This is a genomic window from Roseovarius gahaiensis (assembly GCF_011601345.1).
Lineage (GTDB): Bacteria > Pseudomonadota > Alphaproteobacteria > Rhodobacterales > Rhodobacteraceae > Roseovarius > Roseovarius gahaiensis.
Window position 1 is genome coordinate 1 of sequence record NZ_JAAORB010000022.1, and the last position, 46,284, is coordinate 46,284.

The following is a 46,284-nucleotide window of genomic DNA, read 5'->3' on the forward strand; positions in this document are numbered from 1 at the left end:
CTGACGACGTCATCCGGCAGTACCTGGAATTACATTCCTCCAAGTGATGCCTCCGGCGTCAGCCGGTGGTCCTTCACGTAACCGCTTTTGTGATTGGTCAGCAGAACGAAATCTTCGGGATCACCCAAAGAGGTGGTCGTTCGATAGCGTGTATAGCCGTACATGATCCGATCGAACCCGAAATCGGCCATGTAGCGCGTGTGAAGGTTCCACAGTTCCTCAACGCTTGAGGCATTCACCAGATGATTGATCAGATGCGTCGGGATCATCCTGAAGCTTGTAGTTTTTGCGCCATGGCCCGCAGCGCCAAATCGTAGCCCTGTGCGCCAAACCCGCAAATCACTCCGATTGCGACTTTGGCGATATAGGACGTGTGGCGAAACTCTTCCCGGGCATGGATATTGGACAGGTGCAGTTCAACGGCCGGCAGCTCGACCGACGATAGCGCATCCATCAATGCAATCGAAGTGTGCGTGTAAGCACCGGCGTTGAGGATAATACCATCATGCTGTCCACGCGCTGCGTGGATCAAGTCAATCATCGCACCTTCAGAATTGCTTTGTTCAAAGGTGAGGGACAGGCCAAGCGCTCGCGCGGTGTTGCGACACAGGTTTTCAATATCAGCCAGCGACGTGCTGCCATAAACCTCGGGCTGGCGTTGTCCCAGAAGGTTTAGGTTTGGACCGTTCAAAACAAGTATCGACGACATGGCTCAGTATCCTTGGGATTGAAAAAACGATAGCCCGAGGGGCTGTTGTCTGTCGAGGGGCGGTATTCGCTTTGGTATGGGGTGCGATCCGAACGCAACAAGCTGTCTTCGGATGAAGGCCGGTGCATTAAACCCTGATACCATTACAGAATAGTGCTAATATCCTCCGGGCAAACGCTGCGATCACGGACGAGCGGGAGGGAGAGTGGCTCAACCATCTCAATGCCTACCTTGCGCATTTCAACTTGGCGCCGCTGGTGATGGAAGGACAAGGCGCGCTGATTAACCGTTTTTCTACGGTGCCGCTGCCCGCTGTGACCGGGGGACCACTCATTTCCGTCATTATGCCTGTCTTTAATTCTGAAGCGACCGTCATTGCTGCCGCGTGTTCTATCCTGAACCAGACTTGGCGTAACCTGGAGCTGCTGATCGTCGACGATGCAAGTAATGACGGAACCTGGAGCAAGATACAGGAGATCGTGGCCCGGGACGATCGCGTGAAAATCCGGCGCAATAAGGTTAACGTGGGCCCATATGTTTCCAAGAATATCGCGTTGTTAGAAGCAAAAGGTGATTGGATTACCGGTCAGGATGCCGATGACTGGTCGCATCCGCAGAGGCTGGAACACCACCTTGGCGCGATAATGAAAAATGGTAATATCATCCGCGCAAGCAGAACCTATCTGATACGCATGGAACCAGACGGGAGATTTGATAGCATTGATCAACTGAGTGCCGACAGGTTGGACGGCGTCGCACTTTTGTCCCCAGTCTCGGCACTTTTTAAGAGAGATTTTCTGGTAGATGAGCTGGGTTCATGGGATTGTGCTCGGTTTGGCGCTGATAATGAGTTGATTTCAAGAGCCGCTTTTCGTCAAGGGAAGGAAATTCATATTCAAGAGATCGTTTCGATGATTTGCTTGGACCTTGATGGCAGTCTGACAAACAATCCCCATTTTGGCATTGGCAAGAAATACGGTTTGGGCCACGCGCGCAGAGCGTATCATAGAGCATGGAAATCCTGGCATGCGGAATCGATGACAGTTGACAATCTTAAATATGAATTTCCTCCGCTGAAAAGGAATTTCACTTTGCCAGAATTGGCATATGTTTCACAGGAAGCCATAAAAGCAAACATGACCAAGTAAATCAGATTCTTGGGTGATGCGGGGTTGCCTTTCGCTCAGCTGGCGGTCTGCACGGCGTCAACGACACTGGACAGTACATCGTCCAGAAGCACGGGTTCGACGGCCCAGGCCATGACACGGATCAGGGGCTCGGTGCCCGACTAGCGGATTAGCAGCCGCCCGTCGGCTCCCAGACGTTCCTCGCCCTTGGCGATGGCCTCCTGCACGGCGTCGGCGTTTAGGGGTGTCTTGCCCGGTTCATAGCGCAAGTTAACCAACTGACCTTCCCCCCGAAACTTCCCTCGTTTTGATGTAGAGTTTGCTCAACCTTTCGAAGGAGCAAACGAATGCGAAAGAGCCGTTTCACCGAGGCGCAGATCATTGGGATGATCAAGGAACAGGAAGCCGGTATGCCGACGGCGGAGGTGTGCCGCAAGCATGGCCTCAGCCAGGGCACGTTCTACAAGTTCAAATCCAAATATGGCGGCATGGAGGTGTCTGATACCGCCAAGCTGAGAACGCTTGAGGACGAGAATGCCAAGCTCAAGCGCCTGCTGGCAGACACGATGCTGGATAATGTCGTGCTGAAGGATCTGCTGGGAAAGAGCTGACGACGCCGAATGAGCGGCGAGAGGCAGCGCTCAGGGCGATGCGTGTCAACGCCGAGTTAAAATTCCCCAGAAGTGCCGAAGTAAAATTCCCCACTTTTACGGGTCCGGTGATCAGCCGGTTTCAGTGATCATCTGCTCCGTTTTTTGTTTTGGGCGGCCGGCCTCGCCGTTTTGGCGGCGGTGGCGGTGTGATGGGGGCGTTTGCGCGGACATGCTCGGGGATGAGGTCAGCATGGCTACGCAGCCGGTAACTGGCACCCTCAATCTGGATGACCACGGCGTGATGTAGGAGCCGGTCGAGCAGCGCGGTTTCCAAAGGGTTCCTCGACGACGACGTGGTAATTGGCCGGGCGACCCATCCAATCCGTCAACTTGTCGTAATCGACGGGGTCGTGAACGTGGCCGGCCGTCTGTTCTTCGCCGCCTGGCCAGTTGTATGGCACGGAAACGATCACCAGTTCGCCCAGTTCCAGCAGACGGCGGGCGAAACGGTCCGCTTCCGGTACGTGCTCGAGCACCTGCAGACAGGTGCAGATGTCGAAGGCCCGGTCAAACGTCATTTCGAAGATGTCCCCCTTCACACCCTTCACATGCTCGGACTGGTAGGGAATGCGAATATCTACCGAGACTCTTTCGGGGATCCAGTCGAACCATTCCATATAGGGGCAGTTCCCGGTCCCCACGTCGATCATGCTTTGCGCCGACACACTGACGCACCGCATGATGTAGTCGATGTAGCGATAATACAGCATGTCGCTGCGTTCCCGCCAGTAGCTGCCCGATTGGTAGTTGCTTTCTGCAGATTTGTTCATGGTTTTGATCCCAAGTATTCCGGTTTTTGGATGTTGCGTCGTCATGCGAACGGACATTGAGTCGAAAAGGCGATATCGAGCCGCAACCCGGAGGCGATCGTCGTCATCGGTCGCATGAATTCATCATCTGCAATCTGCCAAGTGTGCGCGCTGGTGTCTTGATAGCGCATGTGAACGAAGTCGTATGGATCAGCTGAATAGATTTTCAGCCCCTTGTCCAGCAGCGCGCCGGTAAAGCGAGAATCGGTGCCTTGCCGCACCCGTTCGAATTTCTGGTACCCGGTTCTCTCCCGGCTCCAGAACAGCGTCCCGCCGTGGACTCGTTTAAAGGTACTGTTTGACCCATTGCGGGAAAACCGTAGCCCGAAAGCGTCGCGGCTCTGCACGTAGCAGTAGGTGCGGGCCTTCCCCGAAAGGGGGATGTTATCATGGTCACAGTCGCGGAAACTGCGCAGCGCGTTTGCGACATAGGCGGGGCCGTAGTGGTCGTCGTCGTCGATCTTGCAGACCAGGTCCGTCTCACAGGCCTCCAGCGCGAGATTTAGACCGTCGGCGAGGAAAGTGTCAGGTTTGTTGAGGATGAGAAGCTTGAAATTACCAATCCCGGCAAAGGCCGCCCGGATCGCGTCGCTATCGTGATCTGGGCCATGGGCAACATAGATGACGTGCAGGTCGGTATGCGTCTGTGCACCGAGCATCCGCGCCACGTGTCCGAGGAATTCCGGGCGCCGGGAAACGCAGATTGCCGTGACCGGTTCGTGCGTTGTAGTGGTGGGCCGCAGCGCGGCGGTGTTTAGGGCGATATGACGGCGGTTGACCCGCATCTCTTCTGGTGCGACAAAAGGTCGCGCGCCGGAGGGGGGGAAATCGAGCCGCAGTTCGTTCGGGGCGGCAGCGCGCTGCCAATCCGTCCAACTGTTTTTATACTGTATACGAGTCTCGGACGGTCCGGTCGTGCGGCTGACACCGTAGACCTCGTGATTGGTCAGGCTTTCCGCGAACTCCATACAGATCATACCGATCTGGGGAAGTTCCCGGTAACTTTCGCCAAAGACCCGCTGGACCCGGGCGATCATCTCGCTATCGGCGCCGAAGCGGACACAATCCCACGCCCCGAGTTCCCGTCGCAACCGATCGGTTTCGAGCAGCAGCGAGATGGACGATTTGCGTGTCACGCCGTCAAAGGCAAACGGGGTGATCCTAGTTATTCGCCCGAACCTGCCGTCCGGCTCGACCCGGATCATGTAGGTCAGGCTGGCGCGGATCGCACCGTTGCTGCCAAGCACCTCGCCCAGATGCTGCTCAAGGCGTTGCGGATGCGCCCAGTCATCGGCGTCGTGCCCGGTGATCCAGTCGCCCTTCGCCTCTGTCAGCGCGAGGTTTTTCGACACATAGGGGCCGACGTTGGCCCTGTTGCGGCGGATCTTCACCCGGTCATCGCCTGCGGCGATTTCCTGCATCACCGCCCAGGTGCCGTCCTCGCTGGCGTCGTCAACGATCAGCAACTCGAGGTTCCGCCAGGTCTGACCGAGGATAGACCGGGCGGCGGCGCGGATTGTGCCTTCGGCGTTGAACGCCGGCATGATCACCGACACCAACGGCCCCCCCGTCACCGGCGGCAGCGGTGCGGTGGAGAAGCGATCAAGCAAGGAACCTTCGCCCTTCAGAACGAGCGGTGCCACATCGAACCGCCCAAGATAGGCATTGAGGTGTGCTAGCCAGTCGTCTTCCCGTCCTTTGGCCAGCGCGGCGTTGGCGCGCAGGATATGGGCGCTATAGGCGAGATCCTCGGGCAGGTAGCGCTCCGCCAGCGCAATAGCGCGGGCGTGCTGGCCGCGTTCGGCCAGGTTCGCGGCTGCCCAGAGAACCGAGTGGTGTTTCGGCGCCATCTCGCCGCCGCCCTTGCCTTGGAAGCGCACCAGTGGGTTGGTGGTCTTTTGCCATCCGCCCGGATGGCTGTCGAGGTAGAAGCCGGTGCAGAACTCCGGCCCCGGATCGCGCCGCATCAGTGCCCCGAACCGCAGGTAATGCTCCGCCGGGTCCATGCCGAGCCTATCCACATCCGGATAGGTCGCCCGGTACCAGTCCGCGTCGAAATAGCCTGATTTCCGGATGGTCTCGGCGTCTTTTTTCAGCTGTGCCGGGTCGTACATCGCTCCGCCCCCTTCAAAGCCTCAGGTCGCTGTCATCCCGCGCGAACGCGGCTTTCATGTCGAACAGCACGCCGCCCTCGACCATCAGGCGCCGCAGGTCGGCGGCGCCGCGCTCGACGAAATAGCCATGCGGAACGGCAAGGATGACCGCCGCGTAGGTTCCTGCCGGTGCGGGCATCTCCGACATCATGTCACGCCCGAATTCCTCGTGCACCTCATCCGCATCGGCCCAGGTGTCGCAGATATCCACCGTGATCCCGAAGGTTTCGATGTTCTCGACAAGGTCGATGACCTTGGTGTTGCGGATGTCGGGGCAGTTTTCCTTGAAGGTGAAGCCCAGAACGAGCACCCGCGCGTCGCAGGGCGAAAGCCTCTTGCGGATCATCGTCTTGATCAGCCGGTTGGTGGCATGGCGCGCCATGCCGTCGTTGATCTCGCGGCTCTGGCGGATGATGTCGGGGATATGGCCGGCTGCCATGGACTTGTGCACCAGGTAATAGGGATCGACCCCGATGCAATGCCCCCCCACCAGCCCGGGGCTGAGACGGGTAAAGTTCCATTTCGTCGCCGCCGCGTCCAGCACATCGGACGTGTCGATATCCAGATGCGAAAAGACGATCGAAAGCTCGTTGATCAGGGCGATGTTCACGTCGCGCTGCGTATTCTCGATGACCTTGGAGGCCTCGGCCACCTTCATGCTGGTGGCCTTGAACGTGCCTGCCTCGATGATCGAGCCGTACAGCGCGTCGATCAGGTCGGCGGCCTCAGGGGTCGAGCCGGATGTCACCTTGACGATCTTGTGCAGCGGACGTGTCTTGTCGCCCGGATTGATCCGCTCCGGGCTGTAGCCCGCGTAGAAATCGCGGTTGAGGGTCAGCCCGGATTCCGCCTCGACAACCGGCAGGCAATCCTCCTCGGTCGCGCCCGGATAGACGGTGGATTCGTAGATCACGATGTCGCCCGGCTTGATGACCTTGCCAACCGTCCGCGAGGCCCGGATCAGAGGTTCGAGATTGGGTTGACGATGCGCGTCGATCGGCGTGGGCACTGCGATGATGAAGACATTGCAATTGGCGATGTCGGAAACATCGTTGGTGAAGGAAAGAAAACGTGCCTCGGCCAAAGATGACGTATCAACTTCCTCCGTTGCATCAAAACCGGCCGCGATGTCGGAAACACGTCTTTCGTTGATATCAAACCCGACCGTCGGGCGCTGTTTGCCAAACGCAACGGCTAGTGGCAAACCAACATAACCCATGCCGATTACAGCGGGATACAGGTTATTCAGGGAAGCAAGGGGAGCTCGCATTAGAAACATCTCTAATCATTAATTACGTTATCTTTTAGAATGCTCTTAGTTGTTTCCGAGTGATTATGCAAATATTTGATCGTGATGACGCAGTTCTGGCCCGCAGTTCCTGTGGGTGGGCTTGCGTCATCTAAAGAGAATATCGAAGCAGAATTAAAGAAGGTCATAGCAGCGAACGAGATACTGATGCAAGGATCCTGATCGATTCAAGATATTTTAACATAATATTGATTATGCGCCTTATCTTGTAAAGATCAAACGCGGCGTGTTCAGCCCCCTCGTGCGGAAAATCTATGGACCAAACGTGCCCCCGTTTCAAAGGCCGCGGTTTTGAGACGTGTAAAGCGTTCCGTGTGCCGTTCAATTGGCACAAGTGGCAACATGCTGTCATCATCCGACAACAGCGCGCGCGCGGCGCAGCGGCCCATCAACGTTCCCGGCGCAATTCCGCGGCCGGAATAGCCAAAGATCGACAGGCCAAGTGTGCCAAGGCGTAGAACCTTTGGCAGATGGTCGGATGTCATCGAGATTTTGCCGGCCCACGCATGGGTGATCGCCACATCGCGCAAGCGTGGAAACAATTGTGTCAGCTTGCGCCGCGCCCAGTTGGATTGCAGCGCCACATCATCACCCATCCCGCCTAGAATGATCCGGCCGTCGGCATCACGGCGCAGTGACGACATGATCAGCGCGCTGTCCCAACAGCCTTCGCCGTTTGCCAATATGTCGCCGGCCAAGTTGTGACCAAGCGGCTCGGTTGCCAGTTGAAAATAATTGACCGTGGCAGGCTGCGGAACAATCAGTTGTTCGACCGCTTGGTGATAGGCATTTGTCGCCACCAGCAAGGCCTTGGCGCGCACCTTGCCGCCGGGGCTGCAGACCACCCAATGCCCCGCATGGCGCATGACCGAAAGCGCCGGTGAGGCCTCAAATATGCGCGCGCCCTGTGTTTCGGCGGCGCGGGCCAGCCCGCGGGCGTAGGCCAAGGGATGGATCGTTCCGGCCCGTGCGTCATGCAATGCGCCATGAAACGCTGTGGTGCCTGTGCGCTCTGCGGTGTCGGCGCTATCCAGCAATGTCACCGGCGCGCCGCGCGCCGCCATTTGATCATAACGCGTCTGCAATTGCGCCATCCCCTTGGGGGCATGCGCCAAATGCAATGTGCCGTTGCGCCGTGGTTCGCACTGGATGTCATGGGCATCGATCAAACCAAAAACCAGATCCGGCGCTGCCGCTAGCGCGGCGTTCAACTGGTCGCCTGCAGCTTGGCCAAGGGTCTTGCAAACCGCGTCCGGCGGCAGCCACAAACCGGCATTCACCAAACCGACGTTGCGGCCCGATCCGCCGTGACCGATTGTTTCAGCCTCAAGCAAGATCACGTCTGCGCCCTGCCCTGCGGCGTCCAGCGCGGCGGATAGACCTGTAAAGCCACCGCCCAAGATGACCAGATCGGCACTGAATTCACCTTGCAGCGAGCGTGCGGTGAACGCCTCGGCGGCGCTGTCGGCCCAAAGGGAGGCAAGGCCCCTCATCTGGCGGCCCCGCATGGAATGTGGGGTGTCGTGTGCGTGCGCATCGTAGTGTGCATCCAAGAAAGTTTGGGGCACGTTACCTGCCCAAGCGCCAAAGGCAACACCTTGTGACCGTTGGTTTTAAAAGAACGCCTGCAACCCGGTTTGCGCCCGCCCCAATATCAACGCATGCACATCGTGGGTGCCTTCGTAGGTGTTGACGGTTTCAAGGTTCATCATGTGGCGAATGACCTGATATTCGAGCGAGATCCCGTTGCCGCCGTGCATATCGCGGGCCATGCGCGCAATATCCAAGGCCTTGCCGCAATTGTTGCGTTTGATCAGGCTGATCATTTCGGGGGCGGCGTTGGCCTCGTCCATCAGGCGACCGACCCGCAGCGTGGCCTGAAGGCCAAGCGCGATCTCGGTCTGCATGTCGGCCAGTTTCTTTTGGAACAGCTGCGTCTGTGCCAAGGGACGCCGGAACTGGTGGCGATCAAGGCCATATTGGCGCGCGGCGTGCCAGCAGGATTCGGCCGCGCCCATCACACCCCATGCAATGCCATAGCGCGCGCGGTTCAGACAGCCAAAAGGCCCTTTCAGCCCTTCGACATTGGGCAAAAGCGCGTCCTCGCCCACCTCGACGTTGTCCATTACGATTTCACCGGTAATCGACGCGCGAAGGCTTTGTTTCCCTTCGATTTTCGGCGCGCTGAGCCCCTTTGTTCCCTTGTCCAGCACAAAGCCGCGAATCTTGCCATCATGGGCGTCGGACTTGGCCCAGACCACGAAAACATCAGCGATCGGACTGTTGGAAATCCACATTTTCGACCCCTTGAGGCGGTAGCCCCCGTCGATCTTTTCGGCACGGGTTTTCATGCCGGCCGGGTCGCTGCCTGCGTCGGGTTCGGTCAAGCCGAAACAGCCGATCAATTCGCCTTTCGCCAATCCCGGCAAATACTTGGCGCGTTGCGCTTCGCTGCCATAGGCATAGATGGGATACATCACCAACGAGGATTGCACGCTCATCATCGACCGGTAGCCTGAATCGACACGCTCAATTTCGCGTGCGACCAACCCATAAGACACGTAACCTGCGGATAAGCCGCCATATTCTTCGGGGATCGTGGTGCCCAGCAACCCCATCTCCCCCATTTCTCGGAAAATGTCCGGGTCGGTGGATTCGTCGGCATAGGCGCGGGTGACACGCGGTTGAAGATTGTCCTGCGCAAAGGTTCGGGCGCTTTGGGAAATCATACGCTCTTCTTCAAGTAGCTGATTATCCAAAAGAAAAGGGTCTTCCCAATTGAACGATCCCAAATCGGGCTTGTCTTTGGCTTTGAGCGGCGGTGTGTCGAGGCTCATGTTGAACGCTCCTTATGAGAAAACTGCGGGTTTCATTTACTTTACACGACAAACTGGCTAGGAAATAACGCAAAATCTGCATTTATACATGAGGTTTACGCATACATGAGCACCCTGCCCCGACGCTTTCTACCCTCGACCAGCGCTTTGCGCGCGTTGGAAGCGTTGGACCGTTTGGGCAGCGCCACAGCCGCCGCAGAAGATCTGAACCTCAGCCAAAGCGCCGTCAGTCGCCAGATACAAGCGTTGGAAGAGCAAACTGGCGTGCAGATGGTGATCCGCGAAGGGCGGCGCATGGTGTTGACGCCAGACGCCGCGCAATATGCGGCGGACATTCGCGCCGCGCTGACCAAGATCACGCAAGCGACGGTAAAGTTGACCGTCAATCCAGCGGGCGGCAGTCTGGATCTGGCAATTTTGCCGACGTTCGGAATGCGGTGGCTGGTGCCGCGTCTGGCGGAGTTTGCGCGCCTGCATCCTGAGGTGACAATCAACCTATCCACCCGACTGAAACCGTTTAACTTTGCCAGAGAAGCCTTTGATGCTGCGATACATTTTGGCTTGCCGGAATGGCCGGGAACGCATGCCATACGGCTTAAGACCGAAGCGGTGATCGCGGTTTGCGCCCCCGATCTTGTCGCCGACCAACCGCCGCGTCACGCGCAGGATGTGTTGCGCCTGCCGCTGCTGCATATCGAAACGCGGCCCGAGGCTTGGCAAGCATGGTTCGCCGCGCATGGGGTGGAGGCCGGGCCGGTGACGGGCACGATCTATGATCAGTTCGCAACGATCACTCAGGCGGCCTTGCATGGTTTGGGCGTGGCACTGCTGCCCGATTATCTGGCGGAACAGGATCTGGCGACCGGTCGATTGGTGCGAGCTTGGGGTGGGCCGACGGCAAGCCCCGGCGCATATCATCTGGTCTGGCCCGTTGAAAAGTCGCGCGATGCGGCATTGCTGAAATTCCGCGACTGGCTGGCCACTCAAGCCGAGGATGAAGACGCCCTGCCCCGCTGATGGATGATGGCGGCACGCGCAGTCGGGGTGCTGGAGTTATAAAAAAACTCCAGTCCTGAAAATTTTAAATTTTCCAGCAGCGTCAGCCGAGCGCATACCCCGCGCCGCGCACCGTGCGCAACAGATCGTCGCCGCCGTGTTTGCACAGCGCCTTGCGCAGCCGTCCGATGTGCACATCAACCGTGCGGGTGTCGACATAGATATCACGCCCCCAGACCCGGTCCAGCAATTGTTCGCGCGACCAGACGCGGCCCGGCTTTTCCATGAACGTGGACAGCAAGCGAAATTCGGTCGGGCCGAGTTTCAGTTCCTTGGCATCACGGGTCACCCGATGGGTTTCCGCGTCAAGGATGATATCGGCATATTCAAGCCGTTCACCTACGACCGATGGTCGGCTGCGCCGCAATTGGGCGCGGATGCGGGCCATCAGTTCGATCACCGAATAGGGCTTGATGACGTAATCGTCAGCCCCGGTTTCCAGACCGCGCACGCGATCCACCTCTTCCGAGCGGGCCGATAGCATGATGATCGGCACACCGCGGGTATCGGACCGGGTCTTGAGTTGGCGACACACCTCAATGCCCGATACGTTGGGGAGCATCCAGTCGAGCACGATCAAATCCGGCGCTGCCTCGTTGACCAGCAACAGGGCCTCTTCTCCGTTTTCGGCTGAGGTCACGCGAAATCCGTCGGCTTCTAGGTTGTAGCGTAGGACTTCGCGTTGGGCGGGTTCATCTTCGACCAAAAGAACAGAAGGCTGATCCGTGGACATCGGGCATGACTTTCTAAGTGTTAAACCTGTGGTGAGACACTGGCGTCGGTCGAGGTGCGATCTTGTTTGGGGCGCGTATCCTCGGGCATTTCGCCGGTGACCAGATAGATCACCTGTTCCGAGATTGAGGTAACGTGATCCCCCATGCGTTCCGTGTTCTTGGCGATGAAATGCAAATGCATACAGGGCGTGATGTTGCGCGGGTCTTCCATCATGAAGGTCAGGAATTCGCGGAACAGCGCATTATACATCTGATCGACATCGTGATCTCGATGAACGACATCGATGGCCAAATCGGCATCACGTTGAATATAAGCATCCAGCGCGTCACGCAGCATCAGTTCGACCTCGCGTGCCATGCGGCGCAGGGCGGCGCTGGCCCCGTTGATCGGGGCCATCTGCGCCAGAACGGTCGTGCGCTTGGCCATGTTTTTCGCATAGTCGCCGATGCGTTCCAGATTGCCGGCGATTTTCATCACCGTCAGGATCACCCGCAGGTCGACCGCTGTGGGGGCGCGCAGCGCGATAACGCGGGCGGCCTCTTCGTTGATCTGTTCTTCAAGCTCGTCAATCACACGGTCACCGGCGCGAACCTGTTCGGCCAGTTCCTCATCGCGGGTTTCAAGCGAGGTGGCGGCATCCAGGATGGCCTTTTCCACCAGACCGCCCATTTTCATGATGCGGGCCTGAATACCTTCGAGATCGCGATCGAAGGAGGAAACAATATGTTGATGGTCCGACATGTGCTGTGCTCCTTAGCCGATCCGGCCAGTGATGTAGCTTTCGGTGCGCTCATCTTTGGGATTGGTAAAAATCTGTTCCGTGTCGCCGAATTCGACCAGATTACCGAGGTGGAAAAATGCCGTTTTCTGGCTGACGCGCGCGGCCTGCTGCATCGAGTGGGTCACAATCACCACCGAATATGTCTGGCGCAATTCGTCGATCAGTTCCTCGACCTGCGCCGTGGCAATGGGATCAAGCGCAGAGCACGGTTCGTCCATCAGCAGAACCTCGGGTTCGGTGGCAACGGCCCGGGCGATGCACAGGCGTTGTTGCTGACCGCCCGACAGGCCGGTGCCCGGAGAATCGAGCCGGTCCTTAGCCTCGTTCCAGAGCGCCGCGCGCTTGAGCGCGTTCTCGACGATTTCGTCAAGCTCGGCTTTGTTGCGGGCCATGCCGTGGATCTTGGGGCCGTAGGCGACATTCTCATAGATCGACTTGGGGAAAGGGTTGGGCTTTTGGAACACCATGCCCACCTTGGCGCGCAACTGCACCGGGTCGATGGACGGGTCGTAGATGTCCTCTCCGTCGATGGAGATCTTCCCTTCAATGCGGCAGATGTCGATCGTGTCATTCATCCGGTTCAGGCAGCGCAGGAAGGTGGACTTGCCACACCCCGACGGGCCAATGAAGGCAGTGACGGTCTTGTCGTCGATCTCGACATCGACATCCTTGATGGCCTGGGTGTCGCCGTAGAAGACCTGCACGTCCCGGGCGGAAATCTTGATATCGTTCTGAGTCACATCTTTGTCCTTGTGCGGTGCATCATACATTGCGTCGGGATCCTTCATTACCATTTGCGTTCGAATTTGCTGCGCAAGTAGATCGCGATCGCGTTCATCGTGATCAGGAACATCAGCAGCACCATGATCGCCGCCGAGGTGCGGCTGACAAAGCCGCGCTCGGGGCTGTCGGCCCAGATGAAGATCTGCGTCGGCAAGGCCGTGGCGCTGTCGAAGGGCGACGAGGCGGCCGAGGTGATGAAGGCGTTCATCCCAATCAGCAACAGCGGCGCGGTTTCGCCCAGAGCCTGAGCAAGCCCGATAATCGTACCGGTCAGGATGCCCGGCATGGCCAGCGGCAGAACGTGCTGGAACACCACTTGGTTCTTGGAGGCCCCAACGCCCAAGGCAGCCTCGCGTATCGAGGGCGGCACCGCCTTCAGCGCGGCGCGGGTGGCGATGATGATGGTGGGCATTGTCATCAGGGCCAGCGTCAGGCCGCCCACGAAGGGTGCGGAGCGCGGAAGCCCGAACCAGCCGATGAAAACCGCGAGCGCCAGCAGGCCAAACACGACCGAAGGCACGGCAGCGAGGTTGTTGATGTTAATCTCTATGAGATCGCTCCAGCGGTTTTTGGGCGCGAACTCCTCTAGGTAGATGGCCGCGCCGATGCCCAGAGGGAAAGAGATAACGAAGCAGGTCAGCAGCGCCCAGAACGATCCGACAAGCGCGCCCTTCAAGCCCGCCAATTCCGGAAAACGCGAGTCGGCTTGGGTGATCAGACCGGTATTGAGCGGCTTCGACACGAGGTCGAGATCGTCCAGCCGGTCGAAGCGGTCGATGGCGTCATTGTCAAGACGGCGGAACTGCTCCTCGGTGTCGCGCTCCACCAGCCCTTTGTGCAGCTGGTCATAGGGGTCCGACACCGGCACCTTCACCGAAATCGTCTGCCCAATCAGCGACGGATCCGCCACCACCTTATCGCGCAAGATGTACTGCGCCCCGTTCGACAGGATCGAGGTCAGCTCGCGTGTGGCGATCCGGTCGCTCAGGTCTACATCGGGGAAATGCGTGCCCATCGCCACGGCGAGGACATCGTCGTAATCGCCACGCGGCAGGCCCTCTTCGGGGATCTCCTCAGGGTCGATGAAGACATCTAGCTCGACATGGGTCTGCGTGAAAGCGTGGTAGCCGTTGCCGATGATGGAGGTCAGCAGGATCAGCAGCATCGTGATCGCGAACACGATCGCGGCGATGCCGAAGCCTTGCAACACCATTTGCTTGCGGTTGCGGCGGGCCAGGCTGTTGCGCACTGCTTCGCCTGCGGACGCGCGGGGCTGGCGGCCTTCGGAAGGGGTCGTGTCGGTCATTGGCGTGCGATCCTTAATCGTAGATTTCACGATACTTGCGGACGATCCGCAGGGCAAAGATGTTGATCACCAGTGTCGCGATGAACAACATCATGCCCAAGGCGAAAGCGGCAAGAGTCTTGGGATTGTCGAAGGCGGTGTCGCCGATCAGCAGGGTGACGATCTGCACCGTGACGGCAGTCACGCTGTCCAGCGGGTTGATCGTCATCCGCGCCATCAGGCCTGCGGCCATAACCACGATCATTGTCTCGCCGATGGCGCGGCTGACGGCCAGAAGGACGCCACCAACGATGCCGGGGATGGCCGCGGGAAACAGCACGTTCAACATCATCTCGCCTCGCGTTGCGCCAAGCGCCAGCGCGCCGTCGCGCAGGCTTTGCGGCACCGCCGACAACGCGTCGTCCGCGAAGGAGGAGATGAACGGGATCAGCATGATGCCCATGACGCCGCCCGCCGCAAGCGCGGTATTGCCCGACACGTCGAGCCCGACAGACGCGCCGAACTGGCGCAGCGCGGGTGCGACCACCAGGATCGCGAAGAAGCCATAGACAACCGTCGGCACGCCGGCAAGAATTTCGAGCACCGGCTTGACTGTCTTGCGGAAGGCGTGTGGCGCGAATTCGTTGAGATAAATCGCTGTCATCAGGCCCACCGGCACGGCCACGACTAGCGCGACGGTCGCGATAACGATGGTCCCGAGGAACACTGGCACCGCGCCGAACGCGCCTTCTGCGGCGATCTGGTCCTCGCGGATCGGGATCTGCGGCTCCCAGTTGAGGCCAAACAGGAACTCGGTCACCGGCACCATCTGAAAGAACCTGAACGTTTCGTAGGTCAGCGCCGCCACAATTCCGACCGTGGTGAAGATTGCCACCACCGCGCAGAAGATCATCAGGCCAAGAGTAATCCGCTCAACCCTCTGGCGGGCACGGAAGCCTGATGCGACCCGGCCACGTGCGAAATAAACAATGCCTGCCGACACGCCGGTCACGACCACGATCAAAAGCCAGCTTGACGCCTGACGATAACCGATCAGCCGCTCAGCGGCCTCAAGCTTCCAGTCATCTGGTGTGCCAAATACGCGGCCCCCGGCGATGGAGCGGATTTCGGCGCCGATCAGCTGGATCGCCCCCGACCCAAGACCATCCAACACCCCGGCCGGCAGCGAGGCCATGAGCAGGGCGTCGATCACCGCGCCTTCGACAGCGAGCCAGATCAGCACCAGTGTCAGCACCGGCACGATCACCATCAGCAGTGAAAACAGTCCGTGAAAACTCTCAAGCGAATGCAGCCGGACGCCGTCGGCCCGGATGGCCTGCGCCGCCCGAAGGTTGATCGCGTAGCCGACGAAGGCCGCGAACAGAAGAATGACGAAAGGCGCGAGAGTCATGGCATCCGACCTCTTAAAATGAAGGACCGCCCGGCAGATGCCGGGCAGTCGCGTTGGTTGGGATCGCGATTACTTGATCGGGTCCATTGTCACGCCGTTCGCAACGCGCTCACGCAGCTCTTCGCGGGCCTCATCGGACAGCACGACCAAGCCGCGTTCTTGCAGGTAGCCGCCGGGCGCCAGAGCGTCGTCGGACATGTACTCGGTCAAGAATTCCTCGAAGCCGGGGATCACGCCGCGATGCGCATTCTTGATGTAGAAATACAGCGGACGCGAGATCGAGTAGGTGTCGCCGATCGTCTCTGGGGTCGGCTCGACGCCGTCGATGGTGACGGCTTTCAGCGTGTCCTGGTTCTCGTACAGGAAGGAGTAGCCAAAGATGCCCATCGCGTTGCTGTTTGCCTGCAGGCGCTGAACGATCAGGTTGTCGTTTTCGCCGGCTTCGATGAACGGTCCGTCGGTGCGCATGCGCGCGCAGTTCTCTTCGGCCCAGTCTTCGTCATGGTTCTGCGCGACATAGTCGAGCTCCATGCAACCTGCAACCATCGCCAGCTCGACGAAGGCATCGCGCGTGCCGGATGTCGGCGGCGGGCCCAGAACTTCGATTTCGACTGCGGGGAAATCGGGGTTGACCTGGTCCCAGCTGGTGTAGGGGTTATCTGCCCACTCACCGTCGACCGGCACCATCGCGCCAAGGCCAAGGTAAACTTCGGCCAGAGACATGTCCCAAGCAAAGTCGTTGTCGCGCGAGATCGCGATGGTCAAACCGTCCGAGCCGATGCGGGCTTCGGTGATGTCGGTCACGCCGCCTTCGACGCAAAGCGCGTATTCGGACGGCTTCATCGAGCGGGACGCGCCGGTGATGTCGGCGTAGTCTTCGCCGATGCCGCCGCAGAAGATCTGCATGCCGCCACCGGTGCCGGTGGATTCAACGATGGGCGACGGGAATTCGGTATTGTTGGCGAAGCTCTCGGCGACGGCCTGCGTGTAGGGGAACACGGTGGACGAGCCGACGCGGCGGACTTCGTCACGCGCGGCAGCGGCGGTGGCCGAGACTGCGGCGATGGCCAGTGTCGAGACGGTCAATTTAAAAGACGGCATGGAAAACTCCTGATTGGTCTGATCCGTTTCCGAGGCCCCCGGAGGGAACCTCTTGTCGCGGTGCTATCCGGTGTCAGCAACGCTTTTGTTAAATATTTGTAACAGATTTATGACGGACCGACGGTTTGGCTTAAAATATGGTCAGATTTTGTTTTTTCTGTCTGGAATGAAGGTCTGGGGCACAAGTGACAGACCATGGCACGCGTCAAAGCGGCAGAATCACTCGAAATTCTGCGCCTTCGCCGGGCTGCGATTCGATCCGCAATCGGCCCCTGTGACGGTTCACGATATGTTTGACGATCGCCAGCCCCAGCCCGGTGCCGCCCTGTTCGCGTGACCGATGCGTGTCGATCCGGTAGAAGCGTTCGGTCAGGCGCGGAATATGCAGCGCGTCAATGCCCGGTCCACTGTCGCGCACCGACAGGATGGCGCCCGGCCCGCGCAACTGCGGGACACGCTCTGTAATGGACAAGGCCAGATCAACCCGCCCGCCCTGCCCGCCATATTTGATGGCGTTTTCGGTCAGGTTGGTCACCACCTGTATCAACTGGTCGCGGTCACCGGGGATCATCACCGGGGTCTCGGGCAGATCGGTCATCAAAGACACCTCGGCGTTGTCCGCCAACGGGCGCAGACCATGCAGCGCGGTTTCGATCACGTGCCGCAGATCCACCTGATGGGTGGGGCGGACGCGTTCTTCGGCCTCGACCCGGCTCAGCGACAGCAGATCGCGCACCAGCCGCTCCATGCGCTGTGCCTCGGCCATCATGATCGTCAAAAACCGTTCGGTCGCAGCCGGGTCGCCCTGTGCCGGGCCTTGCAATGTTTCGATAAATCCCATCAGCGCAGTCAGCGGCGTGCGCAATTCATGGCTGACATTGGCCACGAAATCGCGCCGCATTTGGCCAGCCTGTTCCAGATGCGTCACATCCTCAAAGCAGACCAGCGCACCCTGCCCCAGATCGGTTTCCACCTTGCTGACACTGACGACGAAACTGGTGTCTTGGGCGCCATCGGTGCCCAGATACCGGGTTTTGCGCGGGTTGGCGTCACGCAGGGTGCCTTCGATCGCGTCCAGAACCGTGGGTTGGCGCAATGCGGTAATGAAGTGCCGCCCAATGATCTTTTGCCCCAGCAGGGCCAAAGCCTGATTGTTGGCCCCCAGAATGCGCTCACCGCGGCCGATAAACACCGATGGCAACGGGATGGCCTGCAACAGGGTTGATATCTTGCCCTCGGTCATGACCCTTGGATGTCGGTCAACCCGTCCCGAAAACGGCGCATGTTGTGCTGGTAATGCAGCGCCGAGGCGCGCAAGCCTGCGATGGCTGCATCATCCAACTGGCGCACCACCTTGCCGGGTGCCCCCATGACAAGGCTACCATCGGGAATTTCCTTACCTTCGGTGATCAGCGCGCCCGCCCCGATCAGGCAATCGCGTCCGATCACGGCCCCGTTCAGGACCGTGGCGCCCATCCCGATCAAGGAATTTTCGCCGATGGTGCAGCCATGCAGCATCACCTTGTGCCCAATGGTGCAGCCCGCGCCGATGATCAGCGGGAAGCCCATATCGGTGTGCATGATACAGTTTTCCTGCACATTGCTGCCCTGCCCGATCACGATTGGCTCGTTGTCACCGCGCAAGGTGCACCCGAACCAGACCGAGGCCGCGGTCTCCAAAACAACGCGCCCGATCAAGTTGGCATCGGGTGCAATCCAAGTGTCATCGGCGATCTGTGGCGCGTGGCCGTCAAGTGCATACAGGGTCATAGCGTGTCCTCGAATTCTTGATGAAGCTGTTTGACATGGGCGTTCAAACCGGGTTGCTGGATGCGCTTGAGCCGCGCGGCCTCGACCACGATCTTCAGCCGCTCGAACGTGGCGTCCAGATCGTCGTTGATCAGCACGTAATCATATTCGGCCCAATGGCTGATCTCGTCCCAGCTTTTGCGCATGCGCTTGGCGATCACCTCGTCGCTGTCTTGCCCGCGGGTCACCAGACGGCGGTGCAATTCCCGGATCGAGGGCGGCAGGATGAAAATAGACAAGGTATGCTGCCCAAGCCCCGAGTTCTGAATTTGTTGCGCGCCTTGCCAGTCGATATCGAACAACACGTCGCGGCCTGTGTCGATAGAGCTTTGCACCGGTCCGCGTGGCGAGCCGTAGAAATTTCCGAACACATGCGCATGTTCCAGCATGTCGCCCTCCGCGACCTGTCGCTGAAACGCGGATTGGGTCATGAAATGATAATCCGTTCCGTCCACTTCCCCTTCGCGCGGGGTGCGGGTTGTGGCCGAGACCGAAAACCCCAGTGTCGGATCCCAATCGCGCAACCGCCGCGTCAGCGTGGATTTGCCCGCCCCCGAGGGCGAGCTGAGAATGATCAATAGGCCGCGCCGCTCTGTCATTGGTCTGTCCCTTGTCTTCATTGTTCCCGAAATACTCCGGGGGGTGCGGGGGGCTGGCCCCCCGCGCGTGCGACGTTGGTCGCTTATTCCACGTTTTGAACCTGCTCGCGCATCTGGTCGATCACCGCTTTTAATTCCAGCCCGACGGCGCTCAGCCCGCTGTCCTGCGCCTTGGAACACAGGGTGTTGGCCTCGCGGTTGAACTCTTGTGTCAGGAAATCCAGTTTGCGCCCCACCGGGCCGCCTTGTTCCAACAAGGCGTGTGCCGCGATGATATGCGCGCGCAGCCGGTCCAGTTCTTCGGTCACGTCGGATTTCACGGCGATCACGGCCAATTCCTGCGCCACACGCTCGGGCGCCACCGCGTCATTATGATCGGTCACGCGGGCCAGTTGGCGGCGCAGCGTGTCGGCCATGCGGGCTTGTCTGGCATTCGCCGCTTGCGCGGCTTGATCGGTCAGGGCCGCGATCTGCTCAAGCTGGTCCGACAGCACCGCAGCCAGCGCCGCGCCTTCGCCTTGGCGCATCTTTAGAAAGCTGTTCAGCACCGGCTCCAAATCTTGCAACAACGCGTCGCGCAGGCCGGTGGTGTCCTGCACCGCGCTTGTGGTGTCCAAGACACCGCGTAGCGCCAGCAGATCAGCGGCGGTCGCGGGCGCAAGCGTCACGCCGGTTTCCATCGCGCGGGCCTCGACCTGCGCCATGGCCGACAGGATATCTTCAAGCGTCGCCGTATTGAGGGTTAATTGCCCTGTGCGATCTTCGCTTTGAACGCGCAGCGACAGGTTGACATTGCCGCGCGTCATGGCGCTGCCTAGACGCGCCCGGATCGCGGCCTCAAGCCCGTCGATCCAGTCAGGCACGCGCAGCCGCAGGTCCAGCCCCTTGCCGTTCACGCTGCGCAAATCCCATGTCCAGCCATAGCCCTGACAGGTTCCGGTGGCCGAGGCGAAGGCCGTCATAGAATAAAGCACGCGGTATCCCCTTATGGCTCGGCCAATCCTTTGCACGTCTTGTCCTAGCCAACCGGCCTTGTGGTGGCAAGTGTTGCCACGACGCGCGATTGGTCGGACAAGGGTTAACCAATTGCGCAGAATTTTAGACAAAACCCGCCCGAATTGTGGCAGATTATGTCAAGGATGTGGCGCAGGCGGTGCCATCACTTTCAAAGATGCGTATATGTTAACAAGAGTATCAGGTGAGCCGATGATCAAGGATATGAACACAATTACCGGGTGGGCCGGTCAAATGCGTGGTTTGCGCGCCCGCGAGATCGAGGCCTTTCGCCGCTATTGGAGCGCGATGCGCAAGGATGGCGATGTGCCGCGCCGTTCGGACATTGACCCGCGCGGGATCGAGCCGCTCTTGGCCGAGGCCTTCGTGGCCGAGCGAATCGCTCCCGGTCTGGCGCGCTTACGGATCGCTGGCAACCACCTCACCGATCTGATGGGCATGGAAGTGCGAGGGATGCCGCTGAGCAGTTTTCTGTTGCCCGCCGATCGCGACCGGCTGGCCGATCTTCTGGTTGATCTGTTCGACGCGCCCGCGACCGTCGATTTGCGCTTGACCGCCGAGGCCGGGCGCGGTCAGGCACCATTGGCAGCGCGTATGGTGCTGATGCCGCTGCGCAGCGACCTTGGGGATATCTCGCGCTGTTTGGGCTGTTTGGTGACCGACGGGCCCTTGGGCCGCGCGCCGCGCCGGTTTGCGATCACCAGCAGTAAGGTTAGTGTGGTCACCCTGCGCCAAGATGGGCTGTCGGGCACTGGTTTCACGACACCCAAAGCACCCGCGTCGCGGCCCGACGCGCGGCCACCCTCACGCAGTGAGCGGCCTTATTTGCGGCTGGTCAAATCCGACTGAGGCGGATGTGGTGATATTAAAAAGGGGCCGCTTGGCCCCTTTTTATTTGGCTTGGCCGGGATTGCACCGAATCAGACCGCTTGTGCGGCCTGACGGCTATTGCGCAAGTTTGACAGCTCTTCCGCCACCAGAAAGGCCAGTTCAAGCGACTGGCTGGCATTGAGGCGCGGATCGCAGGCCGTGTGGTAGCGATCGGACAGGTTTTCATCACTCAGCGCACGCATACCGCCGGTGCATTCGGTGACGTCTTGTCCGGTCATCTCGAAATGCACACCGCCGGGTGTGGTGCCTTCGGCGCGGTGGATGGCAAAGAACTCCTGCACTTCGCGCAGCACCGATTCAAACGGCCGGGTTTTATAACCGGTGGCCGATTTGATCGTGTTGCCATGCATCGGATCACAGACCCAAACCACATTCGCACCCTCGGATTCGACGGTGCGGATCAAGCGCGGCAGGTGATCGCCCACTTTGCCCGCCCCGAACCGGGCGATCAGCGTCAGGCGCCCTGCCTCGTTTTCGGGGTTCAACGTGGCCATCAGGCGTTTGAGGTCATCGGTTTCCATCGTCGGCCCGCATTTCAGGCCAATGGGGTTCATCACGCCGCGGGCAAATTCCACATGCGCGCCGTCAGGTTGGCGGGTGCGATCCCCGATCCAGACCATGTGACCCGAACCTGCCAACCATTTGCCAGAGGTGGAATCAAGCCGCGTCAGCGCCTCTTCGTATTCCAAAAGCAACGCTTCGTGGCTGGTATAAAAATCGACGCTGCCCAGTTCATGCTGGGTTTCAGCCGTCATGCCAGCGGCGGCCATGAAATCCAGCGTATCCTGAATTCGGCTGGCCATTTCGCGGTATTTGGCGGCCTTTTCATCATCGGTGAAGCCAAGCGTCCACGAGTGCACACGATTGATATCGGCAAAACCGCCGGTGGAGAACGCGCGCAACAGGTTCAGCGTGGCGGCGGCCTGCGTGTAGGCTTGCAGCATCTTGGAGGGATCGGGACTGCGTGCCTCGGGTGTGAAGGCCAATTCGTTGATGATGTCACCGCGGTAGCTGGGCAGTTCCTGCCCATTGACGGTTTCGGTGGGTGCACTGCGCGGTTTGGCAAACTGGCCCGCCATGCGGCCCACCTTCACCACGGGCACCTTGGCCCCGTAGGTCAGCACCATCGCCATCTGCAGCATGACCTTGAACGTGTCGCGGATTGCATCGGCTGAAAACTGCTCAAAGCTTTCCGCACAATCCCCGCCTTGCAGCAAGAACGCTTCGCCGCGCGACGCGGCCCCTAGTTCACGCTTGAGTCTGCGCGCCTCACCGGCAAACACCAGCGGCGGATACTGCGACAGACGGGCCTCGACCTCGGCCAAGGCGGCGGGATCGGTATAGTCCGGCATCTGGACCCGCGGTTTGGCGCGCCAGTCGGATTTTTGCCATGTCGTCGTCATTATATGTCTCCGGGATATGAGGCTTCGGAACCATTGCTATACAAAACCGTGGATCGGGACACCATATATGATTTGCGGGACTTGACGCAAAAGCAAGCGTCTGACTTTTGTCAAACGACAGAATCGCGCGTAGTGTCGCACCACGCGGAACGCGTGCAACGAAAGCCGAACGACCATGAAACCCACCACACCGACAATCGAAATTGATGCCCCGACAACACCGCGCCGGTTCATCTTTGTTTTGCTTGAAAATTTCACACTGCTGAGTTTTGCCGCCGCGATTGACAGTTTGCGGATCGCCAACCGGATGTCGGATCACGACTTGTACACGTGGAAACTGGCCGGTGACACCGAAGATCGCCGGATCACCAGTTCGGCGGGGGCGGTGTTTGAACTGGATATGGGGCTGGACGAGTTAAGCCGTGATGACACCATCGTGCTCTGCGGTGGTGCGGATGTGCAGCGCGCCACCACCAAGCGATTGTTGAACTGGCTGCGGCGCGAAACCCGTCGCGGGCTGAAGGTGGCGGGCCTGTGCACAGCGGCCTACAGCTTGGCGCGGGCCGGGCTGCTGGATGGCAAACGCGCCACAACGCATTGGGAAAACCACGACAGTTTCATTGAAGAATTCGACGAGGTGGAACTGACCAAGTCGGTGTTTGTGGTCGATGGCAACCGGATGAGCACGGCAGGCGGAACATCGTCGATTGATCTGTTTTTGAAACTGATTGCCGATGACCACGGTGAAAAACTGGCCAATGCGGTGGCCGATCAGTTGATCTACTCATCCATCCGCACCGATCAGGATACCCAACGGCTGAGCGTGCCCACCCGGATCGGCGTCCGGCACCCGAAGCTAAGCCAAGTGATTCAGATGATGGAAGCCAATATCGAAGAGCCGATCAGCCCTTCGGTTCTGGCGAAAGACGTGGGCATGTCCACCCGCCAGCTAGAACGGCTGTTTCGCCGTTATCTGAACCGAAGCCCGAAGCGGTATTATATGGAATTGCGCCTGCAAAAAGCCCGCAACTTGTTGATGCAAACCGATATGACGGTGATCAATGTCGCGCTGGCTTGCGGGTTTGCGTCGCCCTCGCATTTTTCAAAGTGCTACCGGGCGCATTACAACACGACCCCCTATCGCGAGCGTGGCACCCAATCCAACCGCCTGTCGGTTTGAAGGATGTTGCGGTTTGGGGGCGCTGCCCCCGTCGCGGCAAGCCGCGACTCCCCCGGAGTATTTTGGGAACAATGAAAGGGGTGCTGAGCGCGGTTACTGCGGCGTCATGCGATAGAGCGTGCCTTGGCCGACAGACAGGAACCAGATCGCCCCGTCGGGGCCTTCGCGGATATCGCGCACGCGCAGCGTGTCAGGCGTGCCGATCTGGGCGACTTCGCGCAGAGGATCGCCGCGAAGCTGAGAGATGTAGTCGAATTTCAGGCTGCCGATAAAGATGTCGCCGCGCCAGTCAGGCCAAAGCGCACCGGAATAGATCATCATGCCCGAGGGTGCGATGGAGGGATCCCAATAGAATTCGGGTTGTTCCATGCCGGGTTTTGACGTGCCCTCGCCTATTTTCGCGCCCGAATAATGCGTGCCGTAGGAAATCACCGGCCAGCCGTAATTTGCCCCGGCGGTGATGCGGTTCACCTCGTCCCCGCCGCGCGCGCCGTGTTCAACGGCCCAAAGGTGGCCCGACAGGTCCAAAGCCGCGCCTTGGATATTGCGGTGGCCGTAGGACCATATTTCGGGTCGGGTGCCTTGGGTTTCGGTAAACGGGTTGTCCGCCGGTGCGCTGCCATCGCGGGTGATCCGCAGAACGGATCCGTTTTCGCGGCTTAGATCCTGCGCCGAGGGGCGATCGCCCCGGTCGCCTGTGGTGACAAAGAGGTGGCCATCGGGCGCTTCGACCAAACGCGAGCCGAAATGCCGCCCCCCCGACGAGCCGGGCCGCATGTGCCAGATCACCTGCCAATCGGTCAGGGTTTGCGCATCAGCCGAGAGCTGCGCGCGGGCCACGGCGGTGCCCGCCTGCCCGCCGGCTTGTGGTAGGGCATGGCTGAAAAACAAGGTGCGGCTGTCGGTGAAATCGCGCGGCACCAGAAGATCCAGCAGACCGCCCTGCCCTTGCGCGGCGATCGGGCCAAGCCCGCCAATCGGGTGCAGACCGGTGCCATCGTGGCGCAACAGACGACCCGACCGTTCGGTGATCAAGATGCTGCCATCGGGCAGGAAGCCGAAGGACCAAGGCACGGTCAGCCCGTCAACGACAGGCTCGATTTTCTGTGCGTGCAGCGGCGCGGTAAAAAGCGCCAGCGCGAGCAAGACCGCGAACAATCTGAACATGATACATCCGTTTGGCAAATACCCATACGTCATCCTAGCAGATGGCGCAGGCCGTGTCGTGATCAAGGTCTCAGGTGTCTTGCGCGGTGTCGGTCAGGCGCGTTGCGATCCCAGCCGGGCGATGCCGAGGGTATCGAGCACTTTGGCCTCGATATCGACGGCGTTAAGGCCCGCGACCGAATACATATCGTCTGGGCTGGCCTGATCTATGAAGATATCTGGCAGAACCATGGAGCGGTATTTCAACCCGTGATCGAACACGCCATGTTCGGCCAGAAGCTGCGCCACATGGCTGCCAAAGCCGCCAATCGCGCCTTCTTCGATGGTGATCAGCGCCTCGTGATTGGCCGCGAGATCGAGAATCAGCTCAGCGTCCAGAGGTTTGGCAAACCGCGCATCGGCCACTGTGGGGGTGATCCCACGGGCGCGCAGCCCTTCGGAGGCTTTCATCACCTCGCCCAGCCGGGTGCCAAAGGACAACAGCGCCACGCGGCCGCCCGTCTGAATCATGCGGCCTTTGCCAAGCTGCAGCACTTTGCCCTGTGCGGGCATTTCAACGCCTTCACCTTCGCCGCGCGGATAGCGGAAGGCGATTGGCCCATCATCATGTGCCACGGCGGTGGCGACCATGTGCTTTAATTCCGCCTCATCCGCAGCGGCCATGACGGTAAAGCCCGGTAAGTTGGCCAGATAAGCCACATCGAAGGCACCGGCATGGGTGGGGCCGTCAGCGCCGACAAGCCCGGCGCGATCAATCGCAAAGCGCACCGGCAGGCGTTGAATGGCCACGTCATGCACAACCTGATCGTAGCCGCGTTGCAGAAAGGTGGAATAGAGCGCGCAGAACGGTTTCATCCCACCTGCCGCCAGACCGGCGGCGAAGGTGACAGCGTGTTGTTCGGCAATGCCCACATCAAAGCAGCGCGACGGGTAGCGTTTATCGAACAGATCGAGGCCCGTCCCGTCGGGCATGGCGGCGGTGATCGCACAAATCTTGTCGTCCTGCCCCGCGTGATCCAAGAGCGCCTCGGCAAAAACGCGGGTGTAGCTGGGTGCGTTCGAAGCGGCTTTCTTCTGCTCACCGGTGGCGAGGTCAAACTTGGCCGTAGCATGGCCGCCATCGCGGCGCGTTTCCGCCGGGGCGTACCCCTTGCCCTTTTTGGTGATCACGTGAATCAGCGTCGGCCCGGTGGCCCGCGCCTGTACCGTGCGCAACACCGGCAGCAACTGGTCCATGTCATGGCCGTCGATCGGGCCGATATAGCTAAACCCCAGCTCTTCGAACAAGGTACCGCCGACGGTCAGGCCCTTAAGCATATCCTTGGCCCGCTTGGCCCCTTCCTGAAACGGTGGCGGCAAAAGCGACACCGCGCCTTTGGCGGCGGCTTTGAATTCCTGAAACGGTGCCCCGGCATACAGCCGCGACAGGTAAGACGACAGCGCGCCCACCGGCGGCGCGATGGACATTTCATTATCGTTGAGGATGACGATCAGTCGTTTCTTCAGGTGGCCCGCGTGATTGAGCGCCTCAAACGCCATGCCTGCCGACATCGCACCGTCACCGATCACCGCGATGGCATCGCCGTGGCCGGTGGGGCTGGCCCCGCCGAGATCGCGGGCCACGGCAAAACCAAGCGCGGAACTGATCGAGGTGGAGCTATGCGCGGCACCAAATGGATCGTAGGGGGATTCGGACCGTTTGGTGAAACCCGACAGCCCACCCTTTTGGCGCAGGGTGCGCATACGGTCGCGCCGTCCAGTCAGGATCTTGTGAGGATAAGACTGGTGGCTGACATCCCAAATAATCTTGTCGCGTGGGGCCTCGAACACAGCGTGCAGCGCAACGGTCACTTCCACAACGCCCAAGCCCGCGCCCAGATGCCCGCCGGTTTCGGACACGGCGGCGATGGTTTCAGCGCGCAGTTCATGGGCCAGTTGGGTCAACTGCCCATCAGACAAGGGTTTCAGGTCGGCGGGGCTGTCGATTTGATCCAACAGCGGTGTTTCGGGACGGGTGGACATAATGGCGTGTGCCCTCCTTGGGGCGATACTCAGCTGACGCGCGAGATAACGAAGCGGGCCGCCTCGCGCAAGCAGTCGCCCTGCTCTTGGTATATATCTAGGGCGCTGCACGCCTGTTTCACGAGGTCTGCGGCATATTCCTTGGCCCCGGCCAGCCCCAAGTGGCTGACGAACGTGGCTTTGCCCCGGTCGGCATCTTTGCCCACCGCCTTGCCCATGGCCTGCGCATCACCTTCGATATCTAGCACATCATCCCAGATTTGAAATGCCAGCCCCAGACATGCGCCGTAGCGATCCAGCGCTTGCCAGGCTGCCGTATCGGCTTGGGCCAGAACCGCCCCCGACGTGGCCGCCCAACGGATCAAAGCGCCGGTTTTGCCATGCTGAACCTGTTTGATCTGCTCGAGACTATAGGGGGTTTTGCGGGTTTCGGCGCTGATATCCATCATCTGGCCGCCAACCATGCCGTGATGTCCGGCGGCGCGGGCAAGGCTGCGCACCAGCGCGACCTGCGTCGTAGGATCCGGGCCCTCGGGCTGCGCCAACAGCCAGAAGGCCAGAGTTTGCAGCGCATCGCCGGCCAACACGGCAGTATGTTCGTTCCATTTGCGATGCACGGTGGGCTGACCGCGCCGCAGATCGTCGTCATCCATGCACGGCAGATCATCATGGATCAGCGAATAGGCATGGATGCATTCAATGGCGAGTGCGGGCGCCAGTGCTGCCCCCGACCCCACCCGGTTCATCCGCGCCGATTCCAGCACCAGAAAGGCGCGCAGGGCCTTACCGCCGGACAGCGCGTAGGACATGGCACTGGCCAGATCATCTTGGTGCGGTGCCAATACATCGCGTTTCGCCGCGGTCATCAGCTGCTGTGTCCGCGTCAGGGCGGTGTCGAAATCCCGTAGCGTCAGGTCGTCTTGTGCGTCAAACGCCGGAACTGCCGTAAAATTTGCCATAAACGCAGGTTACCCTGCATCAACTGGCGTGGTGCCTGTCGGTGTGCCGTCGCCGTCCAATGTGATGGCCGCAACTTTTTCCTCGGCCTCTTTCAACTTGGCCTCACAGCGTTTTTTCAGTTTTGCGCCACGCTCATACAGCGCGATCGAATCTTCCAACGCCACGTCGCCGCGTTCAAGCTGGCCCACGACCTGTTCCAGTTCTTTCATCGCGTGTTCGAAGGACATTTCGTTTACGTCAGTCTCAGTCATCAGCGCGCCCTGTCAGCTTAAGGAATATGCGCCTACCTTATCCGGGGTGCCGGGCGGGTTCAATTCGGTTGACGCGGTCGCGAGGCTGCTGGATTGTTTGGGCATGACAAAATCGCGTGCGCTGTTTAATTTACCCGATCTGGAGGCTGTAACCGGGGTGGCCCAACGGTTCGAAGCGGCGCGCAGCACAGAGGCGGCGCTGGAACGGGCCGATCTTGCAGAAATTCTGCGGCTGGTGCCGGGTCAACGCGCAGTTTGCCGGGGACATGTGGATGGGCGGGCCTGCATCTGGCGCATCTTCCTGTCGGGACAAGAGGCCGCCGCCACCCGCGAATGGGACGAATTGCAGCGCATCTGGCCCGAGATGAACACAGGCCTCTATAGGGTGTGTGAACCGCTGTACCACTGCGCCGAACATGGAATGATCGCGGTTGAAGAGTTGCCCGGCACACCGCTGCTGCAATTGCTATGGAAGGCCCCTGTTCAGGATCGCGCGCAATGGCTGGACCCGGCGGCACAGTGGTTGCGGTGCTACACCGAAAGCACCGAAAGCTGGCGGCCTTCTGGCCATGACGGGTGGTTGCAACGCGCCGCACGTGGCGCGCGCAAACAGCCCTTCGCGGCCCTAAGATCGCTGGAAATGGACATTCTGCAGCAGCTTGAACGGTTGGCCAGCCGGTTGGACGGCGTCGAATGGCGTGTGGCCATCAGCCATGGCGACTATCACCCCAACAACTTGATCGCACGTCAGGACAGCTTGACCGGGATTGACACCGGAGGATCGGCGCGCACGCCGATCTACAAGGATATCGCACGTTTCCTGATGCATATGGGTCGGCGCGGCATGATCCCGTCGGGGCAGCGGTATCTGGGTGTCGACCGGGTGGGGCTGAACGCGTTCGCTGATCGCTTTTGCATGAGCAACACCGAACGGCAGGTGATCTTGCCCTTCATGCTGGGGGTCGAGGCGCTGATCCGGGTTGAAACCCCCGCCCTGTCTGGGTCGCGCATCCGCCGCGCGCGGCGGATGTCAGCAGCCTTGCTGAAAGATTTACAGGCCTTGTGACGGTTCGCGGCGTTGGTGACCAACGGAGTGTCATCTTGCCTTGCCAGCAAGTTGGCTTTTGCTCCTACCCTGCCCCTTCACCCAAGGTCAGCGCCCTTTGAACAGCCCGCCCAGAATACCCCGCACGATGCGCCTGCCGGTGGTGCCCTTGAGTTCTTTCACCACCACGCCTGCAAGCGCCTTGCCAATCGATCCGGCCAGCCCGCCAGCCTCGTCCGGCGCGCCGCGCGAGGTTGAGCGGCTGACGCGTTTTCCAGAATAGCGGCGCGCGGCATTGAATTCACGGTCGGCGACGGCTTGCTCTTCGGCGGCGCGTTCGGCCTGCTCTGCGGTCGCGGCGGCCTCGGCCGCGCGTCGGGCCAGCATTTCATGGGCCGAGTCGCGATCCAGAACCGTGTCGTATTTACCCGCGACGGGTGACGCGGCCATCACGCTGCGCCGGGTTGCGTCGTCAATCGGGCCCAGTTTCGACGAGGGCGGGCGAATAAGCGTGCGTTCGACAACACCCGGCACGCCCTTGTCTTCCAGCATCGAGGTCACAGCCTCGCCCACGCCGACATCGCGAATCGCGTCCACGGTTTCAAAGCGCGGGTTGGGACGATAGGTCTCGGCCGCGCGTTTCAGCGCCCGGCGGTCGCGTGCCGTAAAGGCGCGCAGGGCGTGTTGCACGCGATTGCCCAACTGGCCAAGAATATCTTCGGGCACGTCATCGGGGTTTTGGGTGATGAAATACACCCCCACCCCCTTGGAGCGGATCAGCCGTGCCACCTGTTCAACCTTGTCAATCAGGGCGTCGGGCGCGTCGTCGAACAGCAAATGCGCCTCATCAAAGAAAAACACCAGCTTGGGTTTGTCCGGGTCGCCGACTTCGGGAAGCTCTTCGAACAGTTCGGACAATAGCCACAGCAAAAAGGTGGCGTAGAGGCGTGGGGAATTCATCAGCTTGTCGGCGGCCAGAATATTGATCCGCCCGCGCCCGTCAGGATCGGTGCGCATTATATCGGCCAGCTCAAGCGCGGGTTCGCCGAAAAAGTCCGACGCGCCCTGATTTTCCAGCACCAAAAGGCGGCGCTGGATCGCGCCCACCGATTGCGGCGAGACATTGCCATAGCGCAACGACAGATCGCCGCGATTTTCGCCCACCCAGACCAGAAGCGATTGCAAATCCTTGAGATCCAAAAGCGGCATGCCTTGTTCATCGGCCACGCGGAAGGCGATGTTCAAAATGCCTTCCTGCGCCTCGGATAGGTCCATCAGGCGGCTAAGCAGCAAAGGCCCCATGTCGGCCAGCGTGGTGCGCACAGGGTGGTCCTGTTCACCGAACAGATCCCAAAAGGTGACCGGAAAGGCGGAATAGCTATAGTCGTCAAAGCCGATGGTGGCGGCGCGTTCGGTGAAAGCCGTGTGAAGTTTGAAATCAGTGCGGCCCGCCTCGGCCAATCCCGACAGATCACCTTTGACGTCAGACAAGAACACCGGAACGCCCGCCGCCGAGAATCCTTCGGCCAGAATTTGCAGGGTGACGGTTTTCCCGGTCCCGGTGGCCCCCGCGATCAGGCCGTGCCGGTTGGCGTAGTTCAGGGCAAGCCCCTGCTTGGTGCCATAGTCTTTGCCGCCACCACCGATGAAAATCCTGTTGTCCATGTGATTTGTCCCAAGATACCCCTTATGCGAAATGACCATACAAACTTAACCATTTGACGCCATACTGAAATTGCCTTGCGACCCGCCATGTCCTCTTGGGTCGGGGGCATGTCCTCCCTGTCAGACTGGCCGCGCCTTCGGGCACGGCACTTTTTTGTGCAAGTTTGTCGCAGTTCGCCTGTTGACGGATAGCGATAACTGTCCTAGCGTTTGGGCAATTACTAAGTCGGCCAGTCCGGCAGGGAGATACGAAAGAAAAGAGGCCTCGCGGTCTCTTTTCTGTTTTGCAGGGCAAGACTGCGCGACCAATCCCAACAATTTATCCGACGCAATTACGACATGTGGCCCGGTCAGGCGCCATAGGAAAAGGCGGATTTCTGCCTTGCACCGCACCCCGTCGTTCTGTTTTATCCTGACACATGCCGCGCGCCATGTTACAGCGCGGGGCAACACACAGTCAGTCATCGCATGGGGATCATATGCCAAGACTTCTTTCGACTTTGCCTTTGGTGGCCCTTCTTGGCCTTGGAACAGCATTGCACGCACAGGACGACACGGGCGCCGACGCGCAAACCACAGCCGAAGAGCCAGCACCCGCCGAGACCGACGACAGTGGGCAAAATATTCAGACGGATGCCGAAGAGGCCGAAAACCTGCTGGATATGGGCCGACAGCCACAAGAAGACCCCACCTATATCAAAGAGGAATATGGGGACTGGCAGCTTAAATGTTTCCGGTCAGAGGCCGAAGAAGACCCCTGTCAGATGTATCAGCTTCTGACAGAAGAAGCTGGCAACCCTGTCGCCGAATTCAGCCTGTTTCGTCTGCCCGAAGGATCACAGGCCGTCGCCGGGGCGACAATCGTTGTGCCGCTTGGAACCCTGTTGACCGAAGAATTGCGTATCTCGGTCGATGGTGGCCCTGCCAAGACCTATACATATTCGTTCTGCTCGATGGTGGGCTGCTTTGCCCGGATCGGCCTGACCCAAGCCGACATAGACGCATTCAAGGCCGGGGTCGAAGCAAACCTGCAACTGGTCCCGGCGCAAGCGCCCGATCAGACCTTGAACATCAAGGCATCGCTCAGCGGGTTCACCGCAGCCTTAGACAACGTGTCAATCGTCGAGAACTGATCTTAGCGATCCGGTTAAACCACAAGCGGCGCGGCGTGGGCAACACGCGGCGCCGTTTGCATTTTGGCCGATCGGTCAGGCAAAGCGTTTCAGGGCCAGAACTGCGTTCAACCCGCCAAAGGCAAAAGCGTTGGACAGCGCCACATCGACTTTGGCCTCGCGCGCCACGTTAGGCACCACGTCAAGCGCGCATTCCGGGTCCGGCTCTTCATAGCCTATGGTTGGCGCGATGATCCCGTCGCGCACGGCCATGATACAGGCCAGCAATTCAACCGCCCCGGTGCCCCCGATCAGGTGCCCATGCATGGATTTTGTCGAAGAAATCATCAGCCGGTCGGCATGCGCGCCGAACACATCGGCCACCGCCGCGCTTTCGGTTTTGTCATTCGCCGCCGTGCCTGTGCCGTGGGCGTTGATATAGCCCACATCCGTGGTGTTCAGCCGCGCATCCGAAAGCGCGCCTTTGATGGCGCGTGACGCCCCCTGTTTCGACGGCATCACGATATCGGCCGCATCCGACGACATGGCATAGCCTGCGACCTCGGCCAGAATCTCGGCACCGCGGGCGCGGGCATGGTCATAGTCTTCGAATACGAAAACCCCGGCGCCTTCGCCCTGCACCATGCCGTTGCGATTGGCCGAGAATGGGCGGCAGGCGTCGCGTGACATCACGCGCAGCCCCTCCCACGCCTTGACGCCGCCAAAGCACAGCATCGATTCAGAGCCGCCGGTGATCATCACCGGTGTCATGCCGCCATGCACCATCTGAAACGCCTGCGCCATCGCATGATTGGACGAGGCGCAGGCGGTGGACACGGTAAAACTTGGCCCCTTAAGGTTGAACTCCATCGACACGTGGCTGGAGGCGGCGTTGTTCATCAGCTTGGGCACCACAAAGGGATGCACCCGGTTTTTACCGTCTTCGTACACGCTGCGGTAATTGTCATCGAGCGTGGTCATACCGCCGCCCGAATTGCCCAGAACGATCCCGGCACGCGCAGCCAGATCACCCGAAAACGTCAAACCGGATTGCTCAATCGCCTCGCGCGCGGCGATCAGGGTGAACTGCGTGAAACGGTCGTAAAGCGCCAGTTGCTGGCGGTTGAACCGGGTTTCTGGTTCGTAATTGTTGACCTGCCCGCCAATCCGGATCGACAGGCGGTCAACATCACGAAAATCCAGTGGCCCAATGCCGCAGCGACCTTCGCGCATCGCCTCAAGCGTGGCGGGCACCGTGTGGCCAAGCGCATTGATCGTGCCCGCCCCGGTGATGACAACGCGTTTCACGATTGCTCTTTCACCAGTTTTTCAATGCCTTCGATAATGGCTGCGACCGACGAAATGTCGAAATCGCTGGCTTGGGGTTCATTGGCATTGAACGGCACCGAGATGTCGAATTCTTCTTCGATTGCGAAAATACTTTCGACCAGCCCAAGGCTGTCAATGCCCAGATCCTCCATCGTGCTGTCCAGCGTAACATCAGAAGGGTCCAACACCGCCTGTTCGGCGATGATGGCAATTACACGATCTGTGGTGCTGCGGCTCATGGCTGTGCTCTTTGTTGCGATCCCGTCGTGTGGGATCTAGTCACTCTGCCCGATTTTTGAAACAGTTTTCTTAAGCGCGGCCACATCGGTAAACAGGCGCTTAAGCCGACGAAGATTCTTGTAGACCTCCATTTGGCTGTCCATTTTCATCGCCGGATAGCCCAGCATCACACGTCCCGCCGGGATATTGGCCAACGCCTTGGTGCTGCCGCCGGTGATCACATTATCCCCGACAAAGATGTTGTCGGCGATGCCTGTTTGACCCGCCAACACCACGTTGTTGCCAAGCACCGCCGAGCCACCAATGCCCACCTGCCCGCACAGCAAGGTATCATTTCCGATCACCACGTTGTGGCCTATCTGGACAAGGTTGTCGATCTTGCTGCCATTGCCGATCCGGGTATCGCGCACGGTGCCACGGTCGATGCAGGTGTTGGCACCCACTTCGACGTCATCGCCAATGCTGACACTGCCCAGTGAGTGGATACGCGCATAGGATTGCTTTTGCACCTCGCCCTGCTCGCCCAAGGTTTGCCGGGCGCGCTCAACCCCCGACACTTCGGGTGTGACGAACGAAAACCCGTCGCCCCCGATCACCGCGCCGGGCTGTGCAACAAAGCGCGCGCCAATGCAGACCCTTGCGCCGATCCGAACACCTTCGCGCAAAAATCCGCCCGGCCCGATCTGCGTGTCGGTTCCGATAAAACACTGCGGCCCGATCACCGTGCCCGCCCCGATCCGAACGCCTGCGCCGATCACCACCATTGGCCCGACGCTGACATCCGGGGCCAGTTCGGCGCTATCGTCGATCACTGCCGAAGGGTGGATGCCTTGCGGCCAGCCCTGCCCCTGATCCATCATCGCCGATAGCCCCGCCAAGGCAAAGCGCGGGCGCGGCGAAATAATCGCGGCCTCAAGCCCAAGCGCTTGCCAATCGGCCCCGTCCCACAGCATCGCGGCGCGCGCCTCCCCTTCGGAAAGGTTTTCGGCATATTCGGGCTTCATCGCCAAAGCCAGTTGGCGGTCGGTCGCGTCGGTCGGTTCGGCAACGCTGTCGATCTCAAGATCCGTGGCACCCAGGGCTGTCGCCCCAAGCGCCTGTGCGATCTGCTCTACCGTGTAGGCCATGGCACTCTCCTTTTGCGAAGGGTGGTTTAGCCTTGTTGTGCGCGTAGCGAAACCCCTGCTTTTTCAAGAGCGTCCCAGATCCGCCCGTCGCGGCCATAGACATCGCGACGGTATTGCACCGGGCCTTTGGCACGGGTGAATGCGGTGCGGTATTGGATGTGCACCGGCACGGGATCAACCATATTCACCCGCGTTTCGCGGCCTGTGTTCAACGTGGCATGGAAAAAGCCCTTGGGGTCGTTTTCTTGTTTGGCCAGCAATGTATAGGCAAATTCAAACGGTTTTTGAAGGCGGATACAGCCGTGGCTGTAGTCGCGCTTTTCGCGTTCGAACAGGTTTTTGGCAGGGGTATCGTGCAGGTAGATATTATACTTGTTCGGGAACATGAACTTGACCAGCCCAAGCGCATTGCGCTGTGACGGCGGCTGTTTGATCGCATACGGGAAATTGGACGCGTTATAGGCGTTGAAATTGATCGATGACCGGCTGACCTGACGCCCCCGCCGATCATACAGCTTCAGATGTCCGACGGCATTGCGGTTGCGCTTCATCTGCGGCAGGTATTCGTTGACCGCGATAGACCGGGGCACATGCCATGTGGGATTGATGACCATATGGTCCATCTCGTCCGAAAACTCGGGGCTGCGGCGGGTGCTGTCATTCTTGCCTATCACGGCGCGGGTTTCGAAGGTGACAACATCATTGTCGAAAATCCGGGCGTGAAAATCGGTTAGGTTGACCATGATATGACGCTGGCCTTTGGGTTTATTCATCCAGCGTTCCCGCTCCATGGCGACAATGATCGATTTCAGTCGGTCAGAGACAGAGCGGTTGATTTCCGCCATCGTCCCGGATCCGGCCACGCCATCCGGCGTCAGGCCGTGCGCCACCTGGAAGCCCTGCACCGCCTGCAGCATCTGCGTGTCATAGCTGTTGGTGGCGCTGCGCGGCAAAAAGCCCATGGCTATCAAACGGTTGCGCATGGCCACCACTGCGGCCCCCGATTGCCCGGGCTTCAGCCCATCGGCAGGCACCTTGGGGCCCCATCCGCCTTGGGCCAGCACACGTTCCAGACGTAGCTTTTCCTTCATCAGGCGGCTGTACTCGTTGGTTTTCGGGGGCAAAGCCCGGAAAAATCCGGCAGGATCGCTTTGCGCAAAGCCCGTCAGGTAGGATTTGCGGTCGCGATACGGCACCTGCCGTTTGATATCGCTGTCGATGCGAGCGGGAACCAAAACACCGGTCTGCATGTCCCGCGCCAGTGACAGAAAGGCCCGGCTAAGCGCAACCTCTGCCAGCCCGCGATCCCTTGGTGAGCGCACCGAGTCAAGCTGGCGCAGAAGGCTGTCGGCATCGTACCGCGCGGACGGTAGCCCGTGGTCATCTGCCGCGGCGATGGCGTCGAACAGGGCCGCGCGACGGCGACGATCTTTGCGAGAGGATCCAGTCCAGAGCGGCTGATACCCGTATTCGCGATAAAACGCAGCAAGATCACGGTCCTGCGCAGCGGCTTCTGCCACGGCTTGCTTGAAGGCCGTCACCTGCCCCACGGCCTGTGAGGGTGTGGCGCTGACAAATAGTTGAACACACGCCACCAATCCGGCCAGCAGAAAAACTCGCACCCCTGCCTTGGTCATCGCACCCATACTGAAAATCCTTAGGTTGTTCGCACATCGAAACTATACACGGTGTTGGCAGGCCGGTCGCGAATTTGTCCATTCAATTCTGAGTTATGTCGCGTCGTCGCAACGTGATTGCGGCGAAAACGCATCGGCACTCGCGCAATTTGGGCACAGTATTCACGATATGCGCAAAAATCTGCCGAAAATACTTGCCACAATCAATTTGGACTAAATCCCACTTGGTCAGTGATTCCTGATGTGCCATAACCTGAGCCAACTTGGGGATATAGAAACACAGCCCGCGAAACGTGGGCACCGAGCAAGCGACGGGACAGGCGCTATTAATATGACAAAAGACAGCTCTTTGGGCATGACGCGGCGTGCGGTTTTGGGGGCCTTTGCGGCGACCACCATGATCGCAGCCCCCACCTACAGCAATGCGGCAGGGTTTTTGCGCGGGGCCGGCGATGTGCGCCGACTGCGTATGACATCGCCCCGCACCGGCGAACGGATCGACACGATTTACTGGATCGAGGGTGACTACATCTCGGACGCGGTCAAAGAAATCAATTTGTTCATGCGCGATTGGCGCACAAACGATATCAAAAACATCGACACGCGCACGATCGACATTATGGCGGCGGCCCACAACCTTCTGGATGTGGACGAACCCTATATGCTGTTGTCGGGCTATCGCAGCCCAAAAACAAACGCGATGTTGCGTAGCCGGTCCAGCGGTGTGGCCAAGAATTCGCGCCATTTGCGTGGGCAAGCTGCGGATCTGCGGCTTGGATCGCGGTCGGTGTCACAAATGTTCCGCGCGGCCAAGGCCTGCCAAGGCGGTGGCGTCGGACGGTATTCGGGGTCGAACTTCGTGCACATGGATTGCGGCCCGGTCCGGACATGGGGCCGTTGAGGCGCTACATACTGACGTGAATTAAAAAAACCGGCTATCAGAAGCCGGTTTTTTTTGTCTGTGTGTCTAAGCGTCTTAGCCAAGTTTCGCCAAACGCGCCTCGCGCAGGCGGGCAAAATCGTCACCCGCATGATAGCTTGAGCGCGTCAGCGGCGTGGCAGACACCATCAGGAACCCCTTGCCGTAGGCAGCTTTCTCATAGGCGGCGAATTCATCGGGATGCACGAAACGATCGACTACATGATGTTTCGGCGTGGGTTGCAAATACTGGCCGATGGTCAAAAAATCGATATCGGCGGCTCGCATGTCATCCATCACCTGATGCACGGCCTGCCGGTCTTCGCCCAAACCAACCATGATACCGGATTTGGTGAACATCGACGGGTCGATCTCTTTCACGCGCTGCAACAGACGCAGCGAATGGAAATACCGCGCGCCGGGCCGCACCGACGGGTAAAGCGCCGGCACGGTTTCAAGGTTGTGGTTAAACACGTCCGGTTTCGCCGCCACCACGGTTTCCAGAACCGAGGGTGCGCAATGCAGAAAATCGGGCGTCAGAATTTCAATCGTGGTTCCGGGGCTACGATGGCGCACGGCGCGAATCGTCTGCGCGAAATGTTCGGCGCCGCCGTCGTCGATATCGTCGCGATCCACGCTGGTGATCACCACATGGTTCAACCCCAGTTTCTGCACGGCGTCGGCCACGCGGCCGGGTTCAAAGACATCCAGATCCTGTGGCTTGCCTGTGGCCACGTTGCAGAACGTGCACCCCCGCGTGCAGATATCGCCCATGATCATCATGGTGGCGTGACCCTGGCTCCAACATTCGCCGGCATTGGGGCAGCCCGCCTCTTCGCAGACGGTCACCAGGTTATGCTCACGCATGATCTTGTGCGTTTCGCGATATCCTTTGCCCGAAGGTGCCTTGACGCGGATCCAGTCAGGCTTTTTCGGCTGTGCATTATCCGGTCTATGCGCTTTTTCCGGGTGGCGCTGATCCGGGATCTTGAGGTCTCGCACGAATTATTCCCCGCACATCATTTGTTAACTTGATGCAAGTATAGTGCACAGCGGTGGAGAGTGCCAGTTCTACAAATGCCGCATCGCGAGTCATCCGCGGCGGTTGTGATCAGTTCCCATCGCCTTATCGAGTGCTTTGGTGTGTACCGGCCCGTGCTGTTTTGCGCGGGCCGGCTTTCATCCGTGTGACGCATATGGTTGCAGATTGCGTCAGGTCATTTATCGTCTGACGTCACGGATTTAAACAAGGCAACAGCCCGCCATGGACCCTGACAACAAATTACAGGCGCCTCCCCCGGCCCTTGGCAAAACCCAACAGTTTCTCAAGCAGATCGTTTACGGCGGCAATGACGGAATCGTGACGACGTTTGCCATCGTTGCCGGGTTTGCCGGGGCCTCTGCCGAGGGGGTGGGCCACATCGGCGCGGTGGCCGTTCTTGTGTTCGGCTTGGCCAATCTGTTTGCCGATGCGGTTAGCATGGGATTGGGCGAATTCTTGTCAGCCCGTGCGCAGAACGATTTGTATCGCAGCCGCCATCAGGCCGAGCTGCGCGACATCGGGCAGCACCCCTCGCACGGGGGAAAACGTATCACCGGGTTGTTGCAGCACCGAGGATTAAGCGACGAGGACGCAAAAACCATGACCACGATCTTGTCGCGCCATCCTCGCCTGATGGCGGATATGATCATGTCCTATCAACACGGCATGCACGACCCCGATGATGAAAACCCGGCAATCAACGGATTATTCACCTTTTTTGCCTTTGTTTGCTTCGGGGCCGTGCCGCTGGTGCCCTATTTCCTGTTCGATCCGACCCCGACGACTTTTGTAGTCTCCGTTCTGGCCACATTGCTTGCGCTTGTCGCATTGGGGTTGCTGCGCTTTGGAGCCTTGCGGGAAAATCTACTGCGCTCGGTCGGTGAAACGGTTTTGGTCGGGGGTGTTTGCGCCTTGGTGGCTTTTGGCGTGGGCTGGATTGTCGGCGGCTGAGCCGCTTAGCCGATCAAGCCGCCGGACTCGCCCAAATCGTCGTAATACCATTTCAGCCGCTGCAGCGCGATTCGTAACACGATTTTGCCCGACCGTGCCGACCAACCCATGCGCCGTTCGGCGGTTTCAAGCCCTTCAAGATAGCAACAACAGCGCAACGCCATATCACCAAGCCCCGGCCCAAGGTCACGCAAGGCTCCGACAACGCGCGCGCCAGCCTGCATCGCATACCGGTCTTGCGCGATGGCCTGCCGCGCGTCTTCGATTTCGGTCAACACCGTGTCCCAATTGCTTGTGTTTTGCGGGCTGCTGATTTGCCCCAATTCGAAATCTTCGCGCAGACGCTCACCCGCATGCACCAAACCGGCTGACAGAAATGGCCGCCCGTCTCGGTCTTTGCGACGCGCCAGCGCCACCAACGGCGTTTCGCCAAGCCCGTAGCGCAGGCGTTTTGCGTCGGATGACGTTTGCGCATGGCAAATCTGCTCCCGCCCGATGAACCCAGCCGGGGCTTCGGCAAAGCCAAGCGCCTGATTTTCCGTCTCGGCAATCATCCGGTTCAACGCACTGCGGCCCGCCGCCGTGATCGTGTAGCGCAGGACACGTCCGGTGTTGCCGCAGGATATCCATGATTTCAAAGCCATCGCTTCGGCGATGGCGCGATCCACCACGGCGGTGCGCGACGAGGCCCCATCCGGTGTTTCCCGAACGACAACGGCCTTGTCCATGTCTGCCGACACGGCAAGAATCGCCCCTGTCTCGCAAAGGCGCAGCAGGATTCGCCGGGTTTGGGACGACAATTGGTCATCCGACAAGGTTTGCATCCTGTGGCTGGTTTCCGTGATCATTTTATCTTTCGCCTCCTTGATCTGAGAACCGGCCCGGCTGTGATGAAGAACGTGGCGGCCCAATCGGCGTAACCCCTCATCAACCAAAAGATCATCTCGCTTGGATTCGTAGCTACGGATCTGGCGCAGAACCGTCGAGGCATGGCATCCGGCCCGTCGCGCCAGCGCCCGGATCGATGTGCCACTTTCGGTATGCGCCAGATAGTGTATTGCAGGTTGGGGCACCCATGATGGAACGTCGGCCATCCGGTCCGACCCAACAGAGCCATACGCCATATCAATTCCTTTCCACGTTCCCAACCGGGCCATTCCTGGCCTGGACTTTTGCAACTAATGGCAAAATAGCCACAACCTAAGCGGGTTTTTCTTACCAGTTCGTTAACTATAAACTGTTTGGTAACAATGACTTCCAAAAGGTAAACAACTGCTCAGGGCTGCGTCGGTGATATTGATAAAGACGCAACACCCGCTAAAGTTGCGTATGACAGGTGGTGAAATCAGACTGGAGAGATTGCCATGTTGGATATGCTGTCAGCCCTCAACACCCTTCGCCGCCCCTGTCTTTTGATCCGTGCCGCGCGGTTCGGCTTGGCCGAGTATCGGCGCAGCACGCATTTGCCGCGGGTGTTGGGGATTGACCCCTTGCCGCGTAGCGGAGAGGCGCTGATGCTTTTGATGGACTTGGAACTGGACATCGAAGCCCAACGAAAAAAGCGCACCGCAGAGTATTCTGCAGCGCGCCATGTTGATGTTCTGATCGCCATGATGGGCGAAGCCCGAATTGTACGAGCTATGATACCTCAGGACGGCGCGGATCAGGTAAAGGCGTCGGGCATTGACGCCTTTTTCTCGGCGACGTAGCCGGCCAACGCTTCGGCGATTGCCGGATCAAGCGCGGGCTGCTGATAATTGCCCAGCATCTGGTGCATCTTGGCATTGGCCAGAAGCATCGTATCGCGCTCGCCTTCCTCGTGCCATGTTTCGAATGGCTTGTAATCCAGCACATCCGACCGCCAGAACGCCTTTTTGAAGTTGGCCTGCGTGTGAGCACAGCCAAGGTAATGTCCGCCCGGCCCGACTTCGCGGATGGCGTCCATGGCTTGCCCGTTCTCATCCGCGGCAATGCCCTCGGCCATTTTGTGCAAGACGCCCAGCTGATCTGCATCCATGACGAATTTTTCAAAGCTGGCGACAAGCCCGCCTTCCAGCCAACCACAGCTATGGAGCATGAAGTTCACACCGCCCAGCAATACGGCGTTAAAGGTGTTTGCGGTTTCGTAGGCGGCCTGCGCATCGGGTAGTTTCGATCCGCACAAGCTGCCGCCCGACCGGAATGGCAGGCCCATGCGGCGCGCCAGTTGACCGGCACCATAGATGATCTGGCTGGCCTCGGGCGTCCCAAAGGTGGGCGCGCCGCTATTCATGTCGATCGAACTGACAAAGGCCCCAAAGATCACCGGGGCACCGGGACGCACCAATTGGCTATAAGCAATACCGGCCATGACTTCGGCCAGAACCTGCGTCAGAGTGCCGACCACCGACACCGGCGCCATGGCGCCGCCCACGATAAAGGGTGACACGATGCATGCCTGATTGTGTTCGGCATACACCTCCAACGCGCCCATCATCACCTCGTCGAAGGTCATGGGCGAGTTGACATTGATCAGCGAGGTCATAACCGTGTTGTCGCGCACGAAATCCTCGCCGAACAGGATTTCACACATCTCGACGCTGTCTTGCGCGCGCGCTGGATCGGTGACCGACCCCATGAACGGTTTATCGCTCAGCGTCATATGCGCATAGAGCATGTCCAGATGGCGCTTGTTCACCGGGATATCGGTCGGCTCGCACACGGTGCCGCCGGAATGGTGCAGCCATTTCGACATATAGCCCAGTTTCACGAAGCGCTCGAAATCGGCCATGGTGGCATAACGGCGGCCACCTTCCATGTCGCGCACAAAGGGCGGGCCATAGATCGGCGCACAGACCAGTGTGTCGCCCCCGATTTCGACATTGCGCTCGGGATTGCGCGCATGTTGTGTGAACCGTGATGGCGCGGTCGAGCATAGCTTGCGGGCCAGACCGCGCGGAATGTGCACGCGTTCACCACGAACATCGGCCCCAGCCTCGCGCCAGCGGTCCAACGCTTTGGGGTTTTCGACGAAATTCACGCCGACCTCTTCCAGAATGATCTCGGCGTTGGTTTCGATGATCTGCAACGCCTCTTCATCCAGAATTTCATAAAGCGGAATGTTGCGTTCGATAAATTTCGCGGTTTCGACGCTTACGGCTGTGCGTTCTGCGCGGCGCGCCGCGCCACCACCACCACGTCCACGTCTGCGGGTTGCTGCTTCGGCCATGTGTTGTCCTACCCCTGAACTGCAATTTGCGCCCATTACAACAGGCGCGGCTGGCCCTTCAATACCGCAGCAAACCGGCTCACCACCCGAGATTTGCGGCCTTATGCGGTCTAAAGCGACATGTGACGCCAAGGTGATGCCGTTTTGCGGCCCGCTGCACGCCGGGTCTTGCGCAAATCGCACCTGCGTCCTATTGGCAGGGCATGAGCCAGACATTGCATGACCGCCTTCTTATCATAGACTTCGGCAGCCAGGTGACGCAGCTGATCGCGCGCCGCTTGCGCGAATTGAACGTCTATTGTGAAATCCACCCCTTCCAAAGCGTCACCGACGCCTTTCTGGACGAGTTTGCGCCCAAGGCCGTGATCCTGTCCGGCGGGCCCGCCAGCGTGATCGACGAAGCATCGCCCCGCCCGCCAGAAAAGGTGTTCCAGCTTGGCGTGCCGATTTTGGGCATTTGCTATGGTCAGCAAGTGATGATGCACATGCTGGGCGGCCGGGTGGAACGCGGCCATGGCACTGCGGAATTCGGCCGCGCCTATGTCAGTCCCAGCACGCAGCGAATCGATCTGCTGACCGGGTGGTTTTTGGAAGAACGTGAACAAGTCTGGATGAGCCACGGCGACCACGTTAGCCAGATCGCGCCGGGCTTTGAGGTGTATGGCACCTCGCCCAATGCGCCCTTTGCGATTACTGCAGATCTGGAACGACAATTCTATGCGGTGCAGTTCCACCCCGAAGTGCACCACACGCCGAACGGCAAGACGCTGTATGAAAATTTTATCCGTTTGGCCGGGTTCAAGGGCGATTGGACAATGGCCGCCTACCGCGAAGAGGCAATCCGCCTGATCCGCGAACAGGTGGGCGACAAGCAGGTGATTTGCGGCTTGTCCGGCGGTGTCGACAGCTCGGTCGCGGCTGTGCTGATCCACGAGGCGATCGGCGATCAACTGACCTGTGTGTTTGTCGATCACGGCCTGTTGCGCCTGAACGAAGCCGATGAAGTGGTCACCATGTTCCGGGATCATTATAACATCCCCCTGATCCACGCCGACGAGGCAGATCTGTTTTTGGGTGAGCTTGAGGGCATAAGTGACCCGGAAGAAAAGAGAAAAACCATTGGGCGGCTCTTTATCGACGTGTTTCAGAAATACGCGGGCGACATCGATGGGGCCGAGTTTTTGGCACAAGGCACGCTTTACCCTGACGTGATCGAATCTGTCAGTTTTTCGGGTGGGCCTTCGGTCACTATCAAAAGCCACCACAATGTTGGCGGCCTGCCAGAAAAGATGGGCCTGAAGCTGGTCGAACCGCTGCGCGAGTTGTTCAAAGACGAGGTGCGCGCGCTTGGCCATGAACTGGGCTTGCCGGCATCTTTCATCGGGCGGCACCCGTTTCCGGGGCCGGGCCTTGCCATTCGCTGCCCCGGCGAGATCACCCGCGACAAGCTGGAGATCCTGCGCAAGGCAGATGCGGTCTATATCGACCAGATCCGCAAGCACAGCCTCTATGACGAAATCTGGCAGGCTTTCGTAGCGATCCTGCCGGTGCGCACGGTTGGCGTGATGGGCGACGGGCGCACCTATGATTATGCCTGCGCGCTACGGGCCGTGACATCGGTGGACGGGATGACCGCCGATTATTACCCCTTCACCCACGAATTTCTGGGCGAAACCGCAACTCGGATCATCAACGAGGTCAAGGGCATAAACCGCGTCACCTATGACGTGACATCAAAGCCCCCCGGCACCATCGAGTGGGAGTGAGCCGACCGGCGATGCGTGCTGTCCAAACCGATCCGGCTGATGTGCTGCGCGCTGCTGCATGGATGCTGGGCGCGGTCTTGTCCTTTTCGGCCATGGCCGTGGGCGGCCGATCGGTCAGTTTCGAACTCGATACGTTCGAGATCATGATGTATCGCAGCCTGATCGGGCTGGTCTTTGTGGTCTGTGTGGCGTGGCTGAGCGGGGCGCATCGCACCATCACCACCCGCCAGCCGGGGCTGCACCTGCTGCGCAACGTGTTTCACTTTACCGGGCAAAACCTTTGGTTTTTCGCGATCACGCTGATCCCGTTGGCGCAGGTCTTTGCGCTGGAATTCACCTCGCCGCTGTGGGTGCTGCTTCTGTCCCCCTTGATCTTGGGGGAACAGATGACGCGGGTGCGGGTTCTGGCGGCCTGCGTGGGGTTCATCGGCATACTGATCGTCGCGCGCCCAAGCCCTGACTCGGTCAATATCGGTATGCTTGCTGCCGCCTGTGCGGCCATCGGCTTTGCCGGGTCGATTATGTTTACCAAGCGCCTGACCCGCACCGAAACCCTGACCTGCATCCTGTTCTGGATGACCCTTAGCCAAAGTATATTCGGCCTGATCTGCGCGGGGCTGGATGGCGACATCGCCCTGCCCTCTGCCGCCTCGGTGCCGTGGCTTGTGGTGATTGCCTGCGGTGGCTTGATGGCGCATTTTTGCCTGACGACAGCGCTGTCCATGGCGCCAGCCACATTGGTCAGCCCGGTTGATTTCACCCGTTTGCCATTGATCGCCGTGATCGGCCTTGTGGTCTATGACGAGCCGGTGGATGTATTCGTGATCCTTGGCGCGGCGATCATCTTTGGGGGAAACTACCTGAATTTGTGGTCTGAAACCCGCAAAGGACGCCCTGCCGTGGCGCGCACGCGTTGAAGGTGTGGCCCCACGATCACCTTGGTTTTCCGTGGCGTAACTGACGCAGCGTCAAAGATTGACCGGTGTCCCGCGCCCGTTATCGTGACAAAATCTGAGGAGGAGACAGGTATGAAGAAAACAGCATTTGCCGCTGCCGCCGTGATGGCCGCTTCAAGCGCGGCGCAGGCGGGCGGCATCGACCGGTCAGGTCAATCTATCGACGTTTTGTTTCAAGATGGTAACTATGCCGAAATCAGTTTCGGCAGTGTCGCACCGGATGTATCGGGCACCGTGGCAACGCCAGTGGGTGTGCTCAGCTCGAACAACATGTCCAACACCTATTGGACATTCGGCGCGGCGATGAAGCACCAGATCAACGAAAATCTGAGCTACGCGATCATTCTGGATCAACCCTTTGGCGCGGACGTGACCTATGATCCGGCGAACTACCCGGTGAGCGGATCAAGCGCCGAACTGAAGACACTGGCCCTGACAGGTCTGCTGCGCTACCGCATGGATAACGGCTTTGGTGTGCATGGCGGCCTGCGGGTGCAACGCCTGAGCGCGACTGCGTCGATCCCCTCTGTGGCGGGGTATTCGGTCAATGGCCGCGATGATACCGGGGTTGGCTATGTGGCAGGTGTCTCGTATGAGCGGCCTGATATCGCGATGCGCATTGCGCTGACCTACAACTCGCGGATCAAGACCGAGCATCAGACAACCGAAAACATCTTTACACCCGCTGCGACACCTCTTTACACGACCACGGAAATTGAAACGCCCCAGTCGGTGAACCTCAGCTTCCAGACCGGCATCGCCAAGGATACGCTGTTGTTCGGTGGGGTCCGTTGGGTGGACTGGTCAGATTTCAGCCTTGACCCTGCGCTCTATCGTCAGACGACAACAAACGCGTTCCTGTCTTATCAGGACGACACCACCACCTATTCGCTCGGTGTGGGCCGTCGCCTCAGCGAAACGTGGTCGGCATCCCTGTCGATGAGCTATGAGGACGGCGATTCAAACACGCCGATTTCAAACCTTGGCCCAACCAGCGGCAAGTTCGGTGTCACCCTTGGCGCGCGGTACAAGACCGACGATATCTCGATCTCGACCGGGGTGAATTACACGTGGCTTGGTGATGCGACAACCAACCTTGGCCCGCTGCGGACAGATTTCTCGGATAACAGCGCCGTCGGGTTCGGCGTCAAGGTGGGCTGGCACTACTAGAGCGTGTCGCCCCTGATCAGATTCAGGATTCCCATGATGCTTGCTTTGTGATTCCATGCTTTTGAGGCATAT

44 protein-coding genes and 1 pseudogene are annotated in these 46,284 nt (G+C 59.5%); 13 read left to right on the forward strand and 32 right to left on the reverse strand.

Features of this window, described 5'->3' with window-relative positions:
* Positions 1–29: 29 nt before the first annotated feature.
* Positions 30–269 (reverse strand): autoinducer binding domain-containing protein, encoded by a 240-nt coding sequence (locus HAT86_RS10910; RefSeq protein ID WP_167197242.1) that lies wholly within the window; start codon positions 267–269, stop codon positions 30–32.
* The gene (gene aroQ / locus HAT86_RS10915; protein ID WP_167197245.1) at positions 266–709 is read right to left on the reverse strand and encodes a type II 3-dehydroquinate dehydratase; all 444 of its coding nucleotides are present in this window, start codon (positions 707–709) and stop codon (positions 266–268) included. Before aroQ ends, HAT86_RS10910 begins: the two co-directional genes overlap by 4 nt.
* Before the next feature lie 245 nt (positions 710–954).
* On the opposite strand from aroQ, the gene HAT86_RS10920 reads away from it, so the two are divergent.
* Positions 955–1,857 carry a glycosyltransferase family 2 protein gene (locus HAT86_RS10920; protein WP_167197248.1) on the forward strand — a complete coding sequence of 301 codons (903 nt, stop codon included), beginning with the start codon at positions 955–957 and terminating at the stop codon, positions 1,855–1,857.
* Positions 1,858–1,997: 140 nt separating this feature from the next.
* Here the strand turns inward: HAT86_RS10920 and HAT86_RS17100 are convergent, their stop codons facing one another.
* Complete coding sequence (locus tag HAT86_RS17100) at positions 1,998–2,114, reverse strand: hypothetical protein (RefSeq protein ID WP_408015019.1); 117 nt, start codon at positions 2,112–2,114, stop codon at positions 1,998–2,000.
* Between the two features lie 69 nt (positions 2,115–2,183).
* Between HAT86_RS17100 and HAT86_RS10925 the strand changes: the two are divergent.
* Positions 2,184–2,491: pseudogene (locus HAT86_RS10925) on the forward strand (transposase); the annotation flags it as partial.
* 77 nt (positions 2,492–2,568) lie between these two features.
* Here the strand turns inward: HAT86_RS10925 and HAT86_RS10930 are convergent.
* The 6 genes from HAT86_RS10930 to HAT86_RS10955 all read right to left on the reverse strand — a co-directional run bounded on the left by HAT86_RS10930 (position 2,569) and on the right by HAT86_RS10955 (position 9,597).
* Positions 2,569–2,724, reverse strand: coding sequence for a hypothetical protein (locus HAT86_RS10930; RefSeq protein ID WP_408015020.1), 156 nt, complete (start codon positions 2,722–2,724; stop codon positions 2,569–2,571).
* Positions 2,708–3,304: a class I SAM-dependent methyltransferase gene (locus tag HAT86_RS10935; RefSeq protein ID WP_167197253.1), complete on the reverse strand. Its 597-nt coding sequence runs from the start codon at positions 3,302–3,304 to the stop codon at positions 2,708–2,710. Before HAT86_RS10935 ends, HAT86_RS10930 begins: the two co-directional genes overlap by 17 nt.
* A complete protein-coding gene (locus HAT86_RS10940) occupies positions 3,301–5,412 on the reverse strand; it encodes a glycosyltransferase family 2 protein (RefSeq protein WP_167197256.1) in 2,112 nt (703 codons plus the stop codon). Before HAT86_RS10940 ends, HAT86_RS10935 begins: the two co-directional genes overlap by 4 nt.
* Before the next feature lie 13 nt (positions 5,413–5,425).
* A complete protein-coding gene (locus tag HAT86_RS10945) occupies positions 5,426–6,670 on the reverse strand; it encodes a nucleotide sugar dehydrogenase (RefSeq protein ID WP_269204319.1) in 1,245 nt (414 codons plus the stop codon).
* Positions 6,671–6,990: 320 nt separating this feature from the next.
* Positions 6,991–8,253: an NAD(P)/FAD-dependent oxidoreductase gene (locus HAT86_RS10950; protein WP_167197263.1), complete on the reverse strand. Its 1,263-nt coding sequence runs from the start codon at positions 8,251–8,253 to the stop codon at positions 6,991–6,993.
* Between the two features lie 120 nt (positions 8,254–8,373).
* Positions 8,374–9,597, reverse strand: a complete 1,224-nt coding sequence (locus tag HAT86_RS10955) for an acyl-CoA dehydrogenase (RefSeq protein ID WP_167197267.1) — start codon at positions 9,595–9,597, stop codon at positions 8,374–8,376.
* 105 nt (positions 9,598–9,702) lie between these two features.
* Between HAT86_RS10955 and HAT86_RS10960 the strand changes: the two genes are divergently transcribed.
* Positions 9,703–10,614, forward strand: coding sequence for a LysR substrate-binding domain-containing protein (locus HAT86_RS10960; protein WP_167197270.1), 912 nt, complete (start codon positions 9,703–9,705; stop codon positions 10,612–10,614).
* A gap of 82 nt (positions 10,615–10,696) precedes the next feature.
* Here HAT86_RS10960 and phoB read toward each other — a convergent pair whose 3' ends face one another.
* The 10 genes from phoB to HAT86_RS11010 all read right to left on the reverse strand — a co-directional run bounded on the left by phoB (position 10,697) and on the right by HAT86_RS11010 (position 20,131).
* Positions 10,697–11,386 (reverse strand): phosphate regulon transcriptional regulator PhoB, encoded by a 690-nt coding sequence (gene phoB / locus HAT86_RS10965; protein WP_167197273.1) that lies wholly within the window; start codon positions 11,384–11,386, stop codon positions 10,697–10,699.
* A gap of 20 nt (positions 11,387–11,406) precedes the next feature.
* Positions 11,407–12,129 carry a phosphate signaling complex protein PhoU gene (gene phoU, locus HAT86_RS10970; RefSeq protein ID WP_167197277.1) on the reverse strand — a complete coding sequence of 241 codons (723 nt, stop codon included), beginning with the start codon at positions 12,127–12,129 and terminating at the stop codon, positions 11,407–11,409.
* 12 nt (positions 12,130–12,141) lie between these two features.
* Positions 12,142–12,939: a phosphate ABC transporter ATP-binding protein PstB gene (pstB, locus tag HAT86_RS10975; RefSeq protein ID WP_167197358.1), complete on the reverse strand. Its 798-nt coding sequence runs from the start codon at positions 12,937–12,939 to the stop codon at positions 12,142–12,144.
* A 17-nt stretch (positions 12,940–12,956) separates the two neighbouring features.
* On the reverse strand, positions 12,957–14,258 hold the full coding sequence (gene pstA / locus HAT86_RS10980; RefSeq protein WP_167197280.1) for a phosphate ABC transporter permease PstA: 1,302 nt from the start codon (positions 14,256–14,258) through the stop codon (positions 12,957–12,959).
* Positions 14,259–14,271: 13 nt separating this feature from the next.
* Entirely contained in the window at positions 14,272–15,648 is a 1,377-nt protein-coding gene (pstC, locus tag HAT86_RS10985) for a phosphate ABC transporter permease subunit PstC (protein WP_167197284.1), read from the reverse strand.
* Between the two features lie 69 nt (positions 15,649–15,717).
* Positions 15,718–16,749 (reverse strand): substrate-binding domain-containing protein, encoded by a 1,032-nt coding sequence (locus HAT86_RS10990; RefSeq protein ID WP_167197287.1) that lies wholly within the window; start codon positions 16,747–16,749, stop codon positions 15,718–15,720.
* Positions 16,750–16,954: 205 nt separating this feature from the next.
* Positions 16,955–17,992 carry a sensor histidine kinase gene (locus tag HAT86_RS10995; RefSeq protein WP_167197291.1) on the reverse strand — a complete coding sequence of 346 codons (1,038 nt, stop codon included), beginning with the start codon at positions 17,990–17,992 and terminating at the stop codon, positions 16,955–16,957.
* Positions 17,989–18,519, reverse strand: a complete 531-nt coding sequence (locus tag HAT86_RS11000; protein WP_167197294.1) for a gamma carbonic anhydrase family protein — start codon at positions 18,517–18,519, stop codon at positions 17,989–17,991. Before HAT86_RS11000 ends, HAT86_RS10995 begins: the two co-directional genes overlap by 4 nt.
* Complete coding sequence (gmk, locus tag HAT86_RS11005; RefSeq protein ID WP_167197297.1) at positions 18,516–19,157, reverse strand: guanylate kinase; 642 nt, start codon at positions 19,155–19,157, stop codon at positions 18,516–18,518. The genes HAT86_RS11000 and gmk overlap by 4 nt, the downstream gene beginning before the upstream one ends.
* Before the next feature lie 83 nt (positions 19,158–19,240).
* Complete coding sequence (locus tag HAT86_RS11010; RefSeq protein ID WP_331272539.1) at positions 19,241–20,131, reverse strand: YicC/YloC family endoribonuclease; 891 nt, start codon at positions 20,129–20,131, stop codon at positions 19,241–19,243.
* A gap of 232 nt (positions 20,132–20,363) precedes the next feature.
* Between HAT86_RS11010 and HAT86_RS11015 the strand changes: the two genes are divergently transcribed.
* Positions 20,364–21,020 (forward strand): PAS domain-containing protein, encoded by a 657-nt coding sequence (locus HAT86_RS11015; RefSeq protein WP_167197300.1) that lies wholly within the window; start codon positions 20,364–20,366, stop codon positions 21,018–21,020.
* Positions 21,021–21,091: 71 nt separating this feature from the next.
* Here HAT86_RS11015 and HAT86_RS11020 read toward each other — a convergent pair whose 3' ends face one another.
* The gene (locus HAT86_RS11020) at positions 21,092–22,465 is read right to left on the reverse strand and encodes a class II 3-deoxy-7-phosphoheptulonate synthase (protein WP_167197303.1); all 1,374 of its coding nucleotides are present in this window, start codon (positions 22,463–22,465) and stop codon (positions 21,092–21,094) included.
* Positions 22,466–22,640: 175 nt separating this feature from the next.
* Between HAT86_RS11020 and HAT86_RS11025 the strand changes: the two genes are divergently transcribed.
* The gene (locus tag HAT86_RS11025; protein WP_167197306.1) at positions 22,641–23,645 is read left to right on the forward strand and encodes a GlxA family transcriptional regulator; all 1,005 of its coding nucleotides are present in this window, start codon (positions 22,641–22,643) and stop codon (positions 23,643–23,645) included.
* A 93-nt stretch (positions 23,646–23,738) separates the two neighbouring features.
* On the opposite strand, the gene HAT86_RS11030 is transcribed toward HAT86_RS11025, so the two are convergent.
* The 4 genes from HAT86_RS11030 to HAT86_RS11045 all read right to left on the reverse strand — a co-directional run bounded on the left by HAT86_RS11030 (position 23,739) and on the right by HAT86_RS11045 (position 28,045).
* A complete protein-coding gene (locus HAT86_RS11030; RefSeq protein WP_167197309.1) occupies positions 23,739–24,812 on the reverse strand; it encodes a PQQ-dependent sugar dehydrogenase in 1,074 nt (357 codons plus the stop codon).
* Between the two features lie 93 nt (positions 24,813–24,905).
* Positions 24,906–26,834, reverse strand: a complete 1,929-nt coding sequence (gene dxs, locus HAT86_RS11035) for a 1-deoxy-D-xylulose-5-phosphate synthase (RefSeq protein ID WP_167197312.1) — start codon at positions 26,832–26,834, stop codon at positions 24,906–24,908.
* A 29-nt stretch (positions 26,835–26,863) separates the two neighbouring features.
* Positions 26,864–27,793: a polyprenyl synthetase family protein gene (locus HAT86_RS11040; RefSeq protein ID WP_408015021.1), complete on the reverse strand. Its 930-nt coding sequence runs from the start codon at positions 27,791–27,793 to the stop codon at positions 26,864–26,866.
* A 9-nt stretch (positions 27,794–27,802) separates the two neighbouring features.
* On the reverse strand, positions 27,803–28,045 hold the full coding sequence (locus HAT86_RS11045) for an exodeoxyribonuclease VII small subunit (protein WP_167197314.1): 243 nt from the start codon (positions 28,043–28,045) through the stop codon (positions 27,803–27,805).
* 103 nt (positions 28,046–28,148) lie between these two features.
* Between HAT86_RS11045 and HAT86_RS11050 the strand changes: the two genes are divergently transcribed.
* Positions 28,149–29,111, forward strand: a complete 963-nt coding sequence (locus HAT86_RS11050; RefSeq protein ID WP_167197317.1) for a phosphotransferase — start codon at positions 28,149–28,151, stop codon at positions 29,109–29,111.
* Positions 29,112–29,198: 87 nt separating this feature from the next.
* Here HAT86_RS11050 and HAT86_RS11055 read toward each other — a convergent pair whose 3' ends face one another.
* Positions 29,199–30,755, reverse strand: a complete 1,557-nt coding sequence (locus HAT86_RS11055) for a helicase HerA-like domain-containing protein (protein WP_167197320.1) — start codon at positions 30,753–30,755, stop codon at positions 29,199–29,201.
* Positions 30,756–31,234: 479 nt separating this feature from the next.
* Between HAT86_RS11055 and HAT86_RS11060 the strand changes: the two genes are divergently transcribed.
* Positions 31,235–31,888: an invasion associated locus B family protein gene (locus HAT86_RS11060; protein WP_167197323.1), complete on the forward strand. Its 654-nt coding sequence runs from the start codon at positions 31,235–31,237 to the stop codon at positions 31,886–31,888.
* Positions 31,889–31,963: 75 nt separating this feature from the next.
* On the opposite strand, the gene HAT86_RS11065 is transcribed toward HAT86_RS11060, so the two are convergent.
* From HAT86_RS11065 to HAT86_RS11080, 4 genes are read right to left on the reverse strand one after another with little or no spacing between them, the layout of a single operon-like run.
* Positions 31,964–33,175 (reverse strand): beta-ketoacyl-[acyl-carrier-protein] synthase family protein, encoded by a 1,212-nt coding sequence (locus tag HAT86_RS11065; protein WP_167197326.1) that lies wholly within the window; start codon positions 33,173–33,175, stop codon positions 31,964–31,966.
* A complete protein-coding gene (locus tag HAT86_RS11070) occupies positions 33,172–33,435 on the reverse strand; it encodes an acyl carrier protein (protein ID WP_167197329.1) in 264 nt (87 codons plus the stop codon). Before HAT86_RS11070 ends, HAT86_RS11065 begins: the two co-directional genes overlap by 4 nt.
* Before the next feature lie 36 nt (positions 33,436–33,471).
* Complete coding sequence (gene lpxD / locus HAT86_RS11075; protein WP_167197332.1) at positions 33,472–34,563, reverse strand: UDP-3-O-(3-hydroxymyristoyl)glucosamine N-acyltransferase; 1,092 nt, start codon at positions 34,561–34,563, stop codon at positions 33,472–33,474.
* Between the two features lie 26 nt (positions 34,564–34,589).
* Positions 34,590–36,209 carry a L,D-transpeptidase family protein gene (locus HAT86_RS11080; protein WP_408015022.1) on the reverse strand — a complete coding sequence of 540 codons (1,620 nt, stop codon included), beginning with the start codon at positions 36,207–36,209 and terminating at the stop codon, positions 34,590–34,592.
* A gap of 322 nt (positions 36,210–36,531) precedes the next feature.
* Between HAT86_RS11080 and HAT86_RS11085 the strand changes: the two genes are divergently transcribed.
* Complete coding sequence (locus HAT86_RS11085) at positions 36,532–37,101, forward strand: YcbK family protein (protein ID WP_167197335.1); 570 nt, start codon at positions 36,532–36,534, stop codon at positions 37,099–37,101.
* 75 nt (positions 37,102–37,176) lie between these two features.
* Here HAT86_RS11085 and lipA read toward each other — a convergent pair whose 3' ends face one another.
* Positions 37,177–38,121, reverse strand: coding sequence for a lipoyl synthase (gene lipA, locus HAT86_RS11090; protein ID WP_167197338.1), 945 nt, complete (start codon positions 38,119–38,121; stop codon positions 37,177–37,179).
* A gap of 262 nt (positions 38,122–38,383) precedes the next feature.
* Between lipA and HAT86_RS11095 the strand changes: the two genes are divergently transcribed.
* Entirely contained in the window at positions 38,384–39,112 is a 729-nt protein-coding gene (locus tag HAT86_RS11095; protein ID WP_167197341.1) for a VIT1/CCC1 transporter family protein, read from the forward strand.
* Between the two features lie 5 nt (positions 39,113–39,117).
* Here HAT86_RS11095 and HAT86_RS11100 read toward each other — a convergent pair whose 3' ends face one another.
* Positions 39,118–40,236: a DUF6456 domain-containing protein gene (locus HAT86_RS11100; RefSeq protein WP_231125888.1), complete on the reverse strand. Its 1,119-nt coding sequence runs from the start codon at positions 40,234–40,236 to the stop codon at positions 39,118–39,120.
* A 240-nt stretch (positions 40,237–40,476) separates the two neighbouring features.
* On the opposite strand from HAT86_RS11100, the gene HAT86_RS11105 reads away from it, so the two are divergent.
* Positions 40,477–40,821 carry a DUF6477 family protein gene (locus tag HAT86_RS11105; protein WP_167197345.1) on the forward strand — a complete coding sequence of 115 codons (345 nt, stop codon included), beginning with the start codon at positions 40,477–40,479 and terminating at the stop codon, positions 40,819–40,821.
* On the opposite strand, the gene HAT86_RS11110 is transcribed toward HAT86_RS11105, so the two are convergent.
* Positions 40,776–42,320: a trimethylamine methyltransferase family protein gene (locus HAT86_RS11110; RefSeq protein ID WP_167197348.1), complete on the reverse strand. Its 1,545-nt coding sequence runs from the start codon at positions 42,318–42,320 to the stop codon at positions 40,776–40,778. The two genes, HAT86_RS11105 and HAT86_RS11110, sit on opposite strands and share 46 nt — an antisense overlap.
* Before the next feature lie 203 nt (positions 42,321–42,523).
* On the opposite strand from HAT86_RS11110, the gene guaA reads away from it, so the two are divergent.
* The 3 genes from guaA to HAT86_RS11125 all read left to right on the forward strand — a co-directional run bounded on the left by guaA (position 42,524) and on the right by HAT86_RS11125 (position 46,212).
* Positions 42,524–44,086: a glutamine-hydrolyzing GMP synthase gene (gene guaA, locus HAT86_RS11115; protein ID WP_167197351.1), complete on the forward strand. Its 1,563-nt coding sequence runs from the start codon at positions 42,524–42,526 to the stop codon at positions 44,084–44,086.
* A gap of 11 nt (positions 44,087–44,097) precedes the next feature.
* A complete protein-coding gene (locus HAT86_RS11120) occupies positions 44,098–45,003 on the forward strand; it encodes a DMT family transporter (RefSeq protein WP_231125889.1) in 906 nt (301 codons plus the stop codon).
* A gap of 111 nt (positions 45,004–45,114) precedes the next feature.
* A complete protein-coding gene (locus HAT86_RS11125) occupies positions 45,115–46,212 on the forward strand; it encodes an OmpP1/FadL family transporter (RefSeq protein WP_167197355.1) in 1,098 nt (365 codons plus the stop codon).
* Positions 46,213–46,284 lie beyond the last annotated feature (72 nt).

Excerpts from the sequence above, each read along its gene's own strand:
- HAT86_RS10955 (WP_167197267.1), bottom strand. The coding sequence starts at position 9,597 with ATGAGCCTCGACACACCGCCGCTCAAAGCCAAAGACAAGCCCGATTTG.
- HAT86_RS11125 (WP_167197355.1), top strand. The coding sequence starts at position 45,115 with ATGAAGAAAACAGCATTTGCCGCTGCCGCCGTGATGGCCGCTTCAAGC.
- pstC (WP_167197284.1), bottom strand. The coding sequence starts at position 15,648 with ATGACTCTCGCGCCTTTCGTCATTCTTCTGTTCGCGGCCTTCGTCGGC.
- HAT86_RS11030 (WP_167197309.1), bottom strand. The coding sequence starts at position 24,812 with ATGTTCAGATTGTTCGCGGTCTTGCTCGCGCTGGCGCTTTTTACCGCG.
- HAT86_RS11020 (WP_167197303.1), bottom strand. The coding sequence starts at position 22,465 with ATGACGACGACATGGCAAAAATCCGACTGGCGCGCCAAACCGCGGGTC.
- lpxD (WP_167197332.1), bottom strand. The coding sequence starts at position 34,563 with ATGGCCTACACGGTAGAGCAGATCGCACAGGCGCTTGGGGCGACAGCC.
- HAT86_RS11015 (WP_167197300.1), top strand. The coding sequence starts at position 20,364 with ATGATCAAGGATATGAACACAATTACCGGGTGGGCCGGTCAAATGCGT.
- HAT86_RS11060 (WP_167197323.1), top strand. The coding sequence starts at position 31,235 with ATGCCAAGACTTCTTTCGACTTTGCCTTTGGTGGCCCTTCTTGGCCTT.
- HAT86_RS11120 (WP_231125889.1), top strand. The coding sequence starts at position 44,098 with ATGCGTGCTGTCCAAACCGATCCGGCTGATGTGCTGCGCGCTGCTGCA.
- HAT86_RS11000 (WP_167197294.1), bottom strand. The coding sequence starts at position 18,519 with ATGACCCTGTATGCACTTGACGGCCACGCGCCACAGATCGCCGATGAC.
- HAT86_RS10910 (WP_167197242.1), bottom strand. The coding sequence starts at position 269 with ATGATCCCGACGCATCTGATCAATCATCTGGTGAATGCCTCAAGCGTT.
- HAT86_RS10940 (WP_167197256.1), bottom strand. The coding sequence starts at position 5,412 with ATGTACGACCCGGCACAGCTGAAAAAAGACGCCGAGACCATCCGGAAA.
- HAT86_RS11070 (WP_167197329.1), bottom strand. The coding sequence starts at position 33,435 with ATGAGCCGCAGCACCACAGATCGTGTAATTGCCATCATCGCCGAACAG.
- guaA (WP_167197351.1), top strand. The coding sequence starts at position 42,524 with ATGAGCCAGACATTGCATGACCGCCTTCTTATCATAGACTTCGGCAGC.
- HAT86_RS10990 (WP_167197287.1), bottom strand. The coding sequence starts at position 16,749 with ATGCCGTCTTTTAAATTGACCGTCTCGACACTGGCCATCGCCGCAGTC.
- pstB (WP_167197358.1), bottom strand. The coding sequence starts at position 12,939 with ATGTATGATGCACCGCACAAGGACAAAGATGTGACTCAGAACGATATC.
- gmk (WP_167197297.1), bottom strand. The coding sequence starts at position 19,157 with ATGACAGAGCGGCGCGGCCTATTGATCATTCTCAGCTCGCCCTCGGGG.
- HAT86_RS11025 (WP_167197306.1), top strand. The coding sequence starts at position 22,641 with ATGAAACCCACCACACCGACAATCGAAATTGATGCCCCGACAACACCG.
- phoB (WP_167197273.1), bottom strand. The coding sequence starts at position 11,386 with ATGTCCACGGATCAGCCTTCTGTTCTTTTGGTCGAAGATGAACCCGCC.
- HAT86_RS10960 (WP_167197270.1), top strand. The coding sequence starts at position 9,703 with ATGAGCACCCTGCCCCGACGCTTTCTACCCTCGACCAGCGCTTTGCGC.
- HAT86_RS10950 (WP_167197263.1), bottom strand. The coding sequence starts at position 8,253 with ATGAGGGGCCTTGCCTCCCTTTGGGCCGACAGCGCCGCCGAGGCGTTC.
- HAT86_RS11080 (WP_408015022.1), bottom strand. The coding sequence starts at position 36,209 with ATGGGTGCGATGACCAAGGCAGGGGTGCGAGTTTTTCTGCTGGCCGGA.
- HAT86_RS11050 (WP_167197317.1), top strand. The coding sequence starts at position 28,149 with ATGACAAAATCGCGTGCGCTGTTTAATTTACCCGATCTGGAGGCTGTA.
- HAT86_RS10945 (WP_269204319.1), bottom strand. The coding sequence starts at position 6,670 with ATGGGTTATGTTGGTTTGCCACTAGCCGTTGCGTTTGGCAAACAGCGC.
- phoU (WP_167197277.1), bottom strand. The coding sequence starts at position 12,129 with ATGTCGGACCATCAACATATTGTTTCCTCCTTCGATCGCGATCTCGAA.
- HAT86_RS11045 (WP_167197314.1), bottom strand. The coding sequence starts at position 28,045 with ATGACTGAGACTGACGTAAACGAAATGTCCTTCGAACACGCGATGAAA.
- HAT86_RS11110 (WP_167197348.1), bottom strand. The coding sequence starts at position 42,320 with ATGGCCGAAGCAGCAACCCGCAGACGTGGACGTGGTGGTGGTGGCGCG.
- pstA (WP_167197280.1), bottom strand. The coding sequence starts at position 14,258 with ATGACCGACACGACCCCTTCCGAAGGCCGCCAGCCCCGCGCGTCCGCA.
- aroQ (WP_167197245.1), bottom strand. The coding sequence starts at position 709 with ATGTCGTCGATACTTGTTTTGAACGGTCCAAACCTAAACCTTCTGGGA.
- HAT86_RS10995 (WP_167197291.1), bottom strand. The coding sequence starts at position 17,992 with ATGACCGAGGGCAAGATATCAACCCTGTTGCAGGCCATCCCGTTGCCA.
- HAT86_RS11105 (WP_167197345.1), top strand. The coding sequence starts at position 40,477 with ATGTTGGATATGCTGTCAGCCCTCAACACCCTTCGCCGCCCCTGTCTT.
- HAT86_RS10935 (WP_167197253.1), bottom strand. The coding sequence starts at position 3,304 with ATGACGACGCAACATCCAAAAACCGGAATACTTGGGATCAAAACCATG.
- HAT86_RS11100 (WP_231125888.1), bottom strand. The coding sequence starts at position 40,236 with ATGGCGTATGGCTCTGTTGGGTCGGACCGGATGGCCGACGTTCCATCA.
- HAT86_RS11085 (WP_167197335.1), top strand. The coding sequence starts at position 36,532 with ATGACAAAAGACAGCTCTTTGGGCATGACGCGGCGTGCGGTTTTGGGG.
- HAT86_RS11095 (WP_167197341.1), top strand. The coding sequence starts at position 38,384 with ATGGACCCTGACAACAAATTACAGGCGCCTCCCCCGGCCCTTGGCAAA.
- HAT86_RS11055 (WP_167197320.1), bottom strand. The coding sequence starts at position 30,755 with ATGGACAACAGGATTTTCATCGGTGGTGGCGGCAAAGACTATGGCACC.
- HAT86_RS11040 (WP_408015021.1), bottom strand. The coding sequence starts at position 27,793 with ATGGCAAATTTTACGGCAGTTCCGGCGTTTGACGCACAAGACGACCTG.
- dxs (WP_167197312.1), bottom strand. The coding sequence starts at position 26,834 with ATGTCCACCCGTCCCGAAACACCGCTGTTGGATCAAATCGACAGCCCC.